Source organism: Streptomyces sp. NPDC040432, from assembly GCF_055595445.1.
This window is the reverse complement of the sequence record NZ_JBVIVP010000031.1, coordinates 1-54448: the sequence shown is the minus strand read 5'-3', so window position 1 is coordinate 54448 and position 54448 is coordinate 1. Positions and strand designations below refer to the sequence as shown.

55 protein-coding genes and 1 pseudogene (1 of these 56 cut by a window edge) are annotated in these 54448 nt (G+C 71.4%); 30 read left to right on the top strand and 26 right to left on the bottom strand.

The annotated features are described in order from the left end of the window. On the bottom strand, positions 1 to 151 hold the 5' end (the start) of the coding sequence (locus ACZ58N_RS35715) for an ATP-binding cassette domain-containing protein (RefSeq protein ID WP_471168811.1). Its footprint begins 776 nt before the window's first position; only the first 151 of its 927 coding nucleotides appear in the window; the start codon lies at positions 149 to 151; its stop codon lies off the left edge, out of view. Between the two features lie 114 nt (positions 152 to 265). Between ACZ58N_RS35715 and ACZ58N_RS35710 the strand changes: the two genes are divergently transcribed. Next, on the top strand, positions 266 to 1042 hold the full coding sequence (locus tag ACZ58N_RS35710) for a TetR/AcrR family transcriptional regulator (RefSeq protein WP_471168808.1): 777 nt from the start codon (positions 266 to 268) through the stop codon (positions 1040 to 1042). A 231-nt stretch (positions 1043 to 1273) separates the two neighbouring features. Further along, positions 1274 to 1636 (top strand): hypothetical protein, encoded by a 363-nt coding sequence (locus ACZ58N_RS35705; RefSeq protein WP_471168805.1) that lies wholly within the window; start codon positions 1274 to 1276, stop codon positions 1634 to 1636. A 155-nt stretch (positions 1637 to 1791) separates the two neighbouring features. Here ACZ58N_RS35705 and ACZ58N_RS35700 read toward each other — a convergent pair whose 3' ends face one another. From ACZ58N_RS35700 to argS, 3 genes are all read right to left on the bottom strand, one after another. Next, a complete protein-coding gene (locus tag ACZ58N_RS35700) occupies positions 1792 to 2589 on the bottom strand; it encodes a VOC family protein (RefSeq protein WP_471168865.1) in 798 nt (265 codons plus the stop codon). A 317-nt stretch (positions 2590 to 2906) separates the two neighbouring features. Beyond that, positions 2907 to 4844, bottom strand: a complete 1938-nt coding sequence (locus ACZ58N_RS35695) for a hypothetical protein (protein WP_471168802.1) — start codon at positions 4842 to 4844, stop codon at positions 2907 to 2909. Positions 4845 to 5022: 178 nt separating this feature from the next. Beyond that, positions 5023 to 6795, bottom strand: a complete 1773-nt coding sequence (gene argS, locus ACZ58N_RS35690) for an arginine--tRNA ligase (RefSeq protein WP_471168797.1) — start codon at positions 6793 to 6795, stop codon at positions 5023 to 5025. A 142-nt stretch (positions 6796 to 6937) separates the two neighbouring features. On the opposite strand from argS, the gene lysS reads away from it, so the two are divergent. Then, positions 6938 to 8704, top strand: coding sequence for a lysine--tRNA ligase (gene lysS / locus ACZ58N_RS35685; RefSeq protein WP_471168794.1), 1767 nt, complete (start codon positions 6938 to 6940; stop codon positions 8702 to 8704). Between the two features lie 94 nt (positions 8705 to 8798). On the opposite strand, the gene ACZ58N_RS35680 is transcribed toward lysS, so the two are convergent. The 3 genes from ACZ58N_RS35680 to ACZ58N_RS35670 form a co-directional block, all read right to left on the bottom strand. After that, positions 8799 to 10298 carry a DUF2637 domain-containing protein gene (locus ACZ58N_RS35680; protein WP_471168791.1) on the bottom strand — a complete coding sequence of 500 codons (1500 nt, stop codon included), beginning with the start codon at positions 10296 to 10298 and terminating at the stop codon, positions 8799 to 8801. An 89-nt stretch (positions 10299 to 10387) separates the two neighbouring features. Next, on the bottom strand, positions 10388 to 11203 hold the full coding sequence (locus ACZ58N_RS35675) for a DUF3558 family protein (RefSeq protein ID WP_471168788.1): 816 nt from the start codon (positions 11201 to 11203) through the stop codon (positions 10388 to 10390). Positions 11204 to 11338: 135 nt separating this feature from the next. After that, positions 11339 to 12274, bottom strand: a complete 936-nt coding sequence (locus ACZ58N_RS35670) for a DUF3558 domain-containing protein (RefSeq protein ID WP_471168786.1) — start codon at positions 12272 to 12274, stop codon at positions 11339 to 11341. A 176-nt stretch (positions 12275 to 12450) separates the two neighbouring features. On the opposite strand from ACZ58N_RS35670, the gene ACZ58N_RS35665 reads away from it, so the two are divergent. Beyond that, positions 12451 to 13644: an RtcB family protein gene (locus ACZ58N_RS35665; protein ID WP_471168783.1), complete on the top strand. Its 1194-nt coding sequence runs from the start codon at positions 12451 to 12453 to the stop codon at positions 13642 to 13644. 73 nt (positions 13645 to 13717) lie between these two features. Here ACZ58N_RS35665 and ACZ58N_RS35660 read toward each other — a convergent pair whose 3' ends face one another. Next, positions 13718 to 14551 carry a hypothetical protein gene (locus ACZ58N_RS35660; RefSeq protein ID WP_471168780.1) on the bottom strand — a complete coding sequence of 278 codons (834 nt, stop codon included), beginning with the start codon at positions 14549 to 14551 and terminating at the stop codon, positions 13718 to 13720. Between the two features lie 244 nt (positions 14552 to 14795). On the opposite strand from ACZ58N_RS35660, the gene ACZ58N_RS35655 reads away from it, so the two are divergent. After that, on the top strand, positions 14796 to 15476 hold the full coding sequence (locus tag ACZ58N_RS35655; protein ID WP_471168777.1) for a polysaccharide deacetylase family protein: 681 nt from the start codon (positions 14796 to 14798) through the stop codon (positions 15474 to 15476). A gap of 82 nt (positions 15477 to 15558) precedes the next feature. Here the strand turns inward: ACZ58N_RS35655 and ACZ58N_RS35650 are convergent, their stop codons facing one another. Then, entirely contained in the window at positions 15559 to 16329 is a 771-nt protein-coding gene (locus ACZ58N_RS35650) for an SDR family NAD(P)-dependent oxidoreductase (protein ID WP_471168774.1), read from the bottom strand. A gap of 77 nt (positions 16330 to 16406) precedes the next feature. Next, positions 16407 to 16742, bottom strand: coding sequence for a YnfA family protein (locus tag ACZ58N_RS35645; protein ID WP_471168771.1), 336 nt, complete (start codon positions 16740 to 16742; stop codon positions 16407 to 16409). Positions 16743 to 16851: 109 nt separating this feature from the next. On the opposite strand from ACZ58N_RS35645, the gene ACZ58N_RS35640 reads away from it, so the two are divergent. Next, on the top strand, positions 16852 to 17319 hold the full coding sequence (locus tag ACZ58N_RS35640) for a hypothetical protein (protein WP_471168769.1): 468 nt from the start codon (positions 16852 to 16854) through the stop codon (positions 17317 to 17319). Positions 17320 to 17406: 87 nt separating this feature from the next. Here ACZ58N_RS35640 and ACZ58N_RS35635 read toward each other — a convergent pair whose 3' ends face one another. From ACZ58N_RS35635 to ACZ58N_RS35625, 3 genes are all read right to left on the bottom strand, one after another. Beyond that, positions 17407 to 18141, bottom strand: coding sequence for a Mut7-C RNAse domain-containing protein (locus ACZ58N_RS35635; protein WP_471168766.1), 735 nt, complete (start codon positions 18139 to 18141; stop codon positions 17407 to 17409). A 192-nt stretch (positions 18142 to 18333) separates the two neighbouring features. Then, the gene (locus ACZ58N_RS35630; protein WP_471168763.1) at positions 18334 to 18855 is read right to left on the bottom strand and encodes a GNAT family N-acetyltransferase; all 522 of its coding nucleotides are present in this window, start codon (positions 18853 to 18855) and stop codon (positions 18334 to 18336) included. A 60-nt stretch (positions 18856 to 18915) separates the two neighbouring features. Then, the gene (locus ACZ58N_RS35625; protein ID WP_471168760.1) at positions 18916 to 19353 is read right to left on the bottom strand and encodes a hypothetical protein; all 438 of its coding nucleotides are present in this window, start codon (positions 19351 to 19353) and stop codon (positions 18916 to 18918) included. Positions 19354 to 19666: 313 nt separating this feature from the next. Between ACZ58N_RS35625 and hemL the strand changes: the two genes are divergently transcribed. The 7 genes from hemL to ccsB all read left to right on the top strand — a co-directional run bounded on the left by hemL (position 19667) and on the right by ccsB (position 27444). Further along, the gene (gene hemL, locus ACZ58N_RS35620; protein ID WP_471168757.1) at positions 19667 to 21001 is read left to right on the top strand and encodes a glutamate-1-semialdehyde 2,1-aminomutase; all 1335 of its coding nucleotides are present in this window, start codon (positions 19667 to 19669) and stop codon (positions 20999 to 21001) included. Next, positions 20998 to 21672 carry a histidine phosphatase family protein gene (locus ACZ58N_RS35615; RefSeq protein WP_471168754.1) on the top strand — a complete coding sequence of 225 codons (675 nt, stop codon included), beginning with the start codon at positions 20998 to 21000 and terminating at the stop codon, positions 21670 to 21672. Before hemL ends, ACZ58N_RS35615 begins: the two co-directional genes overlap by 4 nt. 221 nt (positions 21673 to 21893) lie before the next feature. Continuing rightward, positions 21894 to 23126 (top strand): polysaccharide deacetylase family protein, encoded by a 1233-nt coding sequence (locus tag ACZ58N_RS35610; RefSeq protein WP_471168753.1) that lies wholly within the window; start codon positions 21894 to 21896, stop codon positions 23124 to 23126. Positions 23127 to 23192: 66 nt separating this feature from the next. Beyond that, positions 23193 to 23837 (top strand): TlpA family protein disulfide reductase, encoded by a 645-nt coding sequence (locus ACZ58N_RS35605; protein ID WP_471168750.1) that lies wholly within the window; start codon positions 23193 to 23195, stop codon positions 23835 to 23837. A 4-nt stretch (positions 23838 to 23841) separates the two neighbouring features. Beyond that, positions 23842 to 24615: a cytochrome c biogenesis CcdA family protein gene (locus ACZ58N_RS35600; RefSeq protein ID WP_471168747.1), complete on the top strand. Its 774-nt coding sequence runs from the start codon at positions 23842 to 23844 to the stop codon at positions 24613 to 24615. Between the two features lie 13 nt (positions 24616 to 24628). Continuing rightward, entirely contained in the window at positions 24629 to 26368 is a 1740-nt protein-coding gene (gene resB, locus ACZ58N_RS35595) for a cytochrome c biogenesis protein ResB (RefSeq protein WP_471168744.1), read from the top strand. Then, positions 26365 to 27444, top strand: a complete 1080-nt coding sequence (gene ccsB / locus ACZ58N_RS35590; protein WP_471168741.1) for a c-type cytochrome biogenesis protein CcsB — start codon at positions 26365 to 26367, stop codon at positions 27442 to 27444. The genes resB and ccsB overlap by 4 nt, the downstream gene beginning before the upstream one ends. A 124-nt stretch (positions 27445 to 27568) precedes the next feature. Here ccsB and ACZ58N_RS35585 read toward each other — a convergent pair whose 3' ends face one another. After that, the gene (locus tag ACZ58N_RS35585; RefSeq protein ID WP_471168738.1) at positions 27569 to 28105 is read right to left on the bottom strand and encodes a hypothetical protein; all 537 of its coding nucleotides are present in this window, start codon (positions 28103 to 28105) and stop codon (positions 27569 to 27571) included. A 113-nt stretch (positions 28106 to 28218) separates the two neighbouring features. Beyond that, a complete protein-coding gene (locus ACZ58N_RS35580; RefSeq protein WP_471168735.1) occupies positions 28219 to 28584 on the bottom strand; it encodes a PLD nuclease N-terminal domain-containing protein in 366 nt (121 codons plus the stop codon). A gap of 91 nt (positions 28585 to 28675) precedes the next feature. Between ACZ58N_RS35580 and ACZ58N_RS35575 the strand changes: the two genes are divergently transcribed. The 3 genes from ACZ58N_RS35575 to mqnP are packed head-to-tail and all read left to right on the top strand — an operon-like array spanning position 28676 to position 31535. Then, a complete protein-coding gene (locus ACZ58N_RS35575) occupies positions 28676 to 30133 on the top strand; it encodes a menaquinone biosynthesis decarboxylase (RefSeq protein WP_471168733.1) in 1458 nt (485 codons plus the stop codon). Beyond that, positions 30130 to 30615, top strand: a complete 486-nt coding sequence (locus ACZ58N_RS35570; RefSeq protein ID WP_471168730.1) for a hypothetical protein — start codon at positions 30130 to 30132, stop codon at positions 30613 to 30615. The genes ACZ58N_RS35575 and ACZ58N_RS35570 overlap by 4 nt, the downstream gene beginning before the upstream one ends. Further along, positions 30612 to 31535 carry a menaquinone biosynthesis prenyltransferase MqnP gene (gene mqnP / locus ACZ58N_RS35565; protein WP_471168727.1) on the top strand — a complete coding sequence of 308 codons (924 nt, stop codon included), beginning with the start codon at positions 30612 to 30614 and terminating at the stop codon, positions 31533 to 31535. The genes ACZ58N_RS35570 and mqnP overlap by 4 nt, the downstream gene beginning before the upstream one ends. Here the strand turns inward: mqnP and ACZ58N_RS35560 are convergent. After that, positions 31532 to 32137 (bottom strand): rhomboid family intramembrane serine protease, encoded by a 606-nt coding sequence (locus ACZ58N_RS35560; protein WP_471168724.1) that lies wholly within the window; start codon positions 32135 to 32137, stop codon positions 31532 to 31534. The two genes, mqnP and ACZ58N_RS35560, sit on opposite strands and share 4 nt — an antisense overlap. Positions 32138 to 32235: 98 nt before the next feature. Here ACZ58N_RS35560 and ACZ58N_RS35555 point away from each other — a divergent pair, with 98 nt between their 5' ends. Then, on the top strand, positions 32236 to 32928 hold the full coding sequence (locus tag ACZ58N_RS35555) for a UbiX family flavin prenyltransferase (protein ID WP_471168721.1): 693 nt from the start codon (positions 32236 to 32238) through the stop codon (positions 32926 to 32928). Here ACZ58N_RS35555 and ACZ58N_RS35550 read toward each other — a convergent pair. Continuing rightward, entirely contained in the window at positions 32925 to 33071 is a 147-nt protein-coding gene (locus tag ACZ58N_RS35550; protein WP_471168869.1) for a hypothetical protein, read from the bottom strand. The genes ACZ58N_RS35555 and ACZ58N_RS35550 overlap by 4 nt on opposite strands. Positions 33072 to 33182: 111 nt before the next feature. Between ACZ58N_RS35550 and ACZ58N_RS35545 the strand changes: the two genes are divergently transcribed. The 4 genes from ACZ58N_RS35545 (at position 33183) to ACZ58N_RS35530 (ending at position 37114) form a co-directional block, all read left to right on the top strand. Continuing rightward, positions 33183 to 33638, top strand: coding sequence for an Lrp/AsnC family transcriptional regulator (locus ACZ58N_RS35545; protein WP_281206151.1), 456 nt, complete (start codon positions 33183 to 33185; stop codon positions 33636 to 33638). 53 nt (positions 33639 to 33691) lie between these two features. Beyond that, positions 33692 to 34855: an aminofutalosine synthase MqnE gene (mqnE, locus tag ACZ58N_RS35540; protein WP_471168718.1), complete on the top strand. Its 1164-nt coding sequence runs from the start codon at positions 33692 to 33694 to the stop codon at positions 34853 to 34855. Between the two features lie 237 nt (positions 34856 to 35092). Continuing rightward, entirely contained in the window at positions 35093 to 35362 is a 270-nt protein-coding gene (locus ACZ58N_RS35535) for a DUF4229 domain-containing protein (RefSeq protein WP_471168862.1), read from the top strand. A 399-nt stretch (positions 35363 to 35761) separates the two neighbouring features. Then, positions 35762 to 37114, top strand: coding sequence for a dicarboxylate/amino acid:cation symporter (locus ACZ58N_RS35530; RefSeq protein WP_471168715.1), 1353 nt, complete (start codon positions 35762 to 35764; stop codon positions 37112 to 37114). Positions 37115 to 37198: 84 nt separating this feature from the next. On the opposite strand, the gene ACZ58N_RS35525 is transcribed toward ACZ58N_RS35530, so the two are convergent. Together ACZ58N_RS35525 and ACZ58N_RS35520 are read right to left on the bottom strand one after the other, a co-directional pair. Next, complete coding sequence (locus ACZ58N_RS35525) at positions 37199 to 37381, bottom strand: DUF397 domain-containing protein (protein WP_471168712.1); 183 nt, start codon at positions 37379 to 37381, stop codon at positions 37199 to 37201. Continuing rightward, positions 37378 to 38235, bottom strand: a complete 858-nt coding sequence (locus tag ACZ58N_RS35520) for a helix-turn-helix domain-containing protein (RefSeq protein ID WP_471168710.1) — start codon at positions 38233 to 38235, stop codon at positions 37378 to 37380. The genes ACZ58N_RS35525 and ACZ58N_RS35520 overlap by 4 nt, the downstream gene beginning before the upstream one ends. 155 nt (positions 38236 to 38390) lie before the next feature. Here ACZ58N_RS35520 and ACZ58N_RS35515 point away from each other — a divergent pair, with 155 nt between their 5' ends. The 3 genes and pseudogenes from ACZ58N_RS35515 to ACZ58N_RS35505 form a co-directional block, all read left to right on the top strand. Continuing rightward, positions 38391 to 38813, top strand: a complete 423-nt coding sequence (locus ACZ58N_RS35515; RefSeq protein WP_471168707.1) for an ATP-binding protein — start codon at positions 38391 to 38393, stop codon at positions 38811 to 38813. Positions 38814 to 39165: 352 nt separating this feature from the next. After that, positions 39166 to 40059: a helix-turn-helix domain-containing protein gene (locus ACZ58N_RS35510; protein WP_471168704.1), complete on the top strand. Its 894-nt coding sequence runs from the start codon at positions 39166 to 39168 to the stop codon at positions 40057 to 40059. A gap of 59 nt (positions 40060 to 40118) precedes the next feature. Continuing rightward, positions 40119 to 40394 (top strand): annotated as a pseudogene (locus ACZ58N_RS35505) (MarR family transcriptional regulator); the annotation flags it as partial. A 39-nt stretch (positions 40395 to 40433) separates the two neighbouring features. On the opposite strand, the gene ACZ58N_RS35500 reads toward ACZ58N_RS35505, so the two are convergent. Further along, the gene (locus ACZ58N_RS35500; RefSeq protein WP_471168701.1) at positions 40434 to 40829 is read right to left on the bottom strand and encodes a contact-dependent growth inhibition system immunity protein; all 396 of its coding nucleotides are present in this window, start codon (positions 40827 to 40829) and stop codon (positions 40434 to 40436) included. An 81-nt stretch (positions 40830 to 40910) separates the two neighbouring features. Continuing rightward, positions 40911 to 41723: an LppU/SCO3897 family protein gene (locus tag ACZ58N_RS35495; RefSeq protein ID WP_471168698.1), complete on the bottom strand. Its 813-nt coding sequence runs from the start codon at positions 41721 to 41723 to the stop codon at positions 40911 to 40913. A 199-nt stretch (positions 41724 to 41922) separates the two neighbouring features. Here ACZ58N_RS35495 and ACZ58N_RS35490 point away from each other — a divergent pair, with 199 nt between their 5' ends. The 4 genes from ACZ58N_RS35490 (at position 41923) to ACZ58N_RS35475 (ending at position 45918) form a co-directional block, all read left to right on the top strand. Further along, the gene (locus ACZ58N_RS35490; RefSeq protein WP_471168696.1) at positions 41923 to 42270 is read left to right on the top strand and encodes a GntR family transcriptional regulator; all 348 of its coding nucleotides are present in this window, start codon (positions 41923 to 41925) and stop codon (positions 42268 to 42270) included. Further along, on the top strand, positions 42267 to 43283 hold the full coding sequence (locus tag ACZ58N_RS35485) for a DUF1648 domain-containing protein (RefSeq protein WP_471168693.1): 1017 nt from the start codon (positions 42267 to 42269) through the stop codon (positions 43281 to 43283). Before ACZ58N_RS35490 ends, ACZ58N_RS35485 begins: the two co-directional genes overlap by 4 nt. 221 nt (positions 43284 to 43504) lie before the next feature. Continuing rightward, positions 43505 to 45280, top strand: a complete 1776-nt coding sequence (locus tag ACZ58N_RS35480) for an AMP-dependent synthetase/ligase (protein WP_471168859.1) — start codon at positions 43505 to 43507, stop codon at positions 45278 to 45280. A gap of 98 nt (positions 45281 to 45378) precedes the next feature. Next, the gene (locus tag ACZ58N_RS35475; RefSeq protein ID WP_471168690.1) at positions 45379 to 45918 is read left to right on the top strand and encodes a hypothetical protein; all 540 of its coding nucleotides are present in this window, start codon (positions 45379 to 45381) and stop codon (positions 45916 to 45918) included. 127 nt (positions 45919 to 46045) lie between these two features. Here the strand turns inward: ACZ58N_RS35475 and ACZ58N_RS35470 are convergent, their stop codons facing one another. Both ACZ58N_RS35470 and ACZ58N_RS35465 read right to left on the bottom strand, forming a co-directional pair. Beyond that, on the bottom strand, positions 46046 to 47212 hold the full coding sequence (locus ACZ58N_RS35470) for a lipase family protein (protein WP_471168688.1): 1167 nt from the start codon (positions 47210 to 47212) through the stop codon (positions 46046 to 46048). Positions 47213 to 47500: 288 nt separating this feature from the next. Then, positions 47501 to 48517: an AraC family transcriptional regulator gene (locus ACZ58N_RS35465; protein ID WP_471168685.1), complete on the bottom strand. Its 1017-nt coding sequence runs from the start codon at positions 48515 to 48517 to the stop codon at positions 47501 to 47503. 117 nt (positions 48518 to 48634) lie between these two features. On the opposite strand from ACZ58N_RS35465, the gene ACZ58N_RS35460 reads away from it, so the two are divergent. Next, on the top strand, positions 48635 to 50371 hold the full coding sequence (locus ACZ58N_RS35460) for an AMP-dependent synthetase/ligase (RefSeq protein WP_471168683.1): 1737 nt from the start codon (positions 48635 to 48637) through the stop codon (positions 50369 to 50371). A gap of 124 nt (positions 50372 to 50495) precedes the next feature. On the opposite strand, the gene ACZ58N_RS35455 is transcribed toward ACZ58N_RS35460, so the two are convergent. Next, complete coding sequence (locus tag ACZ58N_RS35455) at positions 50496 to 51695, bottom strand: aminotransferase-like domain-containing protein (RefSeq protein WP_471168680.1); 1200 nt, start codon at positions 51693 to 51695, stop codon at positions 50496 to 50498. 127 nt (positions 51696 to 51822) lie between these two features. Here ACZ58N_RS35455 and ACZ58N_RS35450 point away from each other — a divergent pair, with 127 nt between their 5' ends. Next, positions 51823 to 52728 carry a hypothetical protein gene (locus tag ACZ58N_RS35450; RefSeq protein ID WP_471168677.1) on the top strand — a complete coding sequence of 302 codons (906 nt, stop codon included), beginning with the start codon at positions 51823 to 51825 and terminating at the stop codon, positions 52726 to 52728. A 213-nt stretch (positions 52729 to 52941) separates the two neighbouring features. On the opposite strand, the gene ACZ58N_RS35445 is transcribed toward ACZ58N_RS35450, so the two are convergent. Next, positions 52942 to 53154, bottom strand: coding sequence for a DUF397 domain-containing protein (locus ACZ58N_RS35445; protein ID WP_471168674.1), 213 nt, complete (start codon positions 53152 to 53154; stop codon positions 52942 to 52944). Positions 53155 to 53368: 214 nt separating this feature from the next. Further along, positions 53369 to 54253, bottom strand: coding sequence for a helix-turn-helix domain-containing protein (locus ACZ58N_RS35440; protein ID WP_281209328.1), 885 nt, complete (start codon positions 54251 to 54253; stop codon positions 53369 to 53371). Between the last annotated feature and the right edge of the window lie 195 nt (positions 54254 to 54448).

Sequence of the window (54448 nt, the reverse complement as noted above, 5' to 3'; positions counted from 1 at the left end):
GCACGGTGGTGGTCTTGCCCGTGCCGTTGGGGCCGAGGAGGGCCAGGACGCTGCCGCGCGGGACGGTGAGGTCGATCCCGTCGAGGACGCGGAGCGGGCCGTAGGACTTGGTGAGGGCGGTGGCGTGGATGCCGGGGGCGTTCGTGGTCATCGAGGACCGAGCTCCCTTCTGCGTTCTTCTTCTGCGTATGGGGTACGCGCTTCTGTGTAAGTAATACACAGAACTAGGATGTGGGTCAACGATCGAGGAGGGAGGGTGGGCGCCATGACGCGGGAACCGGCGGACGAACCTGAACCGGACACCGGGCTTCCGGCCAGCCTGGAAGTGGCCTGGGGCCTGCGCGAGCGCCCCGCCAAGGGCCCCAGGCCCACCCTCACCCTGACGAAGATCGTGGACGCCGCCGTCGCGCTCGCCGCCGCCGAGGGCACCGACGCCGTCTCCATGGGCCGCGTCGCCAAGGAACTCGGCGTCTCCACGATGTCCCTCTACCGGTACGTCACGGCCAAGGAGGAGCTCTACATCCTCATGTCCGACGCCGGCGTCGGCACTCCGCCCGAGCCCGCCGCGCAACCCGGCGCGGGCTGGCGGGAGCTGGTCACGCAGTGGGCATACGCGCAACGCGCCGTGCTGATGGCCAACCCCTGGATCCTGCGGATCCCGCTCACCGGAGCACCCGTCAGCCCCAACCAGCTGGCCTGGATGGAACGCGGACTCGCGGCCCTGGCCGACACCGGACTCGCCGAGGGCGAGAAGATCTCGGCGATCATCCTGATCGGCGGGCTGGTGCGCAACGAGGCCACCATGGCCGCCGACATGATGGACGCCATCATCAAGTCCGGGGTCGCCCCCGACCAGGTGATGGCCCGCTACCTCCGCACGCTGCGCCTGATGACCGGCCCCGACACGCATCCGGCGGTGACCCGTCTGCTGGAGTCCGACGCGTTCACGGGCTCCGACGAGCCGGACTTCCAATTCGCCTTCGGCCTCGACCGGATCCTGGACGGCCTGGCCGCCCTGATCGTCGAGCGGTCCACCGGGTAGGGACGTCGCCGGCCAGGGGCGGGAGGTGGTGCGGTCCGGGGCGTGGGCGGGCGGCATTCGTGTGCAGCGTCTCGACGGCCGGCACTTTGGGGCCACCGGCCGCGTACACCGGTGTCACGCGCACGTTCCGCACCTCGCTGGTCGGCAGCTTGTGGCCACCGGCCTGGGCCGCCGGTGGAGTGCGAAGCAGCATGGAACCTTCCAGTTCCCCCTTACCGAAACGGATTTCGCATGCGCGCATCGTTCGCGGCCAAGGCCGCCGTCACGGCCGTGCTGGCCGCCGCTTCCCTGACCGTCGTCGCCCCGGCCAACGCCGCTCCGGGTGCGGCGCTCACCGAGGCCAAGTGCACGACCGACAAGGACAAGCTGCAGTTCACGAAGTTCGTGGGCTTCAGCCGCTGCTTCAAGGGCGCCGGCGACCTCGACGTAAAGCCCACGTTCAACACCGAGGCGAACTGGGTGTTCACCGGCAACCACTCCGGCTGGTTCAGCTACGAGCCCACCCCGGGCAACGTGCAGGTTCAGCACTTCGGCCCGTACCAGCAGCTGTCGGGGAGCTTCCACCCGCTCCGCCACATCCACGTCGACGGCTGAGTCGATCGGGTCATCAGGGGTGACCCGTCGTGGGTGACCGGGCAAGGCCGTCCGCCGGTTCGGCCTTGCCCGGTCCGTGCCCCTGCTCCCGTCCCCGTCCCCGTCGTGGTCCGGGACGGGGACGGGCAGCCGGGGGCGGCCCGGGACGCCGGGCTTCAGGCCGGCTGTTCCGGGGCCCTCGCCGTGATCACCGCGAACGGGCCGCCCTGCGGGTCCGTGAGGACGGCCATGCGGCCCACCGGCATGTCGAAGGCCGGGGCGAGGACGTTGCCCCCGGCGCGGGTGGCGGCCGCCTGGATCTCGTCGACGCTGTCGGCGTGGAAGTACGGCAGCCAGTTGGGCGGCGTACCGGGCGGCAGGTTGTCGAGGTTCATCATCCCGGCGACCGCGCGCCCGCCGACCTTGAACTCCGTGTAGCCCTCGGTCCCCGGCATCTCGGACACGGCCGTCGTCACGGGCAGGATCGACGAGTAGAACGCGGAGGCGGCGGCGGTGTCGCCGGTCGTCAGCTCGTTCCAGATGAGGGCGCCGTGCTCGTTGACGATGCCCGCGCCGTCGAAGGTCCCGGGCTCCCACAGGCCGAAGACGGCGCCGGTCGGGTCGGCGACGACCGCCATCCGCCCGAGGTCCATGACGCCCATCGGGCCCATCATGACCGTGCCGCCGGCGTCGGTGACGGACTTGAGGGTGGAGTCGATGGCGTCGGTGGACAGGTACGTCGTCCACACGGTCGGCGGCATCGGGTCGGGGACGGAGCCGTCCGGGTTCAGCGCCTTCATGATCCCGGCGACGGGCTTGCCCTTGAGGGTGCAGACGGAGTAGCCGCCCTGCTCGGCCGGGCCGACCTCGCCCTGCCAGCCGAAGAGGTCGCAGTAGAAGTCGAGGGCCGCCTGCTGGTCGGGGACGAACAGGTCGATCCAACAGGGGGTGCCGGGCTTGTAGGGGCCGTTCATGTCGGGCACGGGTGCCTCCGGGTGGTGCGGGGGGCGGACGGGCCGCCCTTCGGGGGAAGGACGGGCCGTCCCCTACCCGGACGATGGGGCACGAACCGGGCCGTACGGGTGACCGTCGCCTGGCCGGCGGTGGGTGGGGTGAGGGTGTGTGCGGTTGCGCCTGCGGCTGGCGGGCGTGGGGTGAGGGTGTGTGCGCCTGCGCCTGCGGCGGGCCTCGGGTGGTGAGGGGCGCCGGCGGCGGGCGGTGGGTGGTGCGGGGTGTTCGACGGAGGCCCTCAGGTGGTGCGGGTGGCCGGGGGCCTCCGTCGGGTGGACCGTCAGGTGGTCGTGCGCCGGCGGTGGCGGCCCGTGCCGGCCGCGAGTGCGGCGCCGAGGGCCACGGTGAGGCCGGCACCGTTCAGAGCCCAGCCGGTGGCGCTGCCGGTGGCGGCGAGTTCGCCCGACGGTTGGTCGCCGATCGGCTGGAGGCCCCCGTTGGGCACGGGCGCGTTCCCCGAACCGCCGCTGCCGCCCGGCGTACCGCCGGTGTTGCCTACGGGGGTGCTGCCCGAGGTGCCGCCGGTGTTGCCTGCGGGGGTGCCGCCGGTATTGCCTCCGGGGTTGCTGCCCGGTGTGCCGCCCGGGTCTCCGCCGTGAGTACCGCCGGGAGTTCCGCCCGGTGTGCCGCCCGGGTCTCCGCCGGGAGTACCGCCCGGGTCTCCGCCGGGTGTGCCGCCCGGGTCTCCACCGGGGGTTCCGCCGGGTGTGCCTCCGGGGTCTCCGCCGGGTGTGCCTCCGGGGTTTCCGCCCGGTGTGCCTCCGGGGTCTCCGCCGGGTGTGCCGCCCGGGTCCCCGCCGGGTGTGCCTCCGGGGTCTCCGCCGGGTGTGCCGCCCGGGTCCCCGCCGGGGGTTCCGCCCGGTGTGCCTCCCGGGTCTCCGCCCGGCGTGCCGCCCGGGTCCCCGCCCGGGGTGGTGGTCGACGGTTCCAGGAGGGTGGTGAGGTGGCGGGGGGAGCGGGAGCCGGCCCAGGGCGGGGGGGTTTCCGCGTCGACCTGGGACGTGCCCCAGGAGAAGAAGGACACCGAACCGGTCGGGGTGTCGGCGGCGAAGCGGACGCGGACCGGGACGTCGAAGGTCTCACCGGCCGCGATCGGGCCCTGCGTGAGACCGGCCGCGTAGTAGAAGCCGCCCTCCTCGGAGAGGACCTCGACGGGCTGCCAGGCCGGTGCGCCGTCCGCGCCCGGCCGCTGGACCTCCACCGTGATCTGCGCGGCCTCCATCGCGACGAAGTCCGGCCGGGACATGACCAGTCCCAGGTTGAACGCGGCCAGCGCGCCCTTCCCGGTGTTGTCCACGCGCACCGACAGGTTCGTCCAGTCGCCGCCCGCCCGCACGCTCTCCGGGACGCCGCTCACCGTCAGGGCGGGCCCGGCGACGTGGACCGGGTCCTCGTCGCCGCCGGTCGCCCCGGTGATCCTGGTCGGGTACGAGGACGTGGGGGAGGTCCCGACGGAGTTGCCGACCCGGCTCTTCCCCTCCGACGTCAGGTCGAACAGCACCACCGGGGTGTCCGCCGCGAAGCTGATCCGCACGTCGATCGTGCGGACCTGCCCGGCCGGCACGTCCGACGAGGTGCCCAGGGCGTAGCCCAAGGCGGGCGCGGCGGACGGGTCGGCGAGGGGCGAGGCCGCCTGCCAGACACCCGCGGCCGTCCGGTACTCGACCGTGACGTGGGCGGACGTGAACGCCCCCGCGGCCTGCGCCACGCCCAGCTCCGGCGTGTACCCCGGCACGGCGACGTGGCCCGAGTTGTCGACGGTCACCGTGAGCGGCGTCCAACTGCCGTCGGCCGGGAACCCGCCCTGCGGGATGCCCTGGACGGTGACCTCGGGCCCCATCAGGATCCGCTCCGACGCCTCCTCGGCCGTTTCGGACTGCTCCTGGGCCGCCGGCGTCTGCGGTGTCTCCGCGGCCGCCGCCGATACGGGTGCGGCGGCGGCCTGCGGCTGGGCCGGTACGGCCTGCACCGGAACCGGGACCGGGGCGGGCGCCGCCGCCTCGGCCGGAGCCGGTTCGGGCGCCGCCTTCGTCCCCGCTTCCGCCACCTCCGCCGCCGCTTCCGCCGCCTTCTCCGGCTCCGGAGCCCCGTCCTCCGCCGGTAGGGCGTCCGGCACGGTCACCGATGGTTGGTCTTCGGCCATCGCCGGCGCCGCCATCAGCAGTGTTTGACCCGCCACCGCTGCGGCAGCCGCCACGGCCATGCGCTTGAACTGCATGTTCTTTCCTCCCCGGGCTCCGAACGCACGCCCGGACCCACCCCAAACCCCTTGGAACGCGCCCAGGTTAGTGAGACGGAAGGAGCCGGCGGGGGGATATGGAAATCAGAAATACGTACGGCCCCGGCGGTGGGTGCCGGGGCCGTACGCGTTCACCCGGTCGTGTACCGGGCGGGGGTCAGAGCTTCTCGGGCGTGCGGATCCCGAGCAGGGACATGCCCTTGCCGAGGGTGCGGGCGGTCAGCTCGCACAGGAACAGCCGGTTCTCACCGACGACGAGCTCCGGCTGCGGCTTCACCACCGGGCACTCCGTGTAGAACGTCGTGAACAGCGAAGCCAACTGGTACAGGTACGCGGCCACCTTGTGCGGCGCGTACTCCGCCGCCGCCTCCTCCAGGAGCGCCCCGAACGCGTCCAGGTGCAGACCCAGCGCCCGCTCCGCCGGCGCCAGCTCCAGCTCCGGGTGGGCCACCGGCGAACGGTCGCCCGCGTTGCGCAGGATGGACCGGATACGGGCGTACGCGTACTGGAGGTACACCGACGTGTCACCGGTCAGCGAGACCATCTGGTCCAGGTCGAACTTGTAGTCCCGCGCGGCCGAGGTCGACAGGTCGGCGTACTTGACCGCGCCGATCCCGACCTGGAGGCCGTTCTCGACGATCTCCTCCTCGGTGAGCAGACCGCGCTCCGCGTCCTTGTCGCGGACCACGGTGGTCGCCCGCTCCACGGCCTCGTCGAGCAGGTCCACGAGCCGTACGGTCTCGCCCTCACGGGTCTTGAACGGCTTGCCGTCCTTGCCGAGGACGGTGCCGAAGGCCAACTGGACGGCCTTGACGCCGTCGTTCAGCCAGCCGGCCCGGCGGGCCGTCTCGAAGACCATCTTGAAGTGCAGGGACTGACGCGCGTCGACGACGTACAGCAGCGTCGAGGCCTTCAGGTTGCCGACGCGGTCACGGATCGCGGAGAGGTCGGTCGCCGCGTAGCCGAATCCGCCGTCGGACTTCTGGACGATCAGCGGGGTCGGGTTGCCGTCCGGGCCCTTGTACTCGTCGAAGAACACGCACAGCGCGCCGTTGGAGCGGACGGCGACGCCCGAGTCCTCCAGCAGCTTGCAGGTCTCCACGAGCATGTCGTTGTAGCCGGACTCACCGACGACGTCCTCGTCCTGGATGTCCATGTCGAGCTTGTTGAAGACGGAGTAGAAGTAGATCTTCGACTCGTCCACGAACCGCTGCCACAGGGCCAGGGTCTCCGGCTCGCCCGCCTGGAGGTCGACCACCCGGGCCCGGGCCCGCGTCTTGAACTCCTCGTCGGAGTCGAAGACGGCACGCGAGGCCTTGTACAGGCGGTTCAGGTTCGACATGGCCTCCTCGCCGGAGACCTCCTCGTCCGACTTGTGGTCCAGCTCGTGCGGGTGCTCCAGCAGGTACTGGATCAGCATGCCGAACTGGGTGCCCCAGTCGCCGATGTGGTGGCGACGGACCACGGTCTCGCCGGTGAACTCCAGGATCTCGACCATCGCGGCGCCGATCACGGCGGAACGCAGGTGGCCGACGTGCATCTCCTTCGCGACGTTCGGCTGGGCGTAGTCGATGACGGTCGTGCCCGGGTTCGCCGCGAGCGCGACACCGAGACGGTCGTCCGCCGCGCGCGCCGCGAGGGTCTCGATGATCGCCCGGTCGGTGATCGTGATGTTGAGGAAGCCGGGGCCGGAGACCTCGATCTCCCGGATCAGGTCACCGGTCGCGATGGCCTCGACCACGGTCGTCGCCAGCTCGCGCGGGTTGGCCTTGGCCTTCTTCGCGAGCGCGAGGATCCCGTTGGCCTGGAAGTCGGCCCGGTCGCTACGTCGCAGCAGCGGGTCGGTCGCACCGGCCTCCGGCAGGGCGGAGGCAAGGGCGTCCGCGACGCGCTGATCGACGGAAGAAGCGAGGGAAGGGACCGAGGCCATGAGCTGCCGTTCCTGTGAGGTTGCACGTGAGGACGCACTTGGGTGTTCCGACAAGTGCCGAGTATCCCACGCGGGGGCCGTCGGCCTCGCGGGATATCAGGGGGTGGAAGCAACCCCGGAGCGCTCCCCTCCGTCTGGGAGAATGGCTGAAGCCAGCATTCGAGTAGAAGGACGTGTCGTGGCTCAGAGCAGCACCGAGACCGACTGGGTCTCCCGTTTCGCGGACGAGGTCATCGCCGAGGCGGAGCGCCGAGCACCCGGCAAACCTGTCGTCGTCGCGTCCGGAATCTCGCCCTCCGGTCCGATCCACCTGGGCAACCTGCGCGAGGTCATGACCCCGCACCTGGTCGCGGACGAGATCCGCCGCCGGGGCATCGAGGTCAGGCACCTGATCTCCTGGGACGACTACGACCGCTACCGCAAGGTGCCCCAGGGCATCCCGGGCGTGGACGAGGCCACCTACGGCCAGTACATCGGCCGCCCGTTGACCTCCGTCCCCGCCCCGGCCGGATCCCCGTACGCCAGCTGGGCCGAGCACTTCAAGGCCGCCCTGATCGGCGCCCTGGAAGAGCTGGGCGTCGAGTACGACCCGATCAGCCAGACCGAGCAGTACACCTCCGGCGTGTACCGCGAGCAGGTCCTGCACGCGATGAAGCACCGCGGCGACATCGACGCCGTCCTCGACCAGTACCGCACCAAGCAGAAGCCGGGCGGCAAGAAGCCCCAGCAGAAGCAGGCCGACGAAGCCGAGCTGGAGGCCGCCGAGGGCTCCGGCGCCGCCGCCGAGGACGACGGCAGCACCGGCGAGGGCGGCTACTTCCCGTACAAGCCGTACTGCGGCGAGTGCGGCAAGGACTTCACCAAGGTCACCTCGTACGACGACGAGAGCACCGAGCTGACCTACGTCTGCACCGAGGACGCGTTCACCGAAACGGTCAAGCTCAGCGAGTTCAACCGCGGCAAGCTCGTCTGGAAGGTCGACTGGCCGATGCGCTGGGCCTTCGAGGGCGTCATCTTCGAGCCCTCCGGCGTCGACCACTCCTCGCCCGGCTCGTCCTTCCAGGTCGGCGGCCAGATCGTGCACATCTTCGACGGCGAGCAGCCGATCGGACCGATGTACGCGTTCGTCGGCATCAGCGGCATGGCGAAGATGTCCTCCAGCAAGGGCGGGGTCCCGACCCCGGCCGACGCGCTGAAGATCATGGAGCCGCAGCTGCTGCGCTGGCTGTACGCCCGCCGCCGCCCCAACCAGTCCTTCAAGATCGCCTTCGACCAGGAGATCCAGCGCCTGTACGACGAGTGGGACAAGCTGGAGGCCAAGGTCGCCGACGGCTCCGTGCTGCCCGCCGACGCCGCCGCACACACCCGCGCCGTCCGCACCGCCGCCGCCGAGCTGCCGCGCACCCCGCGCCCGCTCCCGTACCGGACGCTCGCCTCCGTCGTCGACGTCACCGCCGGCCACGACGAGCAGACCCTGCGCATCCTGACCGACCTCGACCCGACGCAGCCGCTCGCCTCCCTCGACGAAGTACGGCCGCGCCTGGACCGCGCCGAGAACTGGATCACCACCCAGGTCCCGGCCGACCAGCGCACCCTCGTCCGCGAGACGCCCGACGCCGAACTGCTCTCCTCGCTGGACGAGGAAGCCCGGCAGTCGCTCCGCATGCTCGTGGACGGCCTCGACACGCACTGGTCCCTCGACGGCCTGACCACGCTCGTCTACGGCGTGCCGAAGGTCATGGCCGGGCTGGAGCCGGACGCCAAGCCCACGCCCGAGCTCAAGGTCGCGCAGCGCACCTTCTTCGCCCTGCTCTACCGGCTGCTCGTGACCCGGGAGACCGGACCGCGCCTGCCCACCCTGCTCCTCGCGGTCGGGGCGGACCGGGTGCGCAAGCTGCTGGCCGTCTGACCCACCACGGCCGAACACGGAAGGGCCCGCACCCCTCGGGGTGCGGGCCCTTACGCATGCGGCGCGGCCGGCGGCGCGGCCGGCGGCGGGGGCTTCAGGAGGACAGGAAATCGTTCTCCAGCGAGCGCTGGTAGCGCTGCTTCAGCATCGGCATCATCGCCTCGATGATCGAGACACTGTCCGGATGGATCGGCCCGTACAGCTCGGTGAGGGCCTGATCGACCTGCTGGGCGCTCGGCGAACTGCCGCTCGCCTCCACGTGGGCGTGGAACGCCTCGTAGGCGGCGTCCTCGAACTTCTCCTGGTCCAGCTCCTCGACCACCTCGTCACGAGGCTCCGGTACGGGGATCAGGAGCTGCTCGTCGGGGACCTGCTGAGCCTGCGCGGCCGGCGCCTCCGCCCGGGCCGCCACGGGGGCCGGCTGCGGGCCCTCCACCACCTGCTGCGCCTGGGCGTAGTAGGCGCCCTTGTACTCCGTGGCGTCCGGGGCCACGGGCCCGGCGAACCAGGCGCTGTTGTGGGCGGCCGGCATCGCCGTCGGGTCCACCGCGAAGGCCGGCGGGGCGTGCGCCGCGGCGGGCTGGGGCTGGACCCCGACCGTCGGAACCGGCTGCGGCGAGGGCTCCGCCCGCTCCGGCGCCTGCTTCCGGAGCGGGACGGTGGCACCGCCGGACGCCTCCGGTCCGGACTGCGCGGGGACGGTCGCCGTCCCCTGCGGCCCGACCGACGGCTGCGCACCGGCCGCGCCCGAGTCGTCCGCCGCGCCCGTCCCGTGCGCCGCGCCCGTCCCGCCCGCCGAGGCCGCCGTCAGTGCCGGGGCGGACGCGGCGGACTGACCGACCTGGACGGTCGGGGACGCCTGACCGATCCGACCGGCCGTCGCCGCGGCCGGGGGCAGCAGGACCGGGTCGATGCCCGCCGCCGCCAAGCCCTCAGGGGCCGTCTGCGACAGCGGGACCCCGATCCGGGCCAGACGCAGCGGCATCAGCGCCTCCACGGGGGCCTTGCGACGCCAGGAGCGCCCGTACCGGGCCTGGAGCCGCGCCTGGTAGATCAACCGATCCTGCTCCATGGTGACGGCCTGCTCGTAGGAGCGCAGCTCCCACAGCTTCATCCGGCGCCACAGCTTGAAGGTGGGGACGGGGGAGAGCAGCCAGCGCGTGATGCGCACGCCCTCCATGTGCCGGTCCGCGGTGATGTCCGCGATCCGGCCCACGGCGTGCCGGGCGGCCTCCACGGTGACCACGAACAGGATCGGGATCACGGCGTGCATGCCGACACCGAGCGGATCCGGCCAGGCCGCCGCGCCGTTGAACGCGATCGTCGCCGCGGTCAACAGCCAGGCGGTCTGACGGAGCAGGGGGAACGGGATCCGCATCCAGGTCAGCAACAGGTCCAGCGCCAGCAGGACGCAGATGCCCGCGTCGATGCCGATCGGGAACACCAGCGAGAAACTGCCGAACCCTTTTTGCAGGGCCAGGGCGCGTACGGCGGAGTACGAACCCGCGAAACCGATGCCCGCGATGACCAGGGCTCCGGCGACCACGACACCGATGAGTATCCGGTGCGTACGTGTCAGCTGCATCGCGGCCACACGCGATCCCCTCCCCTGTTCGAGCTACGGCAGGCACAGCGTACGGGTGACTGGATGTCAGTGGTCCCGTAGGTCCCCCCAGCGGTGTGCTACTGGGCCGGAGCCGATGCGGACTCGGAAGCGGAACCCGAGGGGGCAGCCGACGGAGAGCCCTCGCCCGAGCCCTGCGAAGGAGCCCCCTCCTGGTTGGCGCCGGCGACGGACGTCACGCTCTCCTTGGCCGCCGCGATGGCGTTCTCCAGCAGCTTCTTCTTGTCCGGGGCGCCCGCGCCCTCGTAGGCGGCACCGTTGTAGTCGATGGTGATCACGACGTTCTGGGTGCGGGTCACGATGGTCGTGTTCGAGAAGTCGACGTCCTTCTTGACCGAGTACACGACGGACGAGGCCTGGTCGCCGATCCCGCCGGCCTGCTCGACCTTCACGTCGTTCGCGCCCTCGGTGCTCTTCGACGCCTCGATCTGCTTGTTGTACTGCTCCTCGGCGCGCTTGTTGCCGCTGCCGAGCGAGGCGTGCGAGTCGTAGCGCACGAGCGAGATGGAGAGCCAGCGGTACTGCGAGCCCTTCAGACCGTCCGTGTCGAGGCCGTTCCAGGAGCAGCTGGCGCGGTTCGCCAGGTCGTTCGACTTGGTCGCCGTGCCGTTCTTCTCCTTCGCCTCGGGGACGAACGAGTCGATGGACTTCGCCGCGACGGTCTTGCAGGGGTCCGGCAGCTTCGCGAACGCCACCTTCTCCAGCACGGGCGCCGCCTTCGCGCTCGGCTTGGACGACGCGGTGGATTCGGACTTCTTGCCGGAGTCCTTGCCCGAGTCCTTGCCCGAGTCGGAGGAGCACCCGGCGACGGTGAGTATCACCGGGACGGCTGCGCAGGCGAGGACGCGGGTGAGGCGCGAGGCTGATCGGTGCATGGTTCCTTCAGACGTTGAGGGTCTACTTGCGGACCCGTTGCGGGCGCGGGACCCGTGCAACGGTAGCCCGACCGGGCGTCCGCCTGCTGTGCGCGCCGTCACGCGGGCGGCGCGCAACCGCGGGCGGCGGGGATGTCACTCGTTGAATCGCTCCACCAGGGCCTCCGCCAACAGACGGGTCCTGTCCTGCGTTTCCGTGCTCGGCGGCACCGTGTCGGGCCCCGCCGGCTGCACGCTGTACTCAATGGTGACGATCACGTTCGAGGTGCGGAACACGATCCGTACGGTGCGTGCCCGGGCGGCGGTCGCCCCGGCCGCGCTCAGCTTGTCGTCGAGGAAGGCCTCGTTGCCGAGCCCCTCCAGGACCCGGGAGCCGAGCTCCGGGGAATTGCTGGGCGAAGGCGATCCGGAGGTGGAAGCGGAAGGCGAAGCGGGGCCCGTGGACGGGGTCGTGGAGGGAGCCGCGGGGGGCGCGGCGGAGGGCGCGGCGGGCTGGCCGGCCGGCTGGGTGGCGGCCGGGGCGGGCGGGCCGCCGGGAGCCGGGTTCCCGGAGGGGTTCGTGCCGGGCGTGCCGGGGCTCGCGCCCGGGGTCGTGGCCGCTCCGGGGAACGGCAGCTGGGCCGCCGTCAGCCGGTTGACGTAGACCTCGTGGGCCTTGTCGTCGTCGCTCGTGGTGGCGCGGTCGTACGAGACCACCCGCTCGAAGTTCACCGACAACAGCAGGGTCCCCTCGGGGACCTGCGAGTTCCAGCGGCAGCCGACGTGCCGGTCGCCGTCGTACGAGGCGTCCGCGATCCCCTCGTAGAGGCGCTCGCGCGCTTCGAGGGTGAGGGAGTCGGAGGTCGGGAGCATCGCCTTGAGCGGCTTGCCCTCGGCGGCCTTGCAGGGTTGGGGCAGGCTGCGGTACTTGCCGGGCTGGGCGGGTGCGGCCGTGCTGCCGCCGTTCTTCTGGTCGCTGGTACCACCGCCGTTGCCGTCGGTGCAGCCGCTGAGGCCCGTCACGGCGGCGACCAGGGCGGTGAGCATCGCGATGCCGGGCAGGACCCGCCGACGTACCGTCTTGCGCTCCACGTCCACTGGCTCCCTGGCTCCCTGGGGAAAATGCGTTGCCGCGACTTGGGCGCGGATGGACACAATGTCTATCGCACACGCTGGTGCCGGCGCCGGTCCCCTGACTGTTTTGGGGTGATGAGCGAGGCTTTTGCGTTTTCTTGCTTTTCTTTGTTTCTCGGGGGGTTTGACGCCGTATGTCGTATGTAGAGGTTTCGGGAGGGAACGTCCCGATCCGCATGTGGACGGATCCGGCGTCGGTCGAGGACAGCGCCATGCGCCAGCTCCACAACACGGCAGGCCTCCCGTGGATCAAGGGACTGGCCGTCATGCCGGATGTCCACTACGGCAAGGGCGCCACGGTCGGCTCGGTGATCGCCATGAAGGACGCGGTCTGTCCGGCGGCGGTCGGCGTCGACATCGGCTGCGGCATGTCCGCGGTGAAGACCTCCCTGACGGCAAACGACCTGCCGGGCGACCTGTCGAAGCTGCGGTCGCGCATCGAGCAGGTGATTCCGGTGGGGACGGGCCTCCACAAGGAGGCCGTGGACCCGTCGCGGCTGTACGGCTTCTCGGAGGCGGGGTACGACGACCTCTGGGCGCGGTTCGACTACCTCACCGATGCGGTGAAGTTCCGGCGGGACCGAGCCATGCGGCAAACCGGAACGCTCGGGTCCGGGAATCATTTCATTGAGCTCGCAACTGACACGTCTGGGGCGGTTTGGCTCATGCTGCACTCCGGATCGCGAAACATCGGCAACGAGCTGGCGGCGTTCCACATCAACGTGGCTCGTGGCCTTGCGCACAATCAGAACCTGGTCGACCGGGACCTGGCGGTCTTCCTGTCCGCGACCCCGGAGATGGCGGCGTACCGCAGCGACCTCTTCTGGGCGCAGGAGTACGCCAAGTTCAACCGTGCCGCGATGATGAGCCTCTTCAAGGAGGTCGTGCGCAAGGAGTTCCGGAAGGCGAAGGTCTCCTTCGATCGGGAGATCAGCTGCCACCACAACTATGTGGCGGAGGAGCGGTACGACGGCATGGACCTCCTCGTCACGCGGAAGGGCGCCATCCGCGCCGGCAGCGGTGAGTACGGGATCATCCCGGGCTCGATGGGCACGGGCTCGTACATCGTGAAGGGCCTCGGCAACGAGAAGTCCTTCAACTCCGCCTCGCACGGTGCGGGTCGGAAGATGAGCCGGACGGCGGCGAAGAAGAAGTTCTCGACGCGTGATCTGGTGGAGCAGACGCAGGGTGTGGAGTGCCGCAAGGACTCGGGCGTGGTGGACGAGATCCCGGGCGCGTACAAGTCGATCGAGCAGGTCATCGGCCAGCAGACCGACCTCGTTCAGGTCGTGGCCAAGCTCAAGGCGCTCGTTTGCGTCAAGGGCTGAACCGGCGGCTTGCCGGAACGGCGGAAGGGCCGGAATCCTGGTTGGGTTCCGGGCCTTCCTTGTGCTGGGCGTGTCAGTGCCTGGGCCATGGGCCGCCGCCCGTGCGGAGGCGCGTGAGGCGCTGCCCGCAACCGGATTCGGTGCGACCCAGCTCGACGGCCGCGGCAGCGGCGTCACCGATATCGAGCAGCTTGAGGTCCTCTGCCAGAGTCCAGCGGCGGCGTGGGGTCATCTTGGGCATGTCTGCGGGCCTGATCCACGTCCTGAGAGAGCCTGCGGAAGTCTTCTTGCGTTCCAGGGCGAGGCAGCCTTCGTAGTACAGATGTGAGGCCAGTTCAACGGCTGCTTCGTTGGTGTAGAGGATGTTGTAGATGCCGTCTCGCGCATTGCGCTTGATGGTGCGCTCCGCTCCGGTGATCTTCTTGGCGTAGTGGCAGAGGTAGGCGCCGATCGCCGTGCTTGCGGTCGTCAGGGAGACGAAGGGGAAGCCCTTCCCGGTGTGTCCGACTGAACCGTCCGCGTCGATCACTCCGCGGACGTAGTCGCGGCGGGAGAAGTCGACGCGGGGCGGTGCGATGGTCTTGGACTTGCGCCCGTACGGAATCCCCAGCTCGTTGACGATGGTGCGCGCTTCCAGGGCGGAAAGTGCCCAGATGGCGGTGTGTGATGAAGCGGCGAAGTTGGTGGCCCGTGTGCGCTCGGTGATGGAGCTGTTGAACGGCGTGAGGCGCTGGAAATCGTGCAGCAGGCCGATGTCGCGGGCGTTGAGCTCCAGGGTGAGGCGCCCGCGCTGTCGGCTCTGCTGCGACAGGTGCCCGTCGGCTTGGAGGAAGCCGAACATATACGCATAGCAAGGGACTTGGAGGTCCATGAAGCGCACGGGGGCGCTAGGGTCCTGGTCAGCCATCAGGAAGGCCTTTCTTCCCTGTTGGTGAGGCCCTCGGCCGGGACTGGCATCCCGGGCGGGGGCCGATTGTGTTGTGGCTGAACCTAGGTAGGAGTGTGGCGTGTCGTGAGTGGATCGGACGTCGTTCACTCGAACGTATGGCGGAATATCACACGTGATCCCGCAGGGGGCGAGATGGCAGAGTCGACGCGACTGCCATGCAAGGGGGTTGGCGGGCGAGTTGGTCTAGACCATGATGTGTGCCATGTGGAGATCCCGCGTGCTTCTGGCCGCGCTCGCGTCGTTGTCCCTCACGCTCGGAGCCGCCGGGCAGTCCCGGGCCGCCGTGGGGCTGCCGCCCGTCGTGTCGCACGTTCCGACCCAGGAGAAGGTCGTCTTCATCACCATCGACGACGGGTGGAACCACGATCCGGAGGCCGCCCGGATCCTGCTGGAGAAGCGGGTCCCGGCCTCGTTGTTCCTGCTGCCGGGCGCGACCTCGTACGACACCGGCTACTTCACCGCGCTGACCGGGGGGACCGGTCAGGGGCGGGCGACCGTGGAGAACCACACGGTCAACCACCCCGACCTGACCGCCCTCGACGCCGCCGGCAAGGACGCCGAGGTGTGCGGGGCCGGTGAGCAACTGTCGGCGACCTTCGGCAGGACCCCGAAGCTGCTGCGGCCGCCGTACGGGACCGTGAACGACGACGTGCGGCTCGCGGCCAAGGCGTGCGGGGTGAAGGCGCTGGTCACGTGGACGCACGACTTCACGACCTGGGGGCAGACCCCGGCGACGCCGCAGCTGAGGGCGGGGGACATCGTGCTGCTGCACTTCACGCCGACGCTTGCCGCCGACCTCCGGCGGGCCCTGGACGCGGCGAAGGCCGCCGGGCTGAAGCCGGCGGCCCTGATGCCGCACCTGAAATCGGCCGGACTGGTCTGACCGGACCGGACCGACCGCGCCGACCGGGCCGGTCGGCCCGCGCGGTGTGATCGTGCGGTCCGACCCGGCCGTTCCCGCGGGACTACAGCTCGCGGTGGACCTTCGTGTTCGAGGCCTGGGCGCGGGGGCGGACCACCAGGAGGTCGATGTTGACGTGGCTGGGACGGGTCACCGCCCAGGTGATGGTGTCGGCCACGTCGTCGGCGGACAGCGGCTCGGCCACGCCCGCGTAGACCTTGGCGGCCTTCTCGGTGTCGCCGCGGAAGCGGGTGGTGGCGAACTCGTCGGTCTTGACCATGCCGGGGGCGATCTCGATGACGCGGACCGGCTGCCCGACGATCTCCAGGCGGAGGGTCTCGGCGATGACGCGGGCGCCGTTCTTGGCGGCGACGTAGCCCGCGCCGCCCTCGTAGGTGGAGTGGCCCGCGGTGGAGGAGAGCACGACGACCGTGCCGTCGCCCGAGGCGGTGAGGGCCGGGAGCAGGGCCTGGGTCACGTGGAGCGTGCCGATGACGTTGACCTCGTACATCGTGCGCCAGTCGGCCGGGTCGCCGGTGGCGACGGGCTCGGCGCCGAGGGCGCCGCCGGCGTTGTTGACGAGGACGTCGACGGAGGGGAAGCGCTCCAGGGAGGCGGCGAAGGCGTCGACGGCGCCCCGGTCGGTGACGTCGAGGGCGTGGGCGGTGGCCTCGTGACCCGCGGCGGTGAGCTCGGCGGCGAGGGCCTCGATGCGGTCCTTGCGGCGGGCGGTGAGGACGACGTGGTAGCCGGCTGCGGCGAGCTGCCGGGCGGTGGCCGCGCCGATTCCGCTGCTCGCGCCGGTGATGACGGCGGTGCGGGTGGCCGTGCTCATGGGCGGGGCTCCTCGATCGTTCGTACGGGCGATTTCCGTCAGCATAGGCCGGGGCGGGGTATCGGGTGGCCGCCCGCTCAGTGACTGCGTGGCGCGTACATGATGATCGCCATGCCGGCGAGGCAGACGAGCGCGCCCGTGACGTCCCAGCGGTCGGGTCGGTAGCCGTCGGCGACCATGCCCCAGGCCAGGGATCCCGCGACGAAGACCCCGCCGTAGGCGGCGAGGACGCGGGCGAAGTCGCCGTCGGGCTGGAGGGTGGCGACGAAGCCGTAGAGGCCGAGGGCGATGACGCCGGCGCCGATCCAGGCCCAGCCCCGGTGCTCGCGCACCCCCTGCCAGACGAGCCAGGCGCCGCCGATCTCCAGGACGGCGGCGAGGACGAAGAGCAGAGCTGAGCGGGCGATCGGCATGGCGGGAAGCCTACGCAGGCGAATGGGTGAGGGGCTCGCCCTCTTCCGTGTGATGGTCCGATCGGGCGGTGGGCGTCCTGGCTAGCGTCCGCGCGAGGAGGTGGTCGCGGTGCGTCGTGGTGCCGTACGGAGTGTGGTGTTGGCGGGCCTGCTGGTGCTGGCTGGGGCCGGGCAGGCCGGGGCCTGGGCGGGACCGGAGGCCGACCTGGCCTACCACGGGCGGGTGTCCCTGACGCAGGGCCAGCTGCGGGTGTGGATGGTCCCGGAGAACGAGGGCCCGTCGGCGCTGGCGAACGCGACGCTGCGGGTCCGCCTGTCGGTGGACCTCGCCGACGTGCAGCACCTCGCCGGCGGCTGCGCCCGGGCCGGGCAGCGCGAGGTGGTCTGTGAGACGGGTCCGCTGCCGGAGCACGGCAGGGGGCGGCACATCGGGTTGATGTTGAACCTGCGCGAGCGGCCGACCGAGGTGGTCGTGCGGATCGACACCTGGTGGAACGGCGGGGCGACCGACCGCAACCGGACGAACGACGACCATGTGGTGCTGGCCCTGGACACGGGCGACGACTACGCGTTCTGAGCGGGCGCGCCGGGCGGTCGGGCCCGTGACCGGGGGAGGCCCCCGACCGTCCCGGCCCGACAGCCCGGCCCGACAGCCAGGCCCCGACTACCCCGCGCCGCCGCCGAATTCGGCGACGGCGTCGTCGACGATGCGTTCCAGTCGGGCGTGATGGGCCCCGCGCCAGTAGACGCGGTCGCAGGCGGTGCATTGGGCGAAGACGTCGTACGAGCGCTGCGTGCCCTGCTCCAACCGGTCGCCGACGCTGTCCTTGTCGGCCTCCTCCAGCGGGCCGTTGCAGGCGGTGCAGCGGGTCCAGGGGGTGAGCGCGGGGGCGAAGCGGCCCAGGACGTCGCGTAGTTGCTCGTCGGGGTTGTCGCTGTAGACGTACGCGCCGGCGAACAGCTCGCGGCGGCGCAACAGCCCGCGGTCGCGGGAGAGCAGGACGCGCTGCTCGGCCGCGGAGCGGGTGGCGAGGGCCGGGTCGCCGATGTCCTCGTTCTCGTAGGCGGCGTCGACGCCGAGCAGCCGCAGGCGACGGGCGAGCGTGCCGAGGTGGACGTCGAGCAGGAAGCGCAGCGGGGCGCCGGTGACCTGCTGGGGGCGGTCCACGCCGAACACCTCGACGGACTGCCCCGCGCGGGGGACGTACGAGAGGGGTACTTCGTTGCCGTCGACGAGCAGGCGGCCGACCTCGGTGAGGGGGACGCCCGCCGACTCGACGACGTGGCCGATGCTGGACGCGCCGTCGGTGGCGGTCGGTACGCGTTCCGCGCGCCGGCTGGGCGGGGCGAAGAGGCGCAGTTCGGGGGCGAGGGTGAGCTGAATGCCGGGACCGTTCACGGGGCCAGCATGCCATTGCGGTCCGGGCCCGCGCCGCCCGATTTCCCGGCCCGTGCCGCCCGATGATCCGGGCTCGCGGCGGCCCGCGGAACGGCCGAAACCGAGCGGACCGAGGCGCACCCGGCCTACGGGAGCGGGCCGGTGCGAGCGGGCAGACGCGAGCGGGTCGGCCGCGGGGCGGCGGCCGTCGGTTCAGGCGGCCGGTGGGGTCAGGTCCAGGCGCCAGTCGTTGCTGGGGTGCGGGACGCCGGCGGGGTACTCGAAGTCGACCGCTCCCCGACAGGTGAACCCGCCGCGCCGGCAGACCGCGTTGGACGCCGGGTGGTCGACGCCGGGGAAGGCGTGCAGGGCGCGGCGGTCGCCGTGGGCGGTGACGTGGCGGACGAGTTCCGCCAGGGCGGCGGCCGCCAGGCCCCGGCCCTGGAATTCGGGGAGGACGGCCCAACCGGTCTCGTACACCGGCTCGTCGCACCAGTCCCGTTCCCAGAAGCCGATGGACCCGACGGTCTCGTCCGTGTCCTCCAGCACCACCCGGAACATCCGACCGGCGGCCGGGTCCCGGGTGTTGAGCTCCTGGTAGCGGCGGTGCCGGTCGGCGAGCTTCTCCGGTGTCTCGGGGCCGCCCAGGTGCTCGGTCATGGCGGGCTCGTTCTTGCGCTCCAGCAGCCAGAAGTCCCCGGCGGCCCAGGCCTCCAGCCGTACGCGTGTGTCCATGCCCCCCACGCTACGCACCGCGCGGTGGGGAGTCAGGGGGGTCCGCCCGGTCGGTGCGGGTCAGGGCCAGACGAGGCAGTACGGCTGGTGGCCCGCTTCGTGGAGGCGGTGGGAGAAGTCCTGCCACTCGTGGAGGAGCTGGTAGACGTTGAACGCGTCCCGCGGGCCGCCGCGGTCGGGGACCGTGGACCAGATGAAGGCGGCCGCGCCGACGGATTCCTCACCCACGCCGCGCAGCGGGTCGACGACCGTCATGGGGAGCTTGACCACCGCGTAGTCGGGGTGGAGGACGACGAGCTCCAGGGGCGGGACCTTGTGCAGGGGTATGCCCTCGATGCCGGTGAGGACCATGGCGGCGACCGTCTCCGGCTTGATCTTGGTGAACATGCCGCCCGTGCCGAGTTCGTCGCCGCCCAGTTCCTCCGGCCGCATGGTCACCGGGACGCGGGCGGCGGTAGCGCCGTCGGGGGCGCCGAAGTACTTGTAGGTCACTCCCATGCCGCGGCCCCGGGGGAGGCCGTCCGTACAGTCGGCGTCGTCAGGGTCGCGCGTGGGGCCCGGTACGGGGTCGGCGGCTTCGGCTCCGCGGCGTCGGTGTTTGCCTCGGCGGCGGGCATCGCGGGCGCGCTGCGGGTCCAGGCCGTCCGTACCCTCGCCCGGTCCACCACCGCGTTGCATATCTCCACCCGACTGGTATTGCCTGCCCCGGCCCCGCGGCCCCCGCCACGCAGCCTGATCATCATGGCAGTGACCTCCCCCGCGGCGGCGCGGTGAAACGCCCGTCCGCAAGTCTGTCGCGGCCTCTGAGACCATGGCTGGTGTGAGCTACCCGTACCCGTATGAAGCCCCAGTTTCGCAGACGCTCTTCGAGCGTGCGTCCCTCGTGACCCCCGGCGGCGTGAACTCTCCGGTCCGCGCCTTCCGTGCCGTGGGCGGTACGCCCCGGTTCATGGTGTCCGGTACCGGTCCCTACCTGACCGATGCCGACGGGCGTGAGTACGTCGACCTGGTCTGCTCGTGGGGACCGATGATTCTCGGCCACTCCCACCCGCAGGTGATCGAGGCCGTCCAGGCCGCCGTGGCCCGCGGCACGTCCTTCGGTACGCCCGGTGAGGGCGAGGTCGCCCTCGGCGAGGAGATCGTCGCCCGCATCGAGCCGGTCGAGCAGGTGCGTCTGGTGTCGTCCGGCACCGAGGCGACCATGTCGGCGATCCGGCTGGCCCGTGGTTTCACCGGCCGCGCCAAGATCGTGAAGTTCGCCGGCTGCTACCACGGACACGTCGACGCGCTGTTGGCCGCCGCCGGTTCCGGACTCGCGACCTTCGCGCTGCCGGACACCCCGGGCGTGACGGGCGCGCAGGCCGGGGACACGATCGTGCTGCCCTACAACGACCTGGAGGCCGTCCGGGCCGCGTTCGCCGCGCACCCGGGCGAGATCGCCTGTGTGATCACTGAGGCGGCGCCCGGCAATATGGGCGTCGTGACCCCGGGCGAGGGCTTCAACCAGGGGCTCGCCGACCTGTGCCGGGACAACGGCGCCCTGTACATCTCCGACGAGGTGATGACGGGATTCCGTACCTCCCGCGCCGGCTGGTACGGCGTCGACGGGGTCCGGCCGGACCTGATGACCTTCGGCAAGGTCATGGGCGGCGGCTTCCCGGCGGCGGCCTTCGGCGGGCGTGCCGACGTGATGGGCCACCTGGCCCCGGCCGGTCCGGTCTACCAGGCGGGCACGCTGTCCGGTAACCCCATCGCCACCGCCGCCGGTCTCGCGCAGCTGCGGCTGCTGGACGACGCGGCGTACGAGAAGGTCGACGCGGTCTCCGCGGAGATCCAGGGCCTGGTGACGGCCGCGCTGACGAAGGAGGGCGTCGCGCACCGGTTGCAGACGGCCTCCAACATGTTCTCCGTGTTCTTCACGGAGGACGAGGTCCGCAATTACGACGACGCGAAGAAGCAGGAGAGCTTCCGCTTCAACGGGTTCTTCCACTCGATGCTGGCGCAGGGCGTCTACCTGCCGCCGTCGGCGTTCGAGTCCTGGTTCGTGTCCACGGCGCACGACGAGCGTGCGGTCGAGCGCATCGCCGCCGCGCTGCCCGCCGCGGCGCGCGCCGCCGCCGAGGCGAACCCGGAGGCGGGCGCATGAGCGAGATGACCGTGGTCCACCTGATGCGGCACGGCGAGGTGCACAACCCGGACGGTGTCCTCTACGGCCGTCGGGCCGGCTATCACCTCTCCGAGCTGGGTCGGCAGATGGCCGACCGGGTCGCCGAGCACCTTCAGGACCGGGACATCACCCACGTCGTGGCGTCCCCGCTGGAGCGGGCGCAGGAGACGGCCATGCCGATCGCGAAGACGCACGGCCTGGATCTGGTCACCGACGGGCGGCTGTTGGAGGCGGGCAACGTCTTCGAGGGCAAGACCTTCGGTGTCGGTGACGGGGCGCTGCGCAAGCCGGGCAATTGGAAGCACCTGACGAATCCGTTCAAGCCGTCGTGGGGTGAGCCGTACGTCGAGCAGGTCGTGCGGATGATGAGCGCGATCGAGACGGCGCGGGATGCCGCGCGCGGGCACGAGGCGGTGGCGGTCAGTCACCAGTTGCCGATCTGGATCGTGCGCAGCTTCGCGGAGAAGCGGCGGTTGTGGCACGACCCGCGCCGTCGGCAGTGCACGTTGGCCTCGCTGACGTCGTTCACCTACCAGGGTGAGCGGTTGGTGTCGGTGGGTTACAGCGAGCCGGCGCGGGATCTGGTTCCGGCGCATCTGTTGGCCGGTGCGAAGCCGGTGAAGGGCAAGTCGAAGGCTTTCGGGGCCTGATTCCCGCATGCCGGGGGCGGTCACGCCCCCGGTGTGGGTCCCCGTGTCCGGGCGGGGGTTGCTCTCCGGCCGTTGGTGGCCCTCCGGCGTGGGGTGCCTCACACTTCCGGCGTCCGAAGGTCAACGGGTCGCAATGGTTCGGGATGGGTTGGGGCAAGTTCCGTGCGTCCGGGCGGGGCGAGGTGTCGACGCCCTTGGATTGTCCGTTTATATGACATTTCATGAGCGACGTACGAGACTTCAGTCGAAGGACACTGCTCGGACTCGGCGCTGCCGCCGCCGCGACGGCCGTCGCGGGTTGCGGTGGCGGAGGCGGCGGATCCGGACAGGGGGGTGCTGGGCCGGACCCCACCAAGGGTCCCGCGAAACCCGACGCCAAGCCGATCGGTGACGGCTCGACCGCGGACACCGGCCCGCAGCCCCGACAGCCGGCGGCGCCCGTGCCGCTCCAGCCGGGCGAGACGCCACCGCAGTTCGTCGTCTTCAGCTGGGACGGCGCCGGCGAGGTCGGCAACGGCCTCTTCCCGCGCTTCCTCAAGCTCGCCCGCGACCACGACGCGACCATGACCTTCTTCCTCTCCGGCCTCTACCTGCTGCCCGAGTCGAAGAAGCACCTCTACAAGCCGCCGCGCAACCCCGTCGGTGCCTCGGACATCGGCTACCTGAAGGACGAGAACATCCGAGCCACCCTCGGCCACGTCCGCCAGGCCTGGCTCGACGGGCACGAGATCGGTACCCACTTCAACGGCCACTTCTGCGCGGGCCCCGGCTCCGTGGCCCACTGGACCTCCGAGGACTGGCGCACCGAGATCGACCAGGCCGTGTCGTTCGTCACCGGCTGGCGCACCAACACCGGCTTCACCGACCTGGAACCGCTGCCCTTCGACTACCACAAGGAACTGGTGGGCGGCCGCACCCCCTGTCTGCTCGGCCGGGACACCCTGTTGCCCGTCGCCCGCGAACTCGGCTGGCGCTACGACGCGAGCTCGCCCGGCGGCCTGCAGACCTGGCCCGTGAAGAAGGACGGGGTCTGGGACCTTCCCCTGCAGTCGCTGCCCTTCCCCGGGCACTCCTTCGACGTGCTGTCGATGGACTACAACATCCTGGCCAACCAGTCGAAGAACTCGACGAAGGGCCCTCCGGCCAACTACCCGGGCTGGCGCTCCCAGGCCACCGCCACCTACCTCGGCGGGTTCCGGCGGGCCTACGAGACCAACCGCGCGCCCCTCTTCATAGGCAACCACTTCGAGGAGTGGAACGGCGGCATCTACATGGACGCCGTCGAGGAGGCCCTCAAGGGCATTGCGGACAAAAAGGATGTACGGCTCATATCCTTCCGGCAGTTCACCGACTGGTTGGACGTCCAGGACCCGGCCGTACTGGCCAAATTGCACGCCCTCGGACCGGGCAAGCAACCGGACGGTGGCTGGTCCACGTACCTCTCCCGTGCCTGACCAGCGCATTGACTTCGCGTCGGGGGGTGCGGAAGATCCGCAAATCGCTCATGCGAAACTTTTCACATGAGCCTTAGCCGCGCCCTTCGCCGCCGAAGTAGCCGCCGCTCGACCAGCGGCCGCACCGTCCTGCTGACCGCGGTGGCCCTCGCGAGCGCCATGACCCTGACGGCGTGCGGCGACGGGGACGACGGCGGCAAGCCCTCCGGGTCCGGCGGCGGCAACTACGTGGCGGGCCCCAGCGGCATCTCCACCGTCGCCCGGGCCGACCGCAAGGAGGCCCCCAAGCTCGACGGCGAGACGGTCGCCGGCCAGACCCTCGACACCACCACCCTCAAGGGCAAGGTCGTCGTCCTCAACGTCTGGGGCTCCTGGTGCCCGCCGTGCCGGGCCGAGGCCCCGTACTTCGCGAAGGTCTCCAAGGAGATGGCCGACGGCGGCAAGGACGTCACCTTCGTCGGCCTCAACACCCGCGACAACAGCAAGCAGAACGCGGCCGCCTTCGAGGAGACCTACGGGATCACCTACCCGAGCCTCTACGACCCGGACGGCAAGCTGATGCTCCGCTTCCCCAAGGGCACGCTGAACCCGCAGGCCATTCCCTCCACGATCGTCCTCGACAAGGAGGGCCGGATCGCGGCCCGCGCCCTCGTCGCGCTCAACGAGGAGCAACTGCGCTCGATGATCGACCCGCTCCTCGCGGAGAAGTGACCTCGTGGTCGAGCTCCTCCTCGCCGCCGAACCGATCGGCGTCAACACCACGGTCCTGAACGGCGGCCTGCTGGCGGCCCTGCCGATCGCCCTCTTCGGCGGTCTGGTCTCCTTCTTCTCGCCCTGCGTGCTGCCGCTGGTCCCCGGATACCTGTCGTACGTCACCGGCGTCGGCGGGGTGGACCTCGCCGAAGCCCGGCGCGGCCGGATGGTCGCCGGGGCCACCCTCTTCGTCCTCGGCTTCACCGCCGTCTTCGTCTCCACCGGCGCGCTCTTCGGGTACTTCGGGCAGACCCTCCAGGCCCACCAGGACGTGATCTCCCGGGTGCTCGGCGTCCTGGTGATCGTCCTCGGCCTGTTCTTCATGGGGCTCATCCCCGGCCTGACGATGCGCGAGTTCCGCTTCCACCGGAAGCCGACCGCGGGCCTGCTCGGCGCGCCCGTGCTCGGGGTCCTGTTCGGCGTCGGCTGGACGCCCTGCATGGGTCCGACCTTCGCCGCCGTCAACAGCCTGGCCTTCGAGCAGGCGAGCGCCGGTCGTGGCGCGCTGCTGACCACCGTCTTCTGCCTCGGACTCGGCGTACCGTTCATCCTCGCCGCGGTCGCCTTCCGCAAGGCGCTCGGCGCCTTCGGCTGGGTGAAGAAGCACTACGCGTGGGTGATGCGCATCGGCGGCGGCATGCTGGTCGCCACCGGAATCCTGCTCGTCACAGGATGGTGGGGCAGCATCGTCATGGAGATGCAGAGCTGGAGCGAGAGCTTCACGGTGGGGATCTGAGGACTACACGGACATGAGTACGACCGACAAGGCGCCCGGCGCGGCGCCCCACGACTCCGCCCCCGCGGACGCACCCGACACCACCGACACCTCGGCCGCGGACGCCGCGGACCTCGCCGCCGGCGCGCAGCTGTCCACGGCCCCGCTGGAGGACGCGCCGTCCGCGCCCGTCGGCATCGGCGTGATCGGCTGGGCCCGCTGGTTCTGGCGCCAGCTCACCTCGATGCGGGTGGCGCTGATCCTGCTCTTCCTGCTGTCCCTCGGTTCGATCCCCGGCTCGCTCGTCCCGCAGACGCAGGTCGACTCGATGAAGGTCGCCGAGTGGAAGGACAAGCACGAGTTCTGGGTGCCGATCGCCGAGAAGCTCCAGCTGTTCGACGTCTACAGCTCGGTGTGGTTCTCCGCGATCTACATCCTGCTGTTCGTGTCGCTCATCGGCTGCATCGTGCCGCGCACCTGGCAGTTCATCGGTCAGCTCAGCGGTCGCCCGCCGGGTGCCCCCCGGCGGCTGGACCGGCTGCCGGCCTACGCGACGTGGCGCACGGAGAAGTCCCCGGAGGAGGTGCTCGCCTCGGCGAAGACCCTCCTCGGCGGGCGGCGCTTCCGCACGGACGCGGCCGGCAACGCCGTGGCCGCCGAGAAGGGCTACCTCCGCGAGGCCGGGAACCTGGCCTTCCACATCGCCCTGATCTTCATGCTGGTCGCGTTCGCGGTCGGGCAGCTCTACAAGTCCGAGGGCGGCAAGCTCGTCCTGCGCGGCAAGGGCTTCTCGAACACGCTGACCCAGTACGACGACTTCAAGTACGGCGGCCTCTTCTCGCCCGACAGCCTGCCGCCGTTCTCGTTCACCCTGGACAAGTTCGACGCGACGTACGAGACGAGCGGCCCGCAGAAGGGCACCCCGCGCGACTTCAAGGCGTACGTCTCCTTCAGCGAGGGCGCGCACGGCAAGCCGGTCAAGACCGAGATCGAGGTCAACAAGCCGCTGGAGATCGACGGCTCCAAGGTCTTCCTCCTCGGCCACGGCTACGCGCCCGTCATCTCGGTGACCGGACCCGACGGCAAGGTGATCTTCAAGGACGCCGTGCCGATGCTGCCGTTCGACGCCAACCTCAGCTCCTCGGGCGCGGTCAAGGTCACCGACGGCTACAAGGACAAGGACGGGAAGCAGGAGCAGCTCGGCTTCAACGCCATGTTCGTGCCGACCTTCGCGGGTGAGGGCAAGGGCACGATGCTCTCCCAGTTCCCCGCCCTGGACTTCCCCGTGCTCGCGCTCAGCGCCTACCACGGCAGCCTCGGCGTGGACTCGGGCCTGCCGCAGAACGTGTACCAGCTGAACACCTCGAAGATGAAGGAGTTCAAGGACGAGCAGGGCGAGCTCTTCAAGAAGCGGCTGCTGCCCGGCGAGACGATGACCCTGCCGGACGGCGCGGGCACCGTGAAGTTCGAGGGCATCGAGCGCTGGGCGACCTTCTCGGTCACGCAGCAGCCCGCCAACGGCCTCGCCCTCGCGGGCGCGATCGTCGCCATCGGCGGTCTGGCCGCCTCACTGTTCATCCAGCGCCGCCGGATCTGGGTCCGGGCGGTGACCGGCAAGGACGGCGTCACCGTCGTCGAGATGGCGGGCCTCGGCCGCAGCGAGTCCGCCAGGCTCCCGGAGGAGCTCGCGGTGCTCTCCGCCGCCCTCCACCAGCAGGCGCCCTCGGCGCCCGGACAACCTGTCAAGGAAAACGTTGAAGGGGAGCGCGGATGACGCCGCTCGCAGTCGCAGCCAATGAGAACCTGGCGCAGATCAGCAACTACCTGATCTATTCGTCGATGGCGGTCTACACGCTCGCCTTCCTCGCGCACATCGCCGAGTGGACCTTCGGCAGCCGCAGCAAGGTGGCCCGTACGGCCGCCGCGCTGACCGCGCCGCAGGCCGCCGAGGCGCCCGCCGTGCAGGTGCGCGGCAAGGGGGGCACCGCCGTCCTCGACAAGCCGAAGGTCGTCACCCGGTCCGCCACCGGCTCGCGCGACGTGCCGGACGGCCCGGGCGCCGCCGGCGGCGACGAGCAGGGCGACCTGTACGGGCGCGTCGCGGTCTCCCTGACCGCGCTGGGCTTCCTCATCGAGGCGGCCGGCGTGGTCGCCCGCGCGCTGTCGGTGCAGCGGGCGCCCTGGGGCAACATGTACGAGTTCTCGATCACCTTCTCCACGGTGGCCGTCGGCGCGTACCTGCTGCTGCTCGCGCTGAAGAAGAACGTCCGCTGGCTCGGTCTGATCCTGGTCACCACCGTCCTGCTCGACCTCGGCATCGCGGTCAAGGTGCTGTACACCGACAGCGACCAGCTGGTGCCGGCCCTGGACTCGTACTGGCTGTGGATCCACGTCTCCACCGCCATCTTCTGCGGCGCCGTCTTCTACATCGGCGCGGCCGGTGCGGTGCTGTACCTCTTCCGCGACAGCTACGAGAGCCACCTGGAGGCGGGCCGCACGCCGGGTCGTTTCCGCACCTCGGTGATGGAGCGGCTGCCCTCCTCGGCCTCGCTCGACAAGTTCTCGTACCGCATCAACGCGGCGGTCTTCCCGCTGTGGACGTTCACCATCGTCGCGGGCGCGATCTGGGCGGGCGACGCCTGGGGCCGCTACTGGGGCTGGGACCCCAAGGAGGTCTGGTCGTTCGTGACGTGGGTCGCCTACGCCTGCTACCTGCACGCGCGCGCCACGGCGGGCTGGAAGGGTCGCAAGGCCGCGTACCTCGCACTGTTCGCCTTCGCCTGCTGGATCTGGAACTACTACGGCGTGAACATCCTGCTCAGCGGCAAGCACTCGTACGCGGGCGTCTGACCGGCGGTCCCGCCGCCGCGAGCCCCCCAGGAGGCCCCGCCGCCCGCCCCGACCGCGTCGGGCGGGCGGCGGGGCCTTTTCGCGTGCCGGCTCCGAAGGGGTACGGGCCGGGGCGCGGCGCGGCTCAGGCGTCCTTCTCCAGGACGTAGGCGCCGTTCCCCTGCGAGGGGCCGAGGAAGAAGTAGAGCTCCAGGGTCCGGCGTTCGTCGCGGCGCAGCTCGAAGGTCCAGGAGTAGCGGCCCGGGGTCCGCGTGACGGTGTTGCCGCGGGTCGCGGTGCCGGTGGCGGCGGGCAGGTCCAGGCGCAGGTGCTGGCCGAGGTTGCGGCCGGCGGGCTGGTCGTCGGTGAGCGTCCAGGTGGCCGGGCCGGAGAGCCGCCAGCCCGCGGCGTAGTCGCGTTCCTGGCCGTCGAGGAGGGTGACGGAGGCGGTGCCGCCGGCGTGGAAGACGACCACGGTGCCGTCGACGCAGCGCCAGGTGCCGACGATCTCGGAGAGACGGGCGTCGTAGACGGCGGGGACGGGGCCGGGGGCGGATCGCTGCGGGTTCCAGCCGGTCATGGCGAGCAGGGCGGCGACGAGCACGCCGTACGCGAGGAGGTTGCGCAGGGCCGTGTCGATGATCCGCGGCCCGCGGTGGTGCGGGGCCCGTGGCAGTGGCATGGGGTGATTCTGTCAGCCGACTTGAACGCGTTCAATCGTCTTTCGCGTCACATCCCGGCCCGCGCCGCTCCCCGTCAACGAGCGCGCCCCGCACGGGGGTTCCCGGAGCGGAACTAGTCCTTGTCCTTGTCCTTGTCCTTCTCGCGGTCACGATCGCCGTCGCCGTCGGTGCCCTCGTCCTTGCGCTGCGCCTCGTCCTTCTTCTCCTGCTCGTCGCGCAACGACTTGAGGAAGTCCGGGTTGTCGTCGGGGGCGACCCACTGGTTCCTGCGGGACCGGCCGCCACCGCCGCCCACCGCGGAGCGCTTCTTGCCCGCGAACAGCCAGACCACCGGGCCGACGATCGAGAACAGCAGGATGATGATCACCCAGACCCCCTTGGGGAGGACCTTGACCTCTTCCTCCGGGGTGTTCAGGCAGTCGACGAACGCGTAGATGGTCAGTGCGAGGAGAAGTACGAAGGGCAGAAGGCGCAGCACGGTGTGGGACCGACTCCCGGGCAGTGGCGGCGGGGCCCGCGTCGGGCCCCGGTGACGCTTCCAGGGTAGAGGGTGACGGATACTGGGCCCCATGGCTTACGACGATCTCCGCTCGCTGCTCCGGGCTCTGGAGCGAGAGGGCGACCTCAAGCGCATCAAGGCCGAAGTCGACCCGTACCTGGAGGTCGGGGAGATCGTCGACAGAGTGAACAAGGCGGGGGGTCCCGCGCTGCTCTTCGAGAACGTCAAGGGCTCGGCGATGCCGCTCGCCATGAACGTCTTCGGGACCGACCGGCGCCTCCTGAAGGCCCTCGGCCTGAAGTCGTACGCGGAGATCAGCGAGAAGATCGGCGGGCTGCTGAAGCCCGAACTCCCGCAGGGCTTCATCGGCGTCCGAGAGGCCTTCGGCAAGCTCGGCTCGATGGTGCACGTCCCGCCGCGGAAGGTGAAGGGCGACTCCGCGCCCGTCCAGGAGGTCGTCCTCACCGGCGACGACGTCGATCTCGACCAGCTCCCGGCGCTGTTCACCTGGCCCAAGGACGGCGGGGACTTCTTCAACCTCGGTCTCACGCACACCAAGCACCCCGAGACGGGCGTGCGCAACCTGGGCCTCTACCGCCTCCAGCGGCACGACAAGCGCACCATCGGCATGCACTGGCAGATCCACAAGGACAGCCGCAACCACTACGCCGTCGCCGCGGCGAAGGGCGAGCGGCTGCCCGTCGCCATCGCCTTCGGCTGCCCGCCGGCCGTCACCTACGCCTCGACCGCACCGCTGCCCGGCGACATCGACGAGTACCTGTTCGCCGGGTTCGTCGCGGGCAAGCGGATCGAGATGGTCGACTGCAAGACGGTCCCGCTCCAGGTCCCGGCCAACGCCGAGGTTGTCATCGAGGGCTGGCTGGAGCCCGGGGAGATGCTCCCCGAGGGGCCGTTCGGCGACCACACCGGCTTCTACACCCCGCAGGAGCCCTTCCCCGCGCTGAAGATCGACTGCGTGACGATGCGCAGGCGTCCGCTGATCCAGTCCATCGTGGTCGGCCGGCCGCCGACCGAGGACGGTCCGCTGGGGCGGGCCACCGAGCGGTTCTTCCTGCCCCTCCTGAAGATCATCGTGCCGGACATCGTGGACTACCACCTGCCGGAGTCGGGCGGCTTCCACAACTGCGCGATCGTCTCGATCGACAAGAAGTACCCGAAGCACGCGCAGAAGGTCATGCACGCCATCTGGGGCGCCCACATGATGTCGCTGACCAAGCTGATCATCGTGGTGGACAAGGACTGCGACGTCCACGACCTGCACGAGGTGTCCTGGCGGGCGCTGGGCAACACGGACTACGCGCGCGACCTGACGGTGGTCGAGGGGCCGGTGGACCATCTGGACCACGCCTCGTACCAGCAGTTCTGGGGCGGCAAGGCGGGCATCGACGCCACGAAGAAACTCCCGGAGGAGGGTTACACGCGCGACGGCGGCTGGCCCGACATGGTGGAGTCCGACCCCGCGACGGCGGCCCTCGTGGACCGCCGCTGGAAGGAGTACGGACTGTGAGTCCCATCGCCGTGGGCGGACCCGCCCTCTTCATCGGAACCGACACGCCCTGCGTCGCGCTGGTCCGCCCCGAGATCGACCCGGCGCAGCCGGGCGTCCGGGAGGCCGCCGAGCGGGCCGGAGTGACCCCCGAGGAGTTCGCGGGGCCGTCCGACCTGTGGCAGCTGATCGCCGACCGGACGGACGGGGAGGGCCGCGAGATCGCCCTCAACGAGCTGTCCACCGCCGACGCCGACGCCTTCGCGGGCAGCCTGCTGGACGCGACCGCCGACCCGGACGCCGAGTTCACGGTCGTGCTGACCGTGGCCGCCCACGACGTGCTGCGCCTCAGCGGGCGCCCCGCCGGCGAGGGCTTCGCCTTCCTGGCGTCCGTCGTCCCGCCGCCCTCGGAGGGCACGCCGCCGCTGGAGGTGGAGATCGGCCCCACCGCCCTCGCCGACCTGCGCGTCGAACTCGAACAGTTCCGGAGGTCCCTCGGATGACATCGGCCGCCGAGGGGGTCCTCGACCCCGGGCCCGCGCCCCGGACGAACGGCAGGGTGAAGGCCTTCCTGCGGCTCGTGATGATCGAGCACTCGGTCTTCGCGCTGCCGTTCGCCTACATCGCCGCCTTCACCGCGATGTACCGGCTCGACGGGACCGTGCACTGGGGCACGCTGCTGCTCGTGACCATCTGCATGGTCGGGCTGCGGACCTTCGCGATGGCGGCCAACCGGATCATCGACCGGGAGATCGACTCCCGGAACCCGCGCACCGCCGGGCGCGAACTGGTCACCGGCGCGGTGTCGGTGCGCTCCGCGTGGACCGGCGCCGGGATCGCGCTCGTCGTCTTCCTGGGCTCGGCGGCGCTGCTGAACCCGCTGTGCCTGATGCTGGCGCCGGTCGCCGTCGTGCCGATGGTGGTGTATCCGTACGGGAAGCGGTTCACGGACTTCCCGCACGCCATCCTGGGCCTCGCCCAGGCGATGGGGCCCGTCGGGGCCTGGCTGGCCGTCACCGGCGAGTGGTCCTGGGACGCGGTCGTGCTGGGGCTCGCCGTCGGCGTGTGGATCGGCGGCTTCGACCTGATCTTCGGCTGCCAGGACGTGGCGGCGGACCGGGCCGAGGGAGTCCGCTCGGTCCCGGCCCGCTTCGGCATCCCGGCGGCCCTGTGGGGTGCCCGCGGCGCGCACGTGGTGACCACCGCGCTGCTGGCCTGGTACGGCGTGCTGACGGACGCGGGCGTGCTGTTCTGGGTCGGTCTGGTGATCGTGGTCGGCGCGTTCCTCTACGAGCACACCATCGTCAAGCCGCACGACCTGTCCCGCCTTAACCGCGCCTTCTTCACGGTGAACGGGTTCATCGGGATGGCCCTGTTCGTGTGCGCGCTGCTGGACCTGGTCGTGCGGGGCCTGACCTTCTAGAGCGTGAGGGTCGTGGTGGGGGCCGGCCGGCGGAAGAAGAGGGCCGTGACCACGCCGGCCACCAGGCCGCAGAGGTGGCCCTGCCAGCTGATCCCGTCGTTGATCGGCAGGATGCCGTAGAAGGCGGTGGCGCCCCAGTAGAGGCCGATGGCCACGCCCGCCACGATGCCGAGGACCTTGCGTTCGACGAAGCCCCGCACGACGAGGTAGCCGAAGAGGCCGAAGACCAGGCCGGAGGCGCCTGCGGTGATGCTGCCCGGCGCCGAGAACAGCCAGGTGCCGATGCCGTCGGCCACGATGATGAGGGCGCTGACGGCCAGGAAGCGGCGGATCCCGCCGAGGGCGGCTACGAAGCCGAAGACCAGCAGCGGGACGCTGTTGGCGGCGACGTGGTCGAAGCCGTAGTGCAGGAACGCGGCCAGCGGGGACCGCAGGAGGCTTCCCGGGTCCCAGGCCGCGACCCCGTACGCGTCCAGCGCGTGCCCGGTGGCGTAGTCGACCGCCTCTATCAGCCAGAGCAGGCCCACCCAGCCCACCATCAGCATGCCGGCGGCCTTGGCCCGCTCCACGCGGCTCCACTCCTCGACCTGCGTGTCCCCCATGGCGGCCCCGTCCTCTCCCACGTCGCGCGTCCCACCCCTTGAAACGTCGGGTCACCTTACCCAGTGCCCTTCCGGCGTGGCCGGATAGTCTCGGAGCTATGACTGAGCGCAATCGCACCCCGTGGGTGGTCGGGGTTTCCGGGGCGTCCGGGACGCCGTACGCGGCGGCGGTGATCCGCGGGCTGCTGGCAGCGGGGGAAAGCGTGGACCTGGTGGTGAGCAGGGCCTCCCGGCTCACCCTCCTGGACGAGACCGGCATCGCCTTCCGCGACGCGCACTGGCGCGACGATCTGGCCCGGTGGTTGGAGCGTGGGGCGGACGGGAAGCCCGGGACGTTCGCGACGCCGGATTCGGACGACGTCCGATACTGGGGCGCGGGCGATCTGGCGGCCGGGCCGAGCTCGGGTTCGTACCGGGTGAAGGGGATGCTGATCGTGCCGGCGTCGACGGCCTGTGTGGCCGGAGTGGCGCTGGGGCTGTCGAAGGACCTGCTCCAGCGGGTCGCGAGCGTGACGCTCAAGGAGCGGCGCCGGCTGGTGGTCGCGGTGCGGGAGACCCCGCTCAACGGGCAGACCCTGAAACACCTGGTGGCGCTGGACGAGGCGGGCGCAGTGGTGCTGCCCGCCTCTCCGGCGTTCTACGCGGGGGCGACGCACATCCAGGACCTGGTGGACTTCGTCGCGGGGCGGGTGCTCGACGCGGCGGGTGTGCCGCACGTGCTGTACCGCAGGTGGGAGGGGGAGCTCGGTGGCGGCTCCCGTCCTCCCGAGGGGGCAGGCGGCGGTGACTAGCGCTTCTTGGCGCTGCGCGGCTTGCGGGTCTTGTCCACGCGGTGGGCGGCGGACGGCTGGTCGGTGCGGGATCGGTTGGCCAGCTCCTGGAGCTGTCGCATGTGCGCGTAGGCCATCTCGATCGTGTACACGGTGAACACCACTCCTGAAGATCGTCATTGATCTGTTGAAAGATTCGCAGGGTGTTGACCCTGCGTGCCTTTGATTCTATACCTAGACTTGCAGAATCGCCGAATAATGGAAGGCTCCACGTAATGGACACGGTGGACAGGCAGCTCATCCAGGCACTTCGTGAGAACGGTCGTGCCTCGTATGCGGAGCTGGGCCGTCTCGTGGGCCTCTCCGGCCCCAGCGTCACCGACCGCATCAACCGGCTGGAGACGGCCGGCGTCATCACGGGCTACCGCGCGACGGTGGCCGCCGCCGAGCTCGGACTCGGCGTCACCGCGCTGATCGGGATCTCCCTCTCGGACGCGGCCGACCACGAGGACGTGGCCCGCAGGCTCCGCGACCTCGCGGAGATCGAGGACTGCTGGTTCATCGCGGGCGACGACTCCTTCATGCTGAAGGTCCGCGCCAGCGACGTCGACGGCCTGGAGAAGATCATCCGTAGGCTCTCGGGCACCAAGGGCGTCTCGCGCACCCGCACCACGATCGTGCTCTCCACGAAGTGGGAGAACCGGGTCGGGGAGCTGCCCGAGGAGAGCTGAGAGTACGGTGGGTGGCGGTTGCAGGCAGGTCAGGACAAAGAGGAGACACCGGCATGGACGCTGGGCTCAAGCGTGAGCTGGAGGAGAAGGTCCGCTCCGGCGAGCGGCTGACGCGTGAGGACGGCATCGCCCTCTACGAGTCGGACGACCTGGCCTGGCTCGGTGGCCTCGCGCACGAGGTGCGCACGCGCAAGAACGGTGACGTGGTCCACTTCAACGTCAACCGCCACCTGAACATGACGAACGTGTGCACCGCCTCCTGCGCCTACTGCTCCTTCCAGCGCAAGCCGGGGGAGAAGGACGCGTACACGATGCGCATCGAGGAAGCCGTCCGCCTGGCCAAGGCCATGGAGAACGAGAACCTCACCGAGCTGCACATCGTCAACGGCCTGCACCCGACCCTGCCGTGGCGGTACTACCCGCGTTCGCTGTCCGCCCTCAAGGAGGCGCTGCCGAACGTCTCGCTGAAGGCGTTCACGGCGACCGAGATCCACCACTTCGAGACGATCTCCGGGATGTCGGCCTCCGACATCCTGGACGAGCTGATCGAGGCCGGTCTGGAGTCGCTGACGGGCGGCGGCGCGGAGATCTTCGACTGGGAGGTCCGTCAGCACATCGTCGACCACCGCACCCACTGGGAGGACTGGTCGCGCATCCATCGGCTGGCCCACTCCAAGGGGCTCAAGACCCCGGCGACGATGCTCTACGGCCACATCGAGGAGCCGCGCCACCGCGTGGACCACGTGCTGCGGCTGCGCGAGCTCCAGGACGAGACCGGCGGCTTCCAGGTCTTCATCCCGCTGCGCTACCAGCACGACTTCGTGGACATGCAGGACGGCAAGGTCCGCAACAAGCTCCAGGCGCGCACCTCGATGGCGACCGGGGCCGAGGCGCTGAAGACCTTCGCGGTCTCCCGGCTGCTCTTCGACAACGTCCCGCACGTCAAGGTGTTCTGGGTGATGCACGGCGTGCAGACCGCCCAGCTCGCGCTGCTCCACGGCGCGGACGACATGGACGGCTCGGTCGTCGAGTACAAGATCACGCATGACGCCGACAACTACGGCACCCCGAACAAGCTCGGCCGCGAGGACCTCCTCGACCTCATCCGCGAGGCGGGCTTCCGCCCCGTGGAGCGCAACACGCGCTACGAGATCATCCGCGAGTACCCCGGCCCGGACGCCGACCTGCGCGAAACCCCGCAGGCCATGCGCCTCTGAGCCCCCGCATCCCTGAAGGAGCCCCGGTCCCCGCGGACCGGGGCCTTTCCGTTGCCCGCGCCGGAAGCGCCCCCGCCGCGCCCCGACCGATGCGGTGCCGATGCGGCACCGACCCCCGGCGGGCCGTCGCGGGGCCCCGGCGTGCTTCACTGGACGGGCACGCCATGCCCGCAGTACGACGAGAGAGAAGGGGTCACCGTGTCCCTCAAGACGAGCGCGACGATCCGCTACACCGCGATGCGCCTGGGCATCTTCGTCGGATGCCTGGTCCTCGTCGCCCTGCTGGTCCGCCTGGGCTGGGTGCCCTCCGGCCTCGGTGACGCCAACCCCGCCTGGATCGTGCTGCTCGCGCTCGTGCTGTCCGCCCCGCTCTCGTTCGTCCTCCTGCGCAAGCAGCGCGACGCGATGTCCGTGCAGATCTCCGGACGCGTCGCGGGTGCGAAGGACCGGCTCGCGGCGAACCGCAGCCAGGAGGACGTCGCCGACGACGCCGCCCGCGTCGGCTGACCGGAGCCGCGTTGGCTTCCTCACACACCGAACCGCCCCAGCTACGGGAGTGCCGCCCGTAACGCTGGGGCTTTCGTGTTTTCCGGGCCGGGCGGGGCGGGCTCGGGGCGCCACGGGATCAAAGAATGACTTTGGGCTTCTCAAAGGAGAAGTGTTAGCGTGTTCAACATGTTGACCTCAGTTGCGCACCCGATGACCGCGAGCGTCCCGCTCGTGGCGCGCCTGCACGTCGACCTCTGCCGCCGCGTGTCCGCGGCCTGTTGCTGTTGCCGCTGATTCCCTCCGCAGTTGAGCTGAATCGATACAGCAGCGGTCCCGGCCGGCCCGGCCCCTTCCGGCTGCTGCCGCACCGCACCCCTCGCAGAACCTTCCGCCGTACCTCGTGCGTCCCCCCGGAGAGTGTCCGTGTCCGCCACGCCCCAGGCCCAGGCTCCCGCCAAGGCCTCCTTCAAGTTCCCGTTCTGGGCCCAGATCGTCGCCGGTCTCGTGCTCGGCGTGCTGTTCGGCTGGCTCGCCCGCAGCCAGGACATCAGCTGGCTGAAGACCACCCTCGAACAGGTCGGTGACATCTTCATCCAGCTGCTGAAGCTGGCCGTCGCCCCGCTCGTGTTCTTCGCGATCCTGGTGTCCATCACCAACCTGCGGAAGGTGAACAACGCCGCACGGCTCGCCTCCCGCACCCTGCTCTGGTTCATGATCACGTCGCTGATCGCGGTCGGCATCGGCCTCGCGATAGGCCTGCTGACGAACCCCGGCGCGGGCACCGGCCTCACCCCGGCCGACGGCAAGGAGCCCAAGCGGACCGGCTCCTGGATCGACTTCCTGACCGGCATCGTGCCGAAGGACATCATCACGCCGTTCACCGAGCTGAACGTGCTCCAGATCGTCTTCCTGGCCGCCGTCGCCGGTATCGCCGCCCTCCAGCTCGGCGCCAAGGCGCAGCCGGTCCTGAACCTCGCCGAGTCGGTCCTGGAACTCCTCCAGAAGGCCCTGTGGTGGGTCATCCGCCTCGCCCCGATCGGCACCGTCGGCCTCATCGGCACCGCCATCGCGAGCTACGGCTGGGACCTCCTCGGCAAGTACGCCACCTTCACCGCCGACGTCTACATCGGCTCGGCGCTCGTCATGTTCGGCGTCTACCCGCTGCTGCTGTGGGCCGTCGCCAAGATCAACCCGCTCCACTTCTACAAGGGCGCCTGGCCCGCGATCCAGCTCGCCTTCGTCTCCCGCTCCTCGGTCGGCACCATGCCGGTCACCCAGAAGGTCACCGAGCGCCTCGGCGTCCCGAAGGAGTACGCCTCCTTCGCCGTCCCGTTCGGCGCCACCACGAAGATGGACGGCTGCGCCGCGATCTACCCGGCGCTCGCCGCGATCTTCATCGCGAACATCTTCGACGTGCAGCTGGGCATCAAGGAGTACCTGCTCATCGCGTTCGTCTCGGTGGTCGGCTCCGCCGCCACGGCCGGTCTGACCGGCGCGACCGTGATGCTCACCCTGACCCTGTCCACGCTGGGCCTGCCGCTCGCCGGTGTCGGCCTGCTCATGGCGATCGACCCGATCCTCGACATGATGCGCACCGCCACCAACGTGGCCGGCCAGGCCGTCGTCCCGGTCATCGTCTCCGCCCGGGAGGGGATCCTGGACAAGGAGGCGTACGCCACCGCCTCCGCCTCCCCGCTGGACGAGAAGGCCGATCAGGCCGCGACCCCGGCCGAGGACAAGGCCGGCGCCCCGGTCCCCGTCACCGCCTGATCCGGACGCGCCCCGAGCGCGCCCGCCCGCCGCGACCCCCGCCCCCGTCCGGGCGGGGGTCGCGGTGTTTCGCGTACGGGGGCGTCAGGCGCGTGCGACGAACGCCGCCCAGGCGCCGGGGGCGAACGCCAGGTGGGGGAGCGCGGTGTCCTTGGAATCGCGGACGTGGACGGTAGCGGGGGTGCGGGCCACCTCGACGCAGTCGTTCCCGTCGCTGCTGTCGCTGTAGCTGCTCTTGAACCAGCGCAGCTCGGGGTTGTAGATCATGTTTCTCCTAGCAGTTCCTCGATGAATGCGAGCGACTTCCGGGGAGTGAGCGCCTGAGCTCGGATGATGCCATAGCGCAGTTCGAGGATCCGGAGCTGCTTCGGGTCGGAGACCGGACGGCCGTGGAACGCTCCGTCGGACCGTCCCACGGCTGATCCGTCCGGAAATTTCAGTACCTGGATGCGCCCCGCCATGCCTGCGTGCTCCTCGACGTCGGTCGGCATGACCTGGAACTCCACGTTGGGCAACTTGGCTACCTCCAACAGGCGTTGGAGCTGTCGGCGTAGCACCATTGTCCCCCCGATTGGGCGGGAGAGCGTGACCGCTTCTTGGACGAAGCTGAGGGTTGGGGCGGGGGAGCGGTCGAAGATCGACTGGCGTGCCATGCGCGCGGCGAGCATCCGTTCAGTCTCGTCCGGCGTATAGACCGGCCGCCATGTCCTGAACAGTGCCCGTGTGTACTCAGGGGTTTGCAGCAGGCCATGGACGTTGTGGTTGTTGTAGGTGTTCATCTCGACGGCCCGGCCCTCCAAATCTGCCAGGTCTCGGATCCTCTTCGGGTAGCGGACCCGTTCCATGTCCGCCTTCATCGCGGCGATCTTCCCGTTCGCCCGCAGGGCCTCGTCGGCCTTGTCCAGGTACTCCGGGCGGGGGATCCGCTTGCCGCCCTCGATCTTGCGGACCAGGTCCTCCCCGTAGCCCACCTCGACGCCGAAGTCGGCTGCCCGCAGGCCCGCTTCCTCGCGCCACGCCCTGAGCTGGCGGCCGAGCGCCGACAGGACCGCGACGCCCTGTTCGTCATCCGGGTCGACGTCCCAGCCCGCGTCTTCCGTACCGTCCGTGTCCATCGTCATGCCCGCTCGCTCCTGACGCACCGAAATCGACTCAGCAGTCCTGTCCCTCCGGGGTCCGGGACAGCCCCTACAGCGCGGGACAAGCGCGGGACAAAGCCCGGACCGAGGGGTGTTCGCCCGGAAAACGGTAGGCAGGGCGTTCCACGCTGGGCGCTGTGAATACTCAAATCTGGTTCACCGAATACCAGTTCGGCGTACGGCTCGCCGCGACGCCGCACGGCGCGCACCGGGCGCGGCGGCTCGCTGCCGAGCACGTGCGGTTCTGGGGACTTCCGTCAGACGGGCCCGCATTGATCGTGGGGGAGCTGGCCGGCAACGCGGTCACGCACGGGCGGGTGCCCGGGCGGGACTTCCAGGTCGTGCTCACCCGCATCGGCGGCGTGCTGCGGATCGAGGTGGTGGACACGCGGCGGGACCGGATCCCATGTCTTCGCGACCCGGACCCGGACGCGGAGTCCGGGCGGGGGCTGGCGCTGGTGGCCGCGCTGGCCGACCGATGGGGCGTGGACCAGGGGCCGCCGCCGCGCAAGGTGGTCTGGGCGGAACTGGACCTGCCCGGGGAGGGGCTCGGACCGTGACGCGGCAGGTCGGGACGCGGTCGTGCTCGACCTCTAAGCACCAAGTACCGAGGGGAAACCAACCAACCCCACCCCTCCGGCTCCCCGCTCACTCACACGAGTGAACTACGCCAACCGGGCTGGCTTTTGCTCCGGTTGAGCGGCATATGCTCGGCCCCGCAACTCTTAGACATGAGACGGCCCCCGCCGGGACTGGCATCCCGAACGAGGGCCTGACCAATCAGGAAGCAGCATCTTCCCCATGGCTTCAAGGCACCCTAGCGCGCCCTCGCCCGCCTCGTCCCGAGTTCCCTCCGGGACCATTCGATCCGGTGTCGTCCACGTCAACACGCGGCATACCACTCACTACACCGTGGTCGGCAACCACCTCGCCCAGCACCGCGAGCTGTCGCTCACGGCGATCGGGCTCGCCCTGCACATCCAATCGCTGCCCGCCGGTTCCCGCATCGGCATCCAGGCGCTCGCCGGCCGCTTCCCGGAGGGGGAGACGCGGATCGCGACGGCCCTGCGGGAGTTGGAGGCGTACGGCTACCTGGAGCGGAGCCGCGTGCGGACCGGCGACGGGCGGATCGTGACCAGAACGGTCTCCTACAACCGCCCGAAGGGCACGCCGTCGATTCCGTCGCCCCCGCCGATCCCGCCGGGCGACCGCGCACTCGTGCCGGACCCGGCCGAGCCCGGCACCGTCCCGGAGCTCGGCCCGCTCGGCCCGCAGCCCGCCCCGGGGCCGGTCCAGGAGCAGGGACCGGGGCCCGCCCCCGACCCGCAGGCCGCCTCCGACCTGCGGCCCGTCCCGGATCCGGATCCGGACCCCGTATCGGATCCGAACCCCGCATCGGAGTCGGAGCCGCGGTTCGGGCCGCGGATCGGGGGTCCCGAGTGGCGGGCGGCCGAGGCGCTGCTCACCCGGCTGCGGGAGGACGACCCTCGGCTGCTGCTTTCGGAGAGTTCCGTACGACAACTCGTGCCCGGGGTGGCGGACTGGTTGCACCGGGGTGCCACCCCGGAAGCCGTGCGGACGGTCCTCGTCGCGGATCTGCCCCCCGACCTGCGACACCCGGCCGCCCTGCTCGGCTACCGACTCACGTGGTCCAGGCCGCCACGGCTCTCGGCCGTTCCGGCCGCCGCTCCGGCCGCGAGGCCCGACCCGCTGCAGAACTGCGACGGCTGCGACCGTGCCTTCCGCGCGCCCGTCCCGGGTCGCTGCGCCGACTGTCCACCCGCAGCCGACGCCGCAGCCGCCTGAGAAGGAGGGGGCGAGTGGCCACTTGTCCCCGGCAGCGTCATCCCCTCGCCGCCGGGCGAGAACTGCGGGAGGCCATGACCTCGTACATCCGGCCCGAGGACGATCTCGCGGCCGAGGCCGAGGCGCTCCTGGAGCGCGGCTGGTTGACGCGGGACGCCGAGTCGCGCCTGTGGCTCACCGAGGAGGGCGAGCGGGCCCGCGTCGACCTCGGACGTCACGGACCCGCGATCCGCGCCGCCGTGCACGAGGGGATCGACGACGCGGACTACGTCACCACGCTGAAGGTGCTCCAGAGGCTGATCCACAACGCGGGCGGGCCGGCCGAGGCCGGCTGACCCCACCCACGACGCGTCGGGGCAGCTGCCCGGAGGGCGTCAGCGGGACGGGTTCGGGGCACCCGGGCCCGCGTGGGCCGCCAGGAACTCCGTGCGTTCGGGCGTGGCGGGGAGCGGGGCGACGGCCGCCGCGAGGCGGACGGCGAGGTCCGGGAAGAGGAGCCAGGCCGTGACGGGGCGGGTGACGGTGGCGTGCAGCAGGTCGCCCTCGTAGAAGCAGGCGTCCAGGAGCGGGTCGTCGACGAGCAGGTCGACGGCCAGCGGCAGGACGTGGGGGAGCGCCACGTCCTGGCTGATCAGGGTGCGCAGGTCCGCGGGTGCGAGGCTGCCCAGGGGGCGTCTGCGCAGGGCGTGGACCTTGGTGGCGAGGCTCGTCGCGTTCGGCGGCGCGGGCGGCCACGGGGGCCCGTCGATCTCGTCGAGGGTGCGGTCCAAGTGGTGGAACATCATGTCGCCCTTGCGTCTGCCGAGTTGCGGAAGAGTGGATAAGCCTCCCTGTCTACCAGTCGCGAGCGCCTATCGGCGGGAGTACGAGCCGATCCCGACGAGGCAGTACACGTACTCGTTCAGGACGCTGCCGCCCATCGTGTAGCGGTAGGAGAAGGCGTATTCGGTCTTCGTGTTGGTGTTGCAACGGTCCATGTCCGAGGTGAACGGGATGCTTTCGATCACCCGGTAGTGCGCGTCGGACGCCGAGCAGGGCACCTCGTCCACGCCCGTGACGCGCTGCGCCGTCGTGGAGTCCGGTAGCTCGCCGTTGAGGCAGGTGCCCCGGTCGAAGGGGGTGGGATCGGCCTCGGCGCTGGGGAGGACGGGATAGGCCGCCGAGGTGGTCGGATCGGGCGCGGGGGCGCTGCTCGACGGGGTCGACCCGGTCGCCATGTAGGTGGGGGCGGGGACGGCGGGCGGGGAGTACTGGCCCGGGGCGGGCGTGTCCGAGGGGCTCGCGGAGGCGGAGGCCTTGCCGTCGGAGCTCGCGGTGTTGCGGGAGTCGTCGTCGTTGCCGACGAGGAGGACGACGACGGCGAAGGCCGCGAGCAGCCCGACGGCCACCAGGCAGCCGCCCCGCACGTTCTTGGCGGACGTACCGGGCGACCCCGCGCCGGGGGGTGCGGCGGCGGCCATCGGGGTCGTCGCGCCGAACGCGCCGCCCCGCACGACGATCCGCAGCAGTACTTCCTTGCCCGCGACCTGAGCCCGGACGAGATCGCCGTTGCGGGTGGGCGGGATGCGCAGGGTGACCGGACCGCCGGCCAGATCGACGCTGATGACCGTTCCCGCCGCGGCCTGCTCGGCGGTGAGCGAGAGCTGGATTTCCTGTGACGACACCGGAGTTCCCTTCCGAGCGCGGGCCCGAAGCCGTCGAACGGACCGTCTCGATTCTGCCCGCCGGGGATCGGCGGACGCATGCGTTCTGCCGTACTCAGTAAGGCAGTTGTGGGTTGGAACCGTCAAAGGGGTTGCTGTCGGCGCTCGTTCGGGACCGGACTCTGTTCATGACATGCATGGTGCTAGTACTATTGGCACCATGCTGCTGAGGTTGAACACCACGGACGGCCGCCCCCTGCACGAGCAGGTCGCCGGGGCCATCCGCCGTGCCATCGCCGAGGGCGAATGCGCCCCCGGGGACCGGATCCCGCCCGCCCGCGAGCTCTCGCAGGCGCTCGGAGTGAACGCGAACACCGTGCTCCGCGGGCTGCGCACCCTGCGCGACGAGGGGCTGCTGGAGTTCCGACGCGGCCGGGGGGTGACGGTCGCGGGCGGGGCGGACCGACGGTCGGATCTGCTGGACCGGGTGCGCGAACTCGTCGAGGAGGGCGCCCGCCTGGGCTACAGCAGGACCGATCTCATGGAAATGATCAGGGAGGTGCCGTGAACGACCGTCCGAATGAAGCGAACGAAGCGAACGGAATGACCGGTGCGGCCGGGGTGCGCCTGTGGGGCGTCGTGGCCTGGGTCGTCGGCATCCTGGTGTTACTCGTGGCCATGCCGGTGGCGGCGAGCGGGCGGCTGCCGGACCGCATCGCCACGCACTGGGGCAGCGCGAACGCGGGCGGCCCCGACGGTTCCATGCCGCTGTGGGCGGCCGTCCTCGTCCCCGCGTCGGTGTGGGTGCTGCTCGCCCTCGGCGTCGGCTTCGTGCGACGCCTGGGCGGCGCGGAGGCGACCGCCGGATGGGCGGCCGTGACGCTGCTGCCCGGCGGAGTGCTCCTGGCGGGCGGCCAGGCCTCGGTGGTCCGTGCCAACCTGGACCGGGAGGACTGGCGGCAGGCCGGTCCCGTGACGGGCTGGATGCTCGCCGTCCTCGCCGTCGCCGCGGCGGCCGGGCTGGCCGGGGTGCTGGTCCGGCGGCGCGGACGGGCGGGGGAGGAGCCCGTGCCGGGCCCCACGATGGACCTCCCCGAGGAGAGGCGTCTCGTCTGGTTCTCCCGGGCCTCCAACGTCTGGCTCCAGCTGACGGCGGCCGTCTGCGGGCTGCTCGCCGTGGCGGGCGCGCTCGCCGGCCTGGGCGGTCTGATCGGGTCGCAGTGGCTGGTGGCGGCGGCCCCCTTCGCCGTGGCCTGCGTCCTCACCCTCACCTTCTCCTCGGTTCGGGCGCGGGTCGGTGCCCAGGGCTTGGCCGTCGCCTTCGGGCCGCTCGGGTGGCCGGTGCGGCGCTGGGCCGTCGAGGACGTCGAGTCGGCCCGTGTCGAGGAGCGCGGGCCCGCCCGCGCCGGCGGCTGGGGCTACCGGATCAACCAACTCGGCACGACCGTGATGATGCGCGCCGGTGAGTGCCTCGTCATCCGCTCCAAGGGCCGGGACTTCGCGGTGAGCGTGGACGACGCCGAGCGCGGCGCCGCCCTGCTGAACTCCCTGAAAGGTGCGGGGATTCGGCCCGGGAGCTGACCTCCGGAGGCGGCGTCGCGGGGGCCCTTCCGGGCCCCGGCGAGGGAAAAGGCCCGGTCCGGGGGGTGGTCGGACCGGGTTACCCGTGCGTAAATTACCGGCGGTAACTCCGATCGACCCGAGGAGAGCGCGCCGTGGATGCCCAGCCGAAACCGGTGGAGCCCGTCAAGACGACCATCGCCGGAGTGGTGCGGGAGGTCTCCGTGCCCCCGCTCGCGGGAATGCCGCAGCGGGGCTCGCTCGGGGACCTACCGTTCGACAACGCCCGCGAGGCCCCCCACGAGGCCGTCCTCGCCCGGAAGGCCCCCGACGGCACCTGGCAGGACGTCACCGCCGCCCGCTTCGCGGCCGAGGTCCTCGCCGTCGCCAAGGGGCTCATCGCCGAAGGGCTGAGAGCGGGCGACCGGCTGGCCATCATGGCCCGCACCACCTACGAGTGGACCCTGCTGGACTTCGCGGGCTGGGCCGCCGGCCTGGTCACCGTACCGATCTACCCGACCTCCTCCGCCTCGCAGGCGCGGTGGATCCTCCACGACTCAGGCGCCGTCGCCTGCGCCGTCGAGGACACCGCCCAGGCACGGATCATCAGCGCCGAACGCGGCAACCTGCCCGGACTCGCCCACCTGTGGGAGTTCGACACGGGCGCGGTCGCACGCCTCGTCAAGGCCGGGGAGCACCTGCCCGACGCCCTCGTCCACGCGCGCAGGGAGGCCCGTACACCGGACACGGTCGCCACCCTCGTCTACACCTCCGGCACCACCGGCCGGCCCAAGGGCTGCGTCCTGACCCACGCCAACTTCTTCGCCGAGGTCGACAACGCGGTGGGGCTGCTGCACCCGGTCTTCAAGTCGGTCACCAGCGAACCGGCCTCCACCCTGCTGTTCCTGCCGCTCAGCCACGTCTTCGGACGGATGGTCGCCGTCGGCTGCATGCGGGCCCGCGTCAAGCTCGGCCACGCGCCGAGCATCCGCACCGAGGAACTCCTCGCGGACCTGGCCGGCTTCCGGCCGACGTTCCTGCTCGCCATCCCCTACGTCCTGGAGAAGGTCTACAACACCGCCCGCGCCACCGCCGAGCGGATGGGCCGCGCAGCCTCCTTCGACCGGGCCGCCAGGATCGCGCAGAGCTTCGGCGAAACGGTCGAGGGCAAACGCCCCGGCATGGGGCTGCGCGCCGCCCACGCCCTCTACGACCCGCTCGTCTACCGGCGCATCCGGGCCGCACTCGGCGGACGCGTGCGCTACGTCCTCAGCGGCGGATCCCCGCTCGGCCGCCGCCTCGCCGCCTTCTACACCGGCGCCGGCGTCGAGGTCTTCGAGGGCTACGGACTGACCGAGACCACGGCCGCCTCCACCATCACCCCGCCGCTGCGCCCCCGCCTCGGCACCGTCGGCTGGCCGCTGCCCGGCACGTCCGTACGGATCGCCGACGACGGGGAGGTGCTGCTGCGCGGCGCCCACGTCTTCGCCGGCTACTGGAACATCGCCGCCCAACCGACGGGCGGTTGGCTCGCCACCGGGGACATCGGCGAACTGGACGCGGACGGATACCTCACCATCACCGGACGCAAGAAGGACCTGATCATCACCTCCGGCGGGAAGAACGTCGCCCCGGCGCCCCTGGAGGACTGGCTGCGCGCCCACCCGCTCGTCGGCCAGTGCATGGTGATCGGCGACAACCGGCCCTACGTCACCGCCGTCATCACGCTGGAGCCCGACGGGCTGGCGCACTGGCGGCAGATGCACAAGAAGCAGGGCGTGCCGATCCGCGAACTGGTCGACGACGAGGACCTCCTGGCCGATCTCCAGCGGGCGGTGGACGAGGCGAACCAGACGGTCTCGCGCGCCGAGTCGATCAGGCGCTTCGCCGTGCTGCCGGGGGACTTCACCGAGGAACGCGGACACCTGACGCCCTCGCTCAAACTCCGGCGCGGCGCCGTCGCCCGGGACTACGCCGCCGAGATCGACGCGCTGTACCGGGGGGCGCGGGAGCGGTGAGGGCCGGTCCGGTCCGGTCCTCGACACCGGTCATATGATCACGGCGACCGGCGCGCGGGGACCGACCGCGCGCCCGAGCTTCGGGGGAAGCCGTGACCATGAACCGCTCCGTGACCGTGCCCGTGCCCGGAACCGTGTCCGGAACCCTGCGCGGAACGGTGCCCCGGACCGTGGTCGCGCTGATGGCCGTCGTCGCCCTCGCCGCGGCCTCGGCCGGTTGCACCGGGACCGGGCCGGAGCCGAAGGCCACCGCGGACGCCGCACCGACCCCACCCCCGGTCGTCACCCGGACCCCGGCGCCGTCCACGCCCACGCCGCCCGAGGGCACCGAGGGGTTCGGGCCGGTCGTCGCCCGCGACGGCGACGTCAGCGCCCACGCCGCCGTCCGGGACGCCGGCGGCGTGCTGCGGGTGCCCGTCTCCATCACGAACGGCGGCACCGTGCGGGCCTTCTACGAGGTCACCGTGCGCGTGACCGGCCCCGACGGCTACGAGGCCACGGGCAGCCTCGCCACCGACACCGTCGGCGTGTACCCCGGCGCGTCCTGGCCCACCGAGGTGAAGGTCTCGATGCCCGGCCGGGAGGCGCCCGCCGAACCGAAGGTGGAGATCGCCCGGGTCGGGGTCGACCGCCACTAGTGCGTGGTGAAGGTCCCGCCGCGGGCCACGCCCTCGGGCGCCCGACGCCACCTTCACCACACCCCCCGGGGCGAGCCGCTGAGCCCCGACGGGAACATCCGTCGGGGCTCATCGGCTCAGGGATGCCCTAGCAGTTGCCGCGGGCCGGGCGGCCCGCGAACCGGTCCGCGAGCCAGTTGCCGGCCGCCAGGGAGTGCGTGATGACGCCGCTGACGTGTTCGCCGAGCCAGATCGTGTCGAAGTCGACGTTCGCGCCCCGCGCGCACCACTCCGAGCGCAGCCGGCTGCCGACCCCGTACGGGATCAACTCGTCGCCGAGCGCGTGGTACTGGTGCACCGGCGCGGCCGGGGCGGTGCCGCCGAGCCGGCTCCCGCCGAGCCGGGCCCGCCAGTCCGGCTGCTCCAGCGGGTTGCGGGTGGTCAGGTCGGAGATCCGTTTGAAGGAACCGGCGATCGCGTCGACGGCGACGCAGTGCTCCTTCATCCCGGCCACCAGCGCCTTGCCCGCCGGGTTCAGGTAGGAGTCCAGCCGCAGTTCGGGGAAGGCCGCGTCCTGCCCGGCCGCCGCCATGAAGATCAACCCGGAGCCGTAGGAGCCGTTGTTGAACTCGGCGACCTTCATCAGGTCCGCGGGGACACCGCCCGTCGCCGTGCCCTTCACCTTCAGCTCGGGGGCGTACGACCCCTGGAGTTCCGCCGCCCAACCGGCGGCCTGACCGCCCTGCGAGTAGCCCATGATGCCGACCGGGGTGTCCGGGCCGAGCCCGGCCGCGGGCAGGCGGACGGCGGCGCGCGCGGCGTCCAGGACGGCGTGGCCCGCCGACGGGCCGACGGTGTAGGTGTGCACGCCCGGCGTGCCCAGGCCCTCGTAGTCGGTGACGACCACGGCCCAGCCGCGCAGCGTCAGTTGCTGGATGAGGTTGGCCTCCATGGAGGTGCCGTACGGCAGGTTGTTGCTCGGGGCGCAGGAGTCGCCCATGCCGACCGTGCCGACGGCGTAGGTGACCAGCGGGCGCGGCCCGTCGCGGCCGTCCTGCGGGACGATGACGGTGCCGGAGACGACGTTCGGGGCGCCGTCGGCCGTGGTCGAGCGGTAGTGCACCTTCCACGCCTTGGTGTTCGTGGGCTGCCCGGGCAGCGGGTGGAAGGCGGAGGGTGCGCTGGAGACGAGGTCGCCGGGGGCGCCGGCGGGGATGTCGGCTGCGGCGGGGGCGTCGGCGGTGGCGGCGGCGGGGATCCAGGCGGACATGGCCATGGCGGCCACGACGGCGAGGGCGGTCCTGCGGAATCGCATGGGGCGGCTCTCCCAACGGTCCGTACGGGTGGGTGAGGAGAAGGTAGTGACCGACCGCTCAGGATGTGCCTGACCGCGCAGCTCACCTTTCCTGACCCGGGATCCCACCCTCGCCCGCGCCCACCCCGCCGCCCGGCAGCGGCACACCGACGCCGCACCCCGTGAACAGGACGCGGCGCGGGCCCGTCCCTCCCGGTGGGACAGGACGAAATCCCGGGCCGCCGGCCCGCCGGCCCCGCAACCCGCCGGCCCGGCACGCCGTGGGCGCTCCCGGCGCGTGGCCCCCGCTCAGCCCCCGGACGCGATCCGGTACGCCCCCGGTGTCGTGCCCGTCCAGCGGCGGAACGCGCGGTGGAACGCGGTGTCCTCGGAGAAGCCCAACCGGGCGGCGAGCTCCGCGATCGGCTCCCCGCTCTCCGCCAGCCCCGCGATGGCCGCGTCCCGCCGGACGTGGTCCTTGAGCTCCTGGAAGGACGTCCCCTCCTGCCGGAGCCGGCGCCGCAGCGTCGCGGGGGACACCGCGAGCCGGCCCGCCACCTCCCCCAGCTCGGGGAGCCGCGGGGAGGTCCGCAGCCGCTGCGTCAGGGTCCGGCGCACCTGCTCCGCGACCGTGGTCCCGTACGCGGGACGGGAGAGCAGGTCGAAGGGGGCCCGGCGGAGCATCGCGTCCAGCGCGGCCTCGTCCCGCACCAGCGGCGCGGTCAGCCAGTGCGCCCCGAACACCGCCTCCGTACGCCGCGCGCCGAAGCGCACCGGGCAGTCGAAGAGCAGCGCGTACTCGTCCGCGTGGGGCGGCGCCGGATAGTCGAACGTCGCCGACGACAGCGGGATGCGCCGCCCGATCAGCCAACTCGCCAGCCGGTGCCAGATCGCCAGCACGCACTCGGTGAGGAACCGCTCCTCGTCCCGCTCGAAGTCGTTGCCGACGGCGAACCGGGCCTCGCCGCCCTCCGCGTCGACGTGGAGCTCCAACTCCGGCCCGCCCGGGAACAGCCCGTAGAAGGCAGCCCCGCGCTCCACGGCCGCCCCGAGATCCCGGCAACCGAGCGAGGCGTGACACATCATCGCGAAGGTGCCCGGCCGGCTCGGGACGGTCGCCAGGCCGAGGAACTCGTCCTGCGTGGTCCGGTACAGCGCCCGGAACAGGCGGGCGAACTGCGCGGGTGTGATCCGCGCCCGGTCGTCGCCCAGCAACAGCGGCGGGATCTGAGCCTCCTGGAGCAGCGGCAGCAGGTCGAAGCCGGCGCCGCGGGCTCCCGCGAGCACGGCACGCACGTGGTGCACGGTGACCGTCCGCCTCCCCATGGCTCCGACGGTAGCCGCAATGAGCGCTGGGGTCAGCGGTGGTGACGCGTCCGGTCATGCCGGAGCCGGTCCCGCGGTGCCTAGCGTCGGGGGTCACCTATTCCGGGAGGGCACGCGATGGACGGTCGGCCGGGCACGCTGGCGGAGTTCACCCAGTGGACCGAGGAGAGGTACGGCCCCGGGACGGCCCTGCGCTTTCGCGCGGGGCCCGATGGCCGGCGGACCAGGACCTACACCGAACTGGCCGCGTCCGTGCGGGAGGTGGGGCGGGCCCTGATCGGCCCGGACCTCGCCGTCGTCGCCGGTGAGCGGGTGGCCGTCCTCGGGGAGACCGGGCCGCGCTGGACGTACACGCACTTCGGGGTGCTGGCCGCCGGCGCGGTCCTCGTCCCCGTGTACCCGACGGCGGGGGAGGAGGAACTGGCCTGGGTGCTGTCCGACTCGGAGGCCGTCGTGGTCGTCTGCGACGACGCGACGCAGGCGGCCCGGGTGGAGTCCCTGCGGTCGAAGCTGCCCGCGCTGCGGGCCGTCGTACGGATGGACGCCTGGGCCGGACGCGCCCCGGCCCCGGAGGCGGCGCTGCGGGTACGGGCCGCCGCCGTGACCCCGGACGACGACGCCTCGATCGTCTACACCTCGGGCACCACGGGCCCGCCCAAGGGCTGCCGGCTCACCCACGGCAACCTCGGAGCCGTGCAGGACGGCACGCTGCCCCTGGTCCGGGGCGGGCCGGGCGACTCCACGTACCTCTACCTGCCGCTGGCGCACCTGCTCGCGCAACTGATCCAGTTCACGACCCTGCTGGAGGGCGGCGAACTCTGCTACTTCGGGGGCCGCGTGGAGGACGTCGTCGCCGAGCTGGCTCAGGCGCGCCCCACCCACCTGCCGTCCGTGCCCAGGCTGTTCGAGAAGGTGCACGCCGTGGTCCTGGCCCTGGCCGAGGGGCAGGAGGGCGGCCGGGAACGCTTCGACGAGGCCGTCCGGATCGGCGTCCTGGCCGCGCGGGACCGGCTCCCCGACGAACTGCGCGCCGCGCACGCGGCGGCCGAGGAGTCGCTGTACTCCCCGGTCCGGGCCGCCTTCGGCGGACGGCTGAAGTGGGCGCTGACCGGCGGCGCCCCCATCGCCCCCGACACGCTGGACTTCCTGCGCGCCTGCGGGATACGGGTCTTCGAGGGCTACGGGATGACCGAGTCCGGCGGGGTGATCAGCCTCAACCATCCGGACGCCGTCCGGTACGGCACCGTGGGCCGCCCCATCGCGGGCTGCGAGGTACGGATCGCCGAGGACGGGGAGATCCTGGCCCGCGGCCCGATGGTCTTCCCCGGCTACCACGCGAACGCCGCCGCCACCGCGCGGACCCTCGACGCCGAGGGCTGGCTGCACACCGGCGACCTGGGCGCACTCGACGCCGACGGCTTCCTGTCCGTCACCGGCCGCAAGAAGGAACTCGTCATCACCTCGGCCGGCAAGAACATCACCCCGACCGAGGTGGAGTTCGCCGTCCGGGCGGCCTCCCGCTACGTCTCGCAGGTCGTCCTGATCGGTGACCGGCGGCCCCACCCCGTCGCCCTGATCACCCTGGACGCCGATGAGGTCGCCGCCTGGGCGGCCCGGCGCCGTCTCGACCCGGGAACGCGCCCCGGCGCCCACCCCGAGGTGCGCGCCCTGATCGCCGAGGCCGTCGCCGCCGCCAACGCGACGGTCTCCCGCCCGGCCCGCATCCGCGCCTTCCACATCCTGGACGAGGATCTCTCGGTCGACGCCGGCACCCTCACCCCGACCCTCAAGCTGCGCCGCGCCGCGGTCGCCGAGCGGTACGCGGCGGAGATCGAGGCGCTGTACGCGGGCTGAGGCGGCGGCCGTCGACGCCCGGGCCGGGCCGTCGTCGGCCGCGGCGGGTCCGTCCGTACTGGGCCCGGGCGGAAGGCGCGGGGACGGCCCGGGCCGGAGGCGCCCGCCCCCGGCCCGGCCGCGCTCAGGCCAGGGCCCGGCCCAGGCGGTCCAGGCCCTCCGCGATCTCGGCGGGGGTGTGCGTGGTGAAGGACAGCCGGAGCGTGCGCGGGTCCGGGGCGCCGGTGAAGAAGGGGGCGCCGGGCACGTACGCCACGTCGTGCGCGACGGCCGACTTGAGCAGCGCCGTCGCGTCGTACCCCTCGGGGAGCCGGGCCCACACGAACATGCCGCCCTGCGGGCGGTTCCACTCCGAGCCCGCCGGGAGGGCCGCGCCGAGGCCCGCCAGGAGGGCGTCCCGACGGGCCCGGTAGGCCTCGCGGACGGTGGCCACGTGCGCGTCGAGGTCGTGGGCGGCCAGGTAGTGCGCGGCGGCCAGCTGGTCCACCGTCGAGGTGTGCAGGTCCGCCGCCTGCTTGGCGACCACCGCCGCCCGGCGCAGGGCCGCCGGCGCGCGCATCCAGCCGAGGCGCAGACCGGGGGCCATCACCTTGGAGAAGCTGCCGAGCAGGGCCGTGCGGTCCTCGGCGCCAGGGTGGGCGGCGAGCCACGGCTCGTGGTCGCCCTCGTAGCGGAGGTCCCCGTACGGGTCGTCCTCGACCAGCCACAGGCCGCGGCGGGCCGCGAGCGCCGCAACCACGGCCCGGCGGGCCCCCGGCAGGGTGCGGCCGGTCGGGTTCTGGAAGGTGGGGACGGTGTACAGCAGCTTCGGGCGCTCGCGCAGGAGGATCTCCTCCAGGGCGTCGGGCAGCAACCCCTGCGCGTCGCAGGGGACCGGTACGACCCGGGCGCCGGCCAGGCCGAAGCACTGGAGGGCCGCCAGGTAGGTGGGGTTCTCCACGAGCACCGTGTCGCCGGGCTCCAGCAGGGTCGCCGCGAGCAGGGCGAGCCCCTGCTGGGAGCCGGTCGTCACCAGGACGTCGTCGGCCGTGGTGGCCAGCCCGCGCGCCCGGGCCCGTACGGCCACCGCCTCGCGGAGCTCCGGAGCGCCCTCGGTGGTGGAGTACTGGAGGGCCCGGGCGGCGGTGGGGCCGCCGAGGGCGGCCTCGTAGGAGGCGCGGAGCCCGACGGTATCGAAGAGCTCGGGGGCGGGGAGCCCACCGGCGAAGGAGATCACCCCGGGGCGTTCGGTCAGCGCCAGGATCTCGCGTACCGGCGAGCCGCCCACGGAGACGGCGCGGGCGGCGAAGGCGGGCAGGGGCCGGGCATCGGCGGGGAGGCTCACGGGGGCTCCTTCGGGCGGTCGGTGGGCGCAGCCTAGCCACAACAGGTGCAGACGGCACCTATTTGTTCACCAGGTGAACGCCGCCCGCCCCCTCCCCAACTGACGACTCATCAGATACACCGGTGCCATGACCACAGACGAGCGAGCAGCAGACCGGGACGAGCTGGACGCCGCCGACTCCGGTGACCCCGCCGACTCCGGTGACACCCGCGCCGACGACTACGCCGCGCTCGCGGCCGTCGGCCCGTACGGCGTCCGCCCCGGCCACGCGCTGATCACCATGGTGGAGCCGCACCCGGGCCACGAGTTCGCGTACAACCGCTGGTACGAGGACGACCACTACTACGCCGGCGCGATGGCCATGCCCTGGATGTACGCCGGCCGCCGCTGGGTGGCGACCCGCGAGCTCCAGGAGCTGCGCTACCCGGAGAAGTCGGCGGTGGCCCAGCCCGTGACCGCCGGGTGCTACATATCGACGTACTGGGTGACCCAGGGCCGCTACGACGAGCACATGAAGTGGACCGTCGGCATCAACAAGCGGCTGAACCGCGACGGCCGCGTCTACCGCGACCGCACCCACGTCTTCACGGCCTTCCAGGACCACGTGGCCACGGTCTACCGCGACGGCGCCGCCGGCCCCCGTGACTTCCACGCCCTCGACCACCCGTACGCCGGGCTGGTGGTCCAGGTCGTCGACGCCGAGGGCCCCGAACAGCGGGCCGAGCTGCTGGAGTGGCTGCGCTCCCGGGCCCTGCCCAAGAGGCTGAACGGTTCTTCCGCGGCGATGGTGACCGTCTTCCGGCCGACGCCGCTGCCCGGCGACCGGATGACCTACGTCAAGCAGGTCGAGGGGGTCGACACCCGACTGACCCTGCTGTGGTTCCTGGAGGTCGACCCGCGGGCCTGCTGGGACCACTTCCGCGGGCTGGACGCGGAAGTTGCCGAATCGGGGCTGGGGAGAGTGGAGCTGGTGGCACCGTTCATCCCCACGGTGCCGGGGACGGACCGCTACGTCGACGAACTCCGCCAGTAGTTCCGGTCGAGGTTCCGCTTCGCGTTCCGGTCGGCGTTCCGGTCGGGGTCTCCGAGCGGGGTTCGGTCCGGCCGGGCCGGCGGGTTGGGTGCCGCCCGGTCGCCGCGCCCCGGTCCGGGACACGGCCGAGCCCCCTCGGCCAGGACGGCGGGCCGGTCGAGAGGGCTCCGATCAGTGGTGCGCGTACAACAGTCGAGGTGGATGGCGTGATGTTCAGGCGAGGTGCCCCGACCGGCCCTCGACGACGTCGGTGACGAAGGAGGTCCAGGAACCCGGCGCGAAGGTGAGGGACGGACCGTCCTGCACCTTCGAGTCGCGGACCGAGATGGACGCGACCACGGGGGACTTGACCTCGACGCAGGCGCCGTTTCCGCCGGAGTACGAGGACTTGGTCCAGTTTTCCGTGGCGCCCTGACGAATAGCCATTTTTCTCTCCGGTTCAGCGAGTAGTTCCGGTTTCGTGCCGGCCGGTTTCCCTGCCGACGTGATCGACGCTACCCGCACCTCCCGATGGGTGAAGGAGGCATTCACTCGACCGGGTGGCATATTCCATTCAGGCCTTCTGTGGCTGGGGATGGACGGTGTACCGTACCCGGCCTTCCGTTATCCCCAGCCACTTTCGCCACACCGGACCCACCCGTTACGGGGCTTTGACCGCGTAGTGCTCGATGATCTCGCCGATGAACTGTCGGGTCTGCTCGACGTTGAGCGCCTGGGCGCGCAGGTGCTCGTACATCACGCTGTACTTCTGGACGTCGTTGGCCTTCTCCAGGTACAGGTCGCTCGTGACGCCCTCGATGTAGACCACCGTCGAGTCCGACGCGTCGGGGAACTCCAGGATCGCGTACTGGCCGTTGACGCCGGGGTGCGCGCCCATCGAGAACGGCATCACCTGCACGGTGATGTACGGCTGCTCGGACTGCTCTATCAAGTACTCCAGCTGCCGGACCATCAACTGCGGATCGCCCACGTGCCGGCGCAGCGCGGCCTCGTCGATCACCGCCCACAACCGCAGTGGACCGACGTCCGGATTGTTGTTGTCCGTCTCCGAGAGCCGCTTCTGGCGGTGCATCCGCACCTGGACGCGCTTCTCCACGTCGGCCGGCGCCGTCTCCGGCAGCGCGCCGCGGATCAGGGCCTGCGCGTACTCGGGCGTCTGGAGCAGTCCGGGAACCATCTGCGGTTCGTAGGTGCGCAGGCTGGCCGCGTCCGTCTCCAGGCCGATGTAGACGCTGTACGGGATGTCGCCGAAGGCGTGCCACCAGCCCTGCTGACGCGAGTCCTTCGCCATCTGCATGAGCGAGTCGACGAGGCGCGGGTCCTCGACCTCGTACACCTCGCACAGGTCGCGGACGTCGCGCTGGCTGATGGACCTGCGGCCGTTCTCCAGTCGGCTGATCTTCGACTGGGAGACGAGGAGGCGCTCGGCGACCTGTTCGGCCGTCATGCCCTTGTCCTCGCGGAGCTTGCGCAACTCCATGCCCAGTCGGCGGCGTCGGACGGTGGGATTGACATTGGACGCCACGGGTCGGCCCCTCTCTCTGTGTGTCTGCTGTTCAGCAGACTGCCACCGAAGGGCGCGATGCCGCTGGGGAACGGCAGGGAAATGCGAACGCGGGGGGGGGGGGGGGGGGGGGGGGGGGTCCCCCCCCCCCCCCCCCCCCCATCCCCCCCCCCCCCCCTTTTGGGCGTCCCCCCCCCAGCTCTTCCCAAAAAGGGG

What these genes read in the sequence shown, in the direction of transcription:
- ACZ58N_RS35465 (WP_471168685.1), bottom strand. Translation starts at nt 48,517, where the DNA reads ATGGGGAGGCGGACGGTCACCGTGCACCACGTGCGTGCCGTGCTCGCG.
- ACZ58N_RS35560 (WP_471168724.1), bottom strand. Translation starts at nt 32,137, where the DNA reads ATGGGGGACACGCAGGTCGAGGAGTGGAGCCGCGTGGAGCGGGCCAAG.
- ACZ58N_RS35445 (WP_471168674.1), bottom strand. Translation starts at nt 53,154, where the DNA reads ATGGCTATTCGTCAGGGCGCCACGGAAAACTGGACCAAGTCCTCGTAC.
- ACZ58N_RS35710 (WP_471168808.1), top strand. Translation starts at nt 266, where the DNA reads ATGACGCGGGAACCGGCGGACGAACCTGAACCGGACACCGGGCTTCCG.
- ACZ58N_RS35705 (WP_471168805.1), top strand. Translation starts at nt 1,274, where the DNA reads ATGCGCGCATCGTTCGCGGCCAAGGCCGCCGTCACGGCCGTGCTGGCC.
- ACZ58N_RS35610 (WP_471168753.1), top strand. Translation starts at nt 21,894, where the DNA reads ATGAGCGACGTACGAGACTTCAGTCGAAGGACACTGCTCGGACTCGGC.
- ACZ58N_RS35575 (WP_471168733.1), top strand. Translation starts at nt 28,676, where the DNA reads ATGGCTTACGACGATCTCCGCTCGCTGCTCCGGGCTCTGGAGCGAGAG.
- ACZ58N_RS35700 (WP_471168865.1), bottom strand. Translation starts at nt 2,589, where the DNA reads ATGAACGGCCCCTACAAGCCCGGCACCCCCTGTTGGATCGACCTGTTC.
- ACZ58N_RS35555 (WP_471168721.1), top strand. Translation starts at nt 32,236, where the DNA reads ATGACTGAGCGCAATCGCACCCCGTGGGTGGTCGGGGTTTCCGGGGCG.
- ACZ58N_RS35660 (WP_471168780.1), bottom strand. Translation starts at nt 14,551, where the DNA reads ATGGCTGACCAGGACCCTAGCGCCCCCGTGCGCTTCATGGACCTCCAA.
- ACZ58N_RS35480 (WP_471168859.1), top strand. Translation starts at nt 43,505, where the DNA reads ATGCCGCAGCGGGGCTCGCTCGGGGACCTACCGTTCGACAACGCCCGC.
- ACZ58N_RS35665 (WP_471168783.1), top strand. Translation starts at nt 12,451, where the DNA reads ATGTCGTATGTAGAGGTTTCGGGAGGGAACGTCCCGATCCGCATGTGG.
- ACZ58N_RS35695 (WP_471168802.1), bottom strand. Translation starts at nt 4,844, where the DNA reads ATGCAGTTCAAGCGCATGGCCGTGGCGGCTGCCGCAGCGGTGGCGGGT.
- ACZ58N_RS35630 (WP_471168763.1), bottom strand. Translation starts at nt 18,855, where the DNA reads ATGGACACACGCGTACGGCTGGAGGCCTGGGCCGCCGGGGACTTCTGG.
- ACZ58N_RS35545 (WP_281206151.1), top strand. Translation starts at nt 33,183, where the DNA reads ATGGACACGGTGGACAGGCAGCTCATCCAGGCACTTCGTGAGAACGGT.
- ACZ58N_RS35605 (WP_471168750.1), top strand. Translation starts at nt 23,193, where the DNA reads ATGAGCCTTAGCCGCGCCCTTCGCCGCCGAAGTAGCCGCCGCTCGACC.
- ACZ58N_RS35520 (WP_471168710.1), bottom strand. Translation starts at nt 38,235, where the DNA reads ATGACGATGGACACGGACGGTACGGAAGACGCGGGCTGGGACGTCGAC.
- hemL (WP_471168757.1), top strand. Translation starts at nt 19,667, where the DNA reads ATGGCTGGTGTGAGCTACCCGTACCCGTATGAAGCCCCAGTTTCGCAG.
- argS (WP_471168797.1), bottom strand. Translation starts at nt 6,795, where the DNA reads ATGGCCTCGGTCCCTTCCCTCGCTTCTTCCGTCGATCAGCGCGTCGCG.
- mqnP (WP_471168727.1), top strand. Translation starts at nt 30,612, where the DNA reads ATGACATCGGCCGCCGAGGGGGTCCTCGACCCCGGGCCCGCGCCCCGG.
- ACZ58N_RS35450 (WP_471168677.1), top strand. Translation starts at nt 51,823, where the DNA reads ATGACCACAGACGAGCGAGCAGCAGACCGGGACGAGCTGGACGCCGCC.
- ACZ58N_RS35645 (WP_471168771.1), bottom strand. Translation starts at nt 16,742, where the DNA reads ATGCCGATCGCCCGCTCAGCTCTGCTCTTCGTCCTCGCCGCCGTCCTG.
- ccsB (WP_471168741.1), top strand. Translation starts at nt 26,365, where the DNA reads ATGACGCCGCTCGCAGTCGCAGCCAATGAGAACCTGGCGCAGATCAGC.
- ACZ58N_RS35475 (WP_471168690.1), top strand. Translation starts at nt 45,379, where the DNA reads ATGAACCGCTCCGTGACCGTGCCCGTGCCCGGAACCGTGTCCGGAACC.
- ACZ58N_RS35490 (WP_471168696.1), top strand. Translation starts at nt 41,923, where the DNA reads ATGCTGCTGAGGTTGAACACCACGGACGGCCGCCCCCTGCACGAGCAG.
- ACZ58N_RS35585 (WP_471168738.1), bottom strand. Translation starts at nt 28,105, where the DNA reads ATGCCACTGCCACGGGCCCCGCACCACCGCGGGCCGCGGATCATCGAC.
- ACZ58N_RS35675 (WP_471168788.1), bottom strand. Translation starts at nt 11,203, where the DNA reads ATGCACCGATCAGCCTCGCGCCTCACCCGCGTCCTCGCCTGCGCAGCC.
- resB (WP_471168744.1), top strand. Translation starts at nt 24,629, where the DNA reads ATGAGTACGACCGACAAGGCGCCCGGCGCGGCGCCCCACGACTCCGCC.
- lysS (WP_471168794.1), top strand. Translation starts at nt 6,938, where the DNA reads ATGGCTGAAGCCAGCATTCGAGTAGAAGGACGTGTCGTGGCTCAGAGC.
- ACZ58N_RS35460 (WP_471168683.1), top strand. Translation starts at nt 48,635, where the DNA reads ATGGACGGTCGGCCGGGCACGCTGGCGGAGTTCACCCAGTGGACCGAG.
- mqnE (WP_471168718.1), top strand. Translation starts at nt 33,692, where the DNA reads ATGGACGCTGGGCTCAAGCGTGAGCTGGAGGAGAAGGTCCGCTCCGGC.
- ACZ58N_RS35615 (WP_471168754.1), top strand. Translation starts at nt 20,998, where the DNA reads ATGAGCGAGATGACCGTGGTCCACCTGATGCGGCACGGCGAGGTGCAC.
- ACZ58N_RS35655 (WP_471168777.1), top strand. Translation starts at nt 14,796, where the DNA reads ATGTGGAGATCCCGCGTGCTTCTGGCCGCGCTCGCGTCGTTGTCCCTC.
- ACZ58N_RS35625 (WP_471168760.1), bottom strand. Translation starts at nt 19,353, where the DNA reads ATGGGAGTGACCTACAAGTACTTCGGCGCCCCCGACGGCGCTACCGCC.
- ACZ58N_RS35650 (WP_471168774.1), bottom strand. Translation starts at nt 16,329, where the DNA reads ATGAGCACGGCCACCCGCACCGCCGTCATCACCGGCGCGAGCAGCGGA.
- ACZ58N_RS35525 (WP_471168712.1), bottom strand. Translation starts at nt 37,381, where the DNA reads ATGATCTACAACCCCGAGCTGCGCTGGTTCAAGAGCAGCTACAGCGAC.
- ACZ58N_RS35470 (WP_471168688.1), bottom strand. Translation starts at nt 47,212, where the DNA reads ATGCGATTCCGCAGGACCGCCCTCGCCGTCGTGGCCGCCATGGCCATG.
- ACZ58N_RS35535 (WP_471168862.1), top strand. Translation starts at nt 35,093, where the DNA reads ATGCGCCTGGGCATCTTCGTCGGATGCCTGGTCCTCGTCGCCCTGCTG.